The 57671-nt window shown below is 49.0% G+C and carries 54 protein-coding genes and 3 pseudogenes (2 of these 57 cut by a window edge); 10 read left to right on the forward strand and 47 right to left on the reverse strand.

Annotated elements, in window-relative coordinates:
- From EK22_RS08510 to EK22_RS08520, 3 genes are all read right to left on the reverse strand, one after another.
- Positions 1-445, reverse strand: the start of a protein-coding gene (locus tag EK22_RS08510; protein WP_369798200.1) for a copper-transporting P-type ATPase. It extends 1763 nt beyond the left edge of the window; the window shows 445 of its 2208 coding nt (coding positions 1-445); its start codon is at positions 443-445; the stop codon falls past the left edge of the window.
- A gap of 120 nt (positions 446-565) precedes the next feature.
- Positions 566-943, reverse strand: a complete 378-nt coding sequence (locus tag EK22_RS08515) for a DUF2934 domain-containing protein (protein ID WP_235209254.1) — start codon at positions 941-943, stop codon at positions 566-568.
- A gap of 35 nt (positions 944-978) precedes the next feature.
- Positions 979-3678 carry a cation-translocating P-type ATPase gene (locus tag EK22_RS08520; RefSeq protein WP_036249943.1) on the reverse strand — a complete coding sequence of 900 codons (2700 nt, stop codon included), beginning with the start codon at positions 3676-3678 and terminating at the stop codon, positions 979-981.
- A gap of 123 nt (positions 3679-3801) precedes the next feature.
- Between EK22_RS08520 and EK22_RS25215 the strand changes: the two are divergent.
- Positions 3802-3912: pseudogene (locus EK22_RS25215) on the forward strand (IS6 family transposase); the annotation flags it as partial.
- A 20-nt stretch (positions 3913-3932) separates the two neighbouring features.
- Here EK22_RS25215 and glgX read toward each other — a convergent pair.
- From glgX to EK22_RS08620, 18 genes are all read right to left on the reverse strand, one after another.
- On the reverse strand, positions 3933-6206 hold the full coding sequence (gene glgX, locus EK22_RS08530) for a glycogen debranching protein GlgX (RefSeq protein WP_235209256.1): 2274 nt from the start codon (positions 6204-6206) through the stop codon (positions 3933-3935).
- A gap of 254 nt (positions 6207-6460) precedes the next feature.
- Positions 6461-7240 carry a cytochrome c3 family protein gene (locus tag EK22_RS08540; protein ID WP_036249951.1) on the reverse strand — a complete coding sequence of 260 codons (780 nt, stop codon included), beginning with the start codon at positions 7238-7240 and terminating at the stop codon, positions 6461-6463.
- The gene (locus tag EK22_RS08545; protein WP_036249953.1) at positions 7237-7998 is read right to left on the reverse strand and encodes a hypothetical protein; all 762 of its coding nucleotides are present in this window, start codon (positions 7996-7998) and stop codon (positions 7237-7239) included. Before EK22_RS08545 ends, EK22_RS08540 begins: the two co-directional genes overlap by 4 nt.
- A gap of 1 nt (position 7999) precedes the next feature.
- Positions 8000-9916, reverse strand: a complete 1917-nt coding sequence (locus EK22_RS08550; RefSeq protein ID WP_051961793.1) for a 2Fe-2S iron-sulfur cluster-binding protein — start codon at positions 9914-9916, stop codon at positions 8000-8002.
- Positions 9917-9986: 70 nt separating this feature from the next.
- The gene (locus tag EK22_RS08555; protein ID WP_152565047.1) at positions 9987-10625 is read right to left on the reverse strand and encodes a periplasmic heavy metal sensor; all 639 of its coding nucleotides are present in this window, start codon (positions 10623-10625) and stop codon (positions 9987-9989) included.
- Positions 10626-10760: 135 nt separating this feature from the next.
- Positions 10761-11162: a hypothetical protein gene (locus tag EK22_RS08560; RefSeq protein WP_036249955.1), complete on the reverse strand. Its 402-nt coding sequence runs from the start codon at positions 11160-11162 to the stop codon at positions 10761-10763.
- A 332-nt stretch (positions 11163-11494) separates the two neighbouring features.
- Positions 11495-11935: a hypothetical protein gene (locus EK22_RS08565; RefSeq protein ID WP_152565048.1), complete on the reverse strand. Its 441-nt coding sequence runs from the start codon at positions 11933-11935 to the stop codon at positions 11495-11497.
- Positions 11936-12038: 103 nt separating this feature from the next.
- Positions 12039-13175: a copper resistance protein B gene (locus tag EK22_RS25220; RefSeq protein ID WP_235209257.1), complete on the reverse strand. Its 1137-nt coding sequence runs from the start codon at positions 13173-13175 to the stop codon at positions 12039-12041.
- A 31-nt stretch (positions 13176-13206) separates the two neighbouring features.
- Positions 13207-14952 carry a copper resistance system multicopper oxidase gene (locus tag EK22_RS08575; protein WP_036249961.1) on the reverse strand — a complete coding sequence of 582 codons (1746 nt, stop codon included), beginning with the start codon at positions 14950-14952 and terminating at the stop codon, positions 13207-13209.
- Between the two features lie 346 nt (positions 14953-15298).
- Positions 15299-15748, reverse strand: a complete 450-nt coding sequence (locus tag EK22_RS08580) for a DUF411 domain-containing protein (protein ID WP_036249963.1) — start codon at positions 15746-15748, stop codon at positions 15299-15301.
- 223 nt (positions 15749-15971) lie between these two features.
- Positions 15972-16772 (reverse strand): AlbA family DNA-binding domain-containing protein, encoded by an 801-nt coding sequence (locus tag EK22_RS08585; RefSeq protein WP_036249966.1) that lies wholly within the window; start codon positions 16770-16772, stop codon positions 15972-15974.
- A gap of 123 nt (positions 16773-16895) precedes the next feature.
- Positions 16896-17636 (reverse strand): SLOG cluster 4 domain-containing protein, encoded by a 741-nt coding sequence (locus EK22_RS08590; protein WP_051961796.1) that lies wholly within the window; start codon positions 17634-17636, stop codon positions 16896-16898.
- A gap of 100 nt (positions 17637-17736) precedes the next feature.
- Entirely contained in the window at positions 17737-19431 is a 1695-nt protein-coding gene (gene glgP / locus EK22_RS08595; protein ID WP_036249969.1) for an alpha-glucan family phosphorylase, read from the reverse strand.
- A 245-nt stretch (positions 19432-19676) separates the two neighbouring features.
- A complete protein-coding gene (locus tag EK22_RS08600) occupies positions 19677-19967 on the reverse strand; it encodes a YHS domain-containing protein (RefSeq protein WP_036249972.1) in 291 nt (96 codons plus the stop codon).
- A 111-nt stretch (positions 19968-20078) separates the two neighbouring features.
- The gene (locus tag EK22_RS08605) at positions 20079-20543 is read right to left on the reverse strand and encodes a MerR family transcriptional regulator (RefSeq protein ID WP_036249975.1); all 465 of its coding nucleotides are present in this window, start codon (positions 20541-20543) and stop codon (positions 20079-20081) included.
- A 519-nt stretch (positions 20544-21062) separates the two neighbouring features.
- Positions 21063-21257, reverse strand: a complete 195-nt coding sequence (locus EK22_RS08610; protein ID WP_036249978.1) for a DUF2934 domain-containing protein — start codon at positions 21255-21257, stop codon at positions 21063-21065.
- Positions 21258-21559: 302 nt separating this feature from the next.
- Positions 21560-22009, reverse strand: a complete 450-nt coding sequence (locus EK22_RS08615) for a DUF411 domain-containing protein (RefSeq protein WP_036249981.1) — start codon at positions 22007-22009, stop codon at positions 21560-21562.
- A 105-nt stretch (positions 22010-22114) separates the two neighbouring features.
- Complete coding sequence (locus EK22_RS08620) at positions 22115-22759, reverse strand: c-type cytochrome (protein WP_036249984.1); 645 nt, start codon at positions 22757-22759, stop codon at positions 22115-22117.
- A 159-nt stretch (positions 22760-22918) separates the two neighbouring features.
- On the opposite strand from EK22_RS08620, the gene EK22_RS08625 reads away from it, so the two are divergent.
- From EK22_RS08625 to EK22_RS08635, 3 genes are all read left to right on the forward strand, one after another.
- Positions 22919-23596 (forward strand): heavy metal response regulator transcription factor, encoded by a 678-nt coding sequence (locus EK22_RS08625; protein WP_036249986.1) that lies wholly within the window; start codon positions 22919-22921, stop codon positions 23594-23596.
- Positions 23593-24984 (forward strand): heavy metal sensor histidine kinase, encoded by a 1392-nt coding sequence (locus tag EK22_RS08630; RefSeq protein WP_036249989.1) that lies wholly within the window; start codon positions 23593-23595, stop codon positions 24982-24984. The genes EK22_RS08625 and EK22_RS08630 overlap by 4 nt, the downstream gene beginning before the upstream one ends.
- 438 nt (positions 24985-25422) lie before the next feature.
- Positions 25423-26805, forward strand: a complete 1383-nt coding sequence (locus EK22_RS08635; protein WP_036249992.1) for a hypothetical protein — start codon at positions 25423-25425, stop codon at positions 26803-26805.
- Between the two features lie 56 nt (positions 26806-26861).
- Here EK22_RS08635 and EK22_RS08640 read toward each other — a convergent pair whose 3' ends face one another.
- From EK22_RS08640 to tnpA, 12 genes and pseudogenes are all read right to left on the reverse strand, one after another.
- The gene (locus tag EK22_RS08640; RefSeq protein WP_036249995.1) at positions 26862-27614 is read right to left on the reverse strand and encodes a cytochrome c family protein; all 753 of its coding nucleotides are present in this window, start codon (positions 27612-27614) and stop codon (positions 26862-26864) included.
- A gap of 193 nt (positions 27615-27807) precedes the next feature.
- Positions 27808-28215, reverse strand: a complete 408-nt coding sequence (locus tag EK22_RS08645) for a DUF1622 domain-containing protein (protein WP_036249998.1) — start codon at positions 28213-28215, stop codon at positions 27808-27810.
- A 92-nt stretch (positions 28216-28307) separates the two neighbouring features.
- Positions 28308-28496, reverse strand: a complete 189-nt coding sequence (locus EK22_RS08650) for a DUF2934 domain-containing protein (RefSeq protein ID WP_036249999.1) — start codon at positions 28494-28496, stop codon at positions 28308-28310.
- A gap of 748 nt (positions 28497-29244) precedes the next feature.
- On the reverse strand, positions 29245-29850 hold the full coding sequence (locus EK22_RS08655) for a carboxymuconolactone decarboxylase family protein (protein WP_235209258.1): 606 nt from the start codon (positions 29848-29850) through the stop codon (positions 29245-29247).
- A gap of 83 nt (positions 29851-29933) precedes the next feature.
- Entirely contained in the window at positions 29934-31943 is a 2010-nt protein-coding gene (locus EK22_RS08660; RefSeq protein ID WP_081917804.1) for a copper-translocating P-type ATPase, read from the reverse strand.
- A gap of 69 nt (positions 31944-32012) precedes the next feature.
- A complete protein-coding gene (locus EK22_RS08665; protein WP_036250001.1) occupies positions 32013-32633 on the reverse strand; it encodes a cation efflux transmembrane domain-containing protein in 621 nt (206 codons plus the stop codon).
- A gap of 92 nt (positions 32634-32725) precedes the next feature.
- On the reverse strand, positions 32726-33076 hold the full coding sequence (locus EK22_RS08670) for a DUF3147 family protein (protein ID WP_036250003.1): 351 nt from the start codon (positions 33074-33076) through the stop codon (positions 32726-32728).
- A gap of 40 nt (positions 33077-33116) precedes the next feature.
- A complete protein-coding gene (locus tag EK22_RS08675) occupies positions 33117-33764 on the reverse strand; it encodes a class I SAM-dependent methyltransferase (RefSeq protein ID WP_036250005.1) in 648 nt (215 codons plus the stop codon).
- A 289-nt stretch (positions 33765-34053) separates the two neighbouring features.
- The gene (locus EK22_RS08680) at positions 34054-37209 is read right to left on the reverse strand and encodes an efflux RND transporter permease subunit (protein WP_036250008.1); all 3156 of its coding nucleotides are present in this window, start codon (positions 37207-37209) and stop codon (positions 34054-34056) included.
- Positions 37202-38524: an efflux RND transporter periplasmic adaptor subunit gene (locus tag EK22_RS08685; RefSeq protein ID WP_036250010.1), complete on the reverse strand. Its 1323-nt coding sequence runs from the start codon at positions 38522-38524 to the stop codon at positions 37202-37204. The genes EK22_RS08680 and EK22_RS08685 overlap by 8 nt, the downstream gene beginning before the upstream one ends.
- The gene (locus EK22_RS08690; protein WP_036250012.1) at positions 38517-39803 is read right to left on the reverse strand and encodes a TolC family protein; all 1287 of its coding nucleotides are present in this window, start codon (positions 39801-39803) and stop codon (positions 38517-38519) included. The genes EK22_RS08685 and EK22_RS08690 overlap by 8 nt, the downstream gene beginning before the upstream one ends.
- A 241-nt stretch (positions 39804-40044) precedes the next feature.
- Positions 40045-40461, reverse strand: a pseudogene (tnpA, locus tag EK22_RS08695) (IS200/IS605 family transposase).
- A gap of 260 nt (positions 40462-40721) precedes the next feature.
- Between tnpA and EK22_RS08700 the strand changes: the two are divergent.
- Positions 40722-41891: an IS4 family transposase gene (locus tag EK22_RS08700; protein ID WP_051961798.1), complete on the forward strand. Its 1170-nt coding sequence runs from the start codon at positions 40722-40724 to the stop codon at positions 41889-41891.
- Positions 41892-41910: 19 nt separating this feature from the next.
- Here the strand turns inward: EK22_RS08700 and EK22_RS08705 are convergent, their stop codons facing one another.
- From EK22_RS08705 to EK22_RS08735, 7 genes are all read right to left on the reverse strand, one after another.
- A complete protein-coding gene (locus tag EK22_RS08705) occupies positions 41911-42342 on the reverse strand; it encodes a TolC family protein (protein WP_036250015.1) in 432 nt (143 codons plus the stop codon).
- Between the two features lie 63 nt (positions 42343-42405).
- On the reverse strand, positions 42406-43341 hold the full coding sequence (locus tag EK22_RS08710) for an FAD:protein FMN transferase (RefSeq protein WP_036250017.1): 936 nt from the start codon (positions 43339-43341) through the stop codon (positions 42406-42408).
- Entirely contained in the window at positions 43334-43927 is a 594-nt protein-coding gene (locus EK22_RS08715) for a carboxymuconolactone decarboxylase family protein (RefSeq protein ID WP_235209259.1), read from the reverse strand. Before EK22_RS08715 ends, EK22_RS08710 begins: the two co-directional genes overlap by 8 nt.
- Before the next feature lie 182 nt (positions 43928-44109).
- Complete coding sequence (locus EK22_RS08720; protein WP_036250020.1) at positions 44110-44448, reverse strand: hypothetical protein; 339 nt, start codon at positions 44446-44448, stop codon at positions 44110-44112.
- Between the two features lie 99 nt (positions 44449-44547).
- Positions 44548-45183, reverse strand: a complete 636-nt coding sequence (locus EK22_RS08725; protein ID WP_036250023.1) for a methyltransferase family protein — start codon at positions 45181-45183, stop codon at positions 44548-44550.
- Complete coding sequence (locus tag EK22_RS25550; RefSeq protein WP_369798197.1) at positions 45180-45500, reverse strand: DUF2933 domain-containing protein; 321 nt, start codon at positions 45498-45500, stop codon at positions 45180-45182. The genes EK22_RS08725 and EK22_RS25550 overlap by 4 nt, the downstream gene beginning before the upstream one ends.
- 145 nt (positions 45501-45645) lie before the next feature.
- On the reverse strand, positions 45646-46101 hold the full coding sequence (locus EK22_RS08735) for a DUF411 domain-containing protein (protein ID WP_200882578.1): 456 nt from the start codon (positions 46099-46101) through the stop codon (positions 45646-45648).
- 338 nt (positions 46102-46439) lie between these two features.
- Between EK22_RS08735 and EK22_RS23555 the strand changes: the two are divergent.
- Positions 46440-47100: pseudogene (locus tag EK22_RS23555) on the forward strand (IS5 family transposase).
- A gap of 465 nt (positions 47101-47565) precedes the next feature.
- Here the strand turns inward: EK22_RS23555 and EK22_RS08745 are convergent.
- The gene (locus EK22_RS08745; protein WP_036250153.1) at positions 47566-47910 is read right to left on the reverse strand and encodes a hypothetical protein; all 345 of its coding nucleotides are present in this window, start codon (positions 47908-47910) and stop codon (positions 47566-47568) included.
- Positions 47911-49229: 1319 nt separating this feature from the next.
- Between EK22_RS08745 and EK22_RS23560 the strand changes: the two genes are divergently transcribed.
- Genes EK22_RS23560 through EK22_RS08755 form a run of 4 tightly spaced genes read left to right on the forward strand, consistent with a single transcriptional unit; the run spans position 49230 to position 51288 of the window.
- Positions 49230-49502 carry a WGR domain-containing protein gene (locus tag EK22_RS23560; protein WP_081917806.1) on the forward strand — a complete coding sequence of 91 codons (273 nt, stop codon included), beginning with the start codon at positions 49230-49232 and terminating at the stop codon, positions 49500-49502.
- An 18-nt stretch (positions 49503-49520) separates the two neighbouring features.
- Positions 49521-49820 (forward strand): hypothetical protein, encoded by a 300-nt coding sequence (locus tag EK22_RS24190; RefSeq protein ID WP_152565049.1) that lies wholly within the window; start codon positions 49521-49523, stop codon positions 49818-49820.
- Positions 49795-50706: a hypothetical protein gene (locus EK22_RS08750; protein ID WP_152565050.1), complete on the forward strand. Its 912-nt coding sequence runs from the start codon at positions 49795-49797 to the stop codon at positions 50704-50706. Before EK22_RS24190 ends, EK22_RS08750 begins: the two co-directional genes overlap by 26 nt.
- 9 nt (positions 50707-50715) lie before the next feature.
- Positions 50716-51288 (forward strand): hypothetical protein, encoded by a 573-nt coding sequence (locus EK22_RS08755; protein ID WP_036250030.1) that lies wholly within the window; start codon positions 50716-50718, stop codon positions 51286-51288.
- 12 nt (positions 51289-51300) lie between these two features.
- Here EK22_RS08755 and EK22_RS25225 read toward each other — a convergent pair whose 3' ends face one another.
- From EK22_RS25225 to EK22_RS08785, 6 genes are all read right to left on the reverse strand, one after another.
- On the reverse strand, positions 51301-51576 hold the full coding sequence (locus EK22_RS25225; RefSeq protein ID WP_036250032.1) for an RHS repeat-associated core domain-containing protein: 276 nt from the start codon (positions 51574-51576) through the stop codon (positions 51301-51303).
- 131 nt (positions 51577-51707) lie between these two features.
- Entirely contained in the window at positions 51708-52115 is a 408-nt protein-coding gene (locus EK22_RS08765) for a hypothetical protein (RefSeq protein ID WP_036250034.1), read from the reverse strand.
- Positions 52116-52123: 8 nt separating this feature from the next.
- Positions 52124-52459, reverse strand: a complete 336-nt coding sequence (locus tag EK22_RS08770; protein WP_036250036.1) for a YbaB/EbfC family nucleoid-associated protein — start codon at positions 52457-52459, stop codon at positions 52124-52126.
- An 8-nt stretch (positions 52460-52467) separates the two neighbouring features.
- Positions 52468-55638: a conjugal transfer protein TraG N-terminal domain-containing protein gene (locus tag EK22_RS08775; protein ID WP_036250038.1), complete on the reverse strand. Its 3171-nt coding sequence runs from the start codon at positions 55636-55638 to the stop codon at positions 52468-52470.
- A gap of 23 nt (positions 55639-55661) precedes the next feature.
- Positions 55662-57011 (reverse strand): conjugal transfer protein TraH, encoded by a 1350-nt coding sequence (locus tag EK22_RS08780; RefSeq protein ID WP_036250040.1) that lies wholly within the window; start codon positions 57009-57011, stop codon positions 55662-55664.
- Positions 57012-57014: 3 nt separating this feature from the next.
- Positions 57015-57671, reverse strand: the 3' portion of a protein-coding gene (locus EK22_RS08785; protein WP_036250043.1) for an EAL domain-containing protein. It continues 111 nt past the right edge of the window; the window shows 657 of its 768 coding nt (coding positions 112-768); the start codon falls outside the window, past its right edge; the stop codon is at positions 57015-57017.

Below are 57671 nucleotides of genomic sequence, written 5' to 3' on the forward strand. Positions count from 1 at the left end.
AGGTGAACATATTCAGGCGGCGATTAATCACAGAAATCCAGCCGCGTTGAAAAAAAGGCCAGCCTCCCCACAACACGGCCGGCGTGGCCAAAGCGAATTCCAGCCATTGGAGTTGGCGTAGGGATAAGTAGTCGGAGACGAATGCCGGCATCAGATCATGCAGCATCGCGACCAAAAACACCGGCAGGGACAACACAAAACTGACCCAGAACCTTAGGCGCATATCGCTAAGCTCCTGGTTTTCCTCTTCCTTTCCTGAAACGTCGCGGGATTCCAGAGCCATGCCGCACTTGGGGCAGAACCCCGGTTCCTTGCGGATAATGTCCGGATGCATCGGGCAAACATATTCGGTACGAATTTCGGGAGTCGAATCCACTGCTTTTTCTAACGCCATTCCGCATTTAGGACAGTTTCCCGGATGTTTCTGTCGAATTTCGGGGTGCATGGGGCAGGTATAAGTATTTTTGAGAACGTAATTTGTCATTGTCATACCCTATAGTCTAGTCGTAGACGGTAGGCAAAAGAGCCGCTTACTCTGTCTGGCTAAAACACCAGTATTTTCCGGTTAGCGGTACCACACCGCAATCAATTTGAGACATTTAGCTCTCCATATACAGTCTTCTTCTTGACAGGTTTTGCTTGGATCCGTTCGAAAGCAGGGTCGATGCTGACTCGCATTCTGAATGGAATGAATCAGTTCGATTTTCAAATTGTTACATTCAGGGTTTTCAACTCCCACCAAATTTGCCAGTTGTTGTAGACCCAGGAGGGTCATAGCTCCATCTTCTTCAACCATAGACAGATAAAGTGCAATTTGCATCTTTACATAGTCTTTTTCGGCTGCCAGCCAATCCTCAAGCTCCCTGCCGGGTGCAAAATTTCTGGCTTCTGCTTTGTAATAAGCCGCTTCTGAAATCCATTGGTGGCGAGTTACGTTTTCCACAATCTGATTTTGAATCGTTATGGCCCAATTTTATTTCAAACCTTCTTCGCTCGGGGGCGACGGATGACTTTTCTCAGTCCCAGAACAATCAGCGGTATGAATCCAACTCCGATCCAGGCCATGCACTGATTTAGTGACACCGGCTCGATCTGAAACAGTTTTTGCAGCATGGGGACATGGTGTATCGCCAACTGCAAGGCGAAGCTCACCGCCACAACCAGAAACAAGCGCATATTGGAAAACAGGCCTATCTGCCAAATGGTGAGCTGTTCGCTCCGTGCGCCGAATGCGCGTAGCAGCTCAGCGATTACTAGGGCGGTAAATGCGGCATCGCGGGCTTGCTCAAGGCTGTTGTCGATGTAGAGTTCATAGGCAAACACGCCAAGAGTGACGCTGGCGGTCAGCAAGCCGGTGAACAGGGTTAGTGTGAGGAAATCCCGGTTGAATAGCGTTTCTTGGGAACGTCGCGGCGGGCGATTCAACACGCCCGGGTCAATCGGATCGGTCGCCAGAGCGAGCGCCGGCAAGCCGTCTGTCACCAGGTTGATCCACAGAAGATGCAGCGGCAACAGCGGCAGCGGCCAGCCCAGCAGAACCGCGCTCAGCATCACGATCAATTCGCCGGTATTGCCGCTTAGCAGATAGGCCAAGGTTTTGGCAATGTTGTCATAAATGCCCCGTCCTTCTTCTACGGCAGCGACAATAGAGGCAAAATTGTCATCGGTGATGATAATGTCAGCGGCCTCCTTGGTCACCTCGGTGCCGGTGATACCCATGGCGATACCGATAGACGCCTCCTTGAGTGCAGGGGCATCGTTAACCCCGTCTCCGGTCATCGCAACGACTGCGCCCCGCGCCTTCCATGCGCGGACGATACGGAGCTTGTGCTCGGCGGTAACCCGCGCATAAACCGAAACTTGTGCTACACGTTCCTTCAGCGCTTCGTCGTCCAGGCGGTCAAGCTCGGCGCCTACGAGAACTTCTTCGCCTTTTCCCAGAATTCCCAATTCATGGCCTATTGCCCGTGCAGTGTCGGGATGATCGCCGGTGATCATTACGGTTTTGACCCCGGCCCGTTTGCACTTGATTACGGCCTCCTTCGCCTCGTTACGAGGTGGGTCCTGTAGGCCTACGAGCCCCAAAAGGGTGAGTCCCTGCTCGATCTCGGTGTCGTTCACAACCACGCCCTCTTCGAAACTGAAGTCATCCAGGGGTCGCTCAGCGACGGCAAGAACGCGCAGTGCATCATGTGCCAGTAAGGTATTAGCCTGGAGCAGCCGGGTGCGATCGTTTTCAGTCAATTCCCTTACGCCTTGGTCGGTACGGATCAGCTTGCAACGGTCGAGAATAACTTCAGGTGCGCCCTTAACGAAGGCCCAGGAACGGTTTTCCCGACTTCGGATGACGGTCATGCGTTTGCGGTCTGAATCGAAAGGCAATACAGACAGACGCGGCATTTCAGTTTCGAAAACATCACGGGTAATACCGCCTTTTGCGGCAGCCACCAACAGCGCTCCTTCAGTAGGATCGCCTACTATTCCAGGCCGATCATCCGTTAGAGTCAGTTCGGCATCGTTGCAGGCGGCTGATGCGCGCAACAAGGCCATGAGCGCGGGGCTTTTCGACGGCAGGGTTTCCTCATTGCCGGAAAAAAAAGCGCCTTCCGTGGCGTAACCTTCGCCGGTGACGCGATACAAACTCTCCGCCGTAATCAACTTGCGGGCAGTCATTTCTCCCATCGTCAGCGTGCCGGTCTTGTCCGTGCAAATGACCTCTGCGCAGCCTAGCGTTTCGACCGAGGCCATGTGCCGCACCAAGGCATTACGCCGCACCATGCGTTGCACACCCAAAGCGAGCGCGACAGTTACCACGGCGGGCAGCCCTTCCGGAATGGCGGCTACTGCAAGACTCACCGCGCTCAGGAAAAGCTCAAACGGTGCAATTCCGCGCAGTAATCCAAGACTGAAAATCAGCGCAACAATGCCGAAGCAGGCCCACAATAACCAACCCGCTACCCGGTCGAGTTTTCGTTGCAGCGGAGTTTCCCCGCTTTCGGCGGTTTCCAGAAGCTTGGCGATATGGCCGAGTTCCGTCTCCATGCCGGTTTTAACCACCAAGGCACGGCCGGTGCCTCCTGTCACGCTGGTGCCGAGGAAGACCATGTTTTTTCGCTCAGCCAGCGGCGTTTCTGGAGGCAAGCCGCCGGTGAACTTGCCTACCGCTTGTGATTCACCAGTAAGCGGCGCTTCGTTGATGCGAAGAACAGAGGTCTGGATCAGACGAGCATCCGCAGCGACCAGATCCCCGCCTTCGAGAAGCAGAATATCGCCCGGGACGATTTCAGTCGCGGCGACCACCACGCTATGACCATTACGCACCACGCGGCAATGGGGTGATGCCAGACGCGCCAACGCTGCCGCAGCCTTCTCGGCGCGATACTCCTGAATAAAACCGATCACTGCATTCAGTATCACGATAGCAATAATAGCGATGCCGTCGATGGTTTCGCCCAGTGCGGCGGAAACAGCAGCCGCGCCAATCAGCACCCAAATAACCAGACTTTTGAACTGGCTTATAAAAATGACCAGGGCCGAAAAACCCTTGCCCTTGCGCAGTTTATTTTGCCCATACCGGGCGAGGCGATTTTTCGCTTCATTGCCGGAAAGCCCTTGCTCTACATCAACCGCTAGAAGGCTTGCGGCTTCGGTAATTGATTGGTTATGCCACGTGTTCATAGTCGTGTTTCTCCCGTTATCATTAGCAGAGAATCTGCAATGTCATTTTTATATTAATTTACCGAACTTTTACTGGGGCGATGTTAAGCTGTATTCCTGATGCTTGCAGGTTTACTGAGCGTTATTCAAATATGTCAAGTCAACTATTTGAATAACCTGTTTGAACAGGATCACCGCTTTATTAAGAAAATCACCAAACTGATAATGGACTTCAACGCCTTTCATTTGGCCTCCGTCATCACTATGTATCGCCTTTAAACTTTCGTTCCTCGAACCAGAAGTATGGCGCTGGATCGGGGGCTCAGGTGGTAAGTCTGTGGATCTTCCCAAAGCGGTTCCTCGCCCGCAGCAAACAGATCTTGTGGCGCTTCACGAGCTGTGTCAACGGCCAGATACCACCGAGCCCCTGGCAGTACTGGAGGCAAACCGAAATCGACCGCATCGGCGCCGGCATTGAACATCAGGTAAAGTGCGTTCTGTTTGTCCTCATGGATCAGACAGGCAAACTGATTTTCTTTCGGGTCGGCCCAGTTGGGCAATCCCTGATGCGGGTTGAACCAGCTGATCTCGGCATCCGTGTAGAAGTGCTCCTGACTTAAAATCGGATGGGCTCGACGAAAGGCGATCATGCCACGGGTGAAGCGGTAAATTTCCTGGTGCTGCTCCAGACAGCTCCAGTCATGCCAGCTCGTTTCATTGTCCTGGCAGTAGGCATTGTTGTTGCCGCCTTGGGTGCGACGAAATTCGTCTCCGCCGAGCAGCATCGGCACGCCGCGCGCGATCAACAGGGTGAGCAGAAAGTTCTTGATCTGGCGTTTTCGCAAGCCCTCGATCCCGGCATCCGTCGTCTCGCCTTCAGCGCCGTAGTTCTCGCTGAAGTTGGCGTCGGTACCGTCATGGTTGTTTTCTCCGTTGGCTTCATTGTGCTTGGTGTGATAACTCACCAGATCATGCAGGGTGAAGCCATCGTGACAAGTGACGAAATTGATGCTGCACCCAGGACATTTGCCGGTCCCGGCATAAATATCGGCGCTACCGCAGATGCGGCTGGCAAATGAACCGAGCATCCCATCGTCACCACGCCAGAATCGACGCACATCGTCACGGTAGCGGCCGTTCCACTCCGCCCAGCCCCGGGAGAAATTGCCCACCTGATAGGCTCCGGCGGCATCCCATGCTTCGGCAATGAGCTTGGTTCCCCGCAGGATCGGATCCTCGGCGATCCGCTCGATCAGCGGGGGGTTCGATAGCAAGTTGCCTGCGCCATCCCGGCCGAGAATCGACGCCAGATCAAACCGGAATCCATCCACATGCATCTCCACCACCCAATAACGCAATGCGCTCAAGATGAAATCCCGCACCACGGGATGATTGGCGTTGATAGTGTTGCCTGTACCTGTGTAATTCTTATAGTAGCGTTTGTCGTCCGCCAATGTATAGAAGATCGCGTTGTCAATACCACGAAAACAGAGTGTCGGCCCCAATTCGTTTCCCTCCGCTGTGTGATTGAACACCACGTCCAGGATCACTTCAATTCCGGCTTCGTGAAAGGCCCGGACCATTTCCTTGAATTCAAGCTTCTGCTGGCCCAAGCCTCCGGTACTGCTGTAGGATGCTTTGGGCGCAAAGAAGGCCACGGGATCGTAACCCCAGTAATTTCTGAGCGGCTGGCCTGTTTGCTGATTGACGACCGGCACCTGGTTTTCGTTGAACTCATATACCGGCATCAATTCCACCGCCGTAACTCCCAGGTCTTTGAGGTAGGGGATCTTTTCCATTAGTCCCCGGTATGTGCCGGGATTCTCCACGCCGGAGCTCGGGTGAATGGTGAAACCACGCACATGCATTTCATAAAGCACTGTTTTTGACCATGGATGCCTAAGCGGCCGGTCGTCCTGCCAGCAGAAGTGCTCGTGAGTAAACACACATTTCGGCATGGCTCCGGTATCATTGACTTTCGAGCAAACCAAATCTCTGTCTGCCTCAGACGTGTCGTAACCTAGCGCCGTGCCAAAATCCCAATTGGGTACAAGCGAGATCGCTGTCGCAAATGGATCCAGGAGCAGCTTGTTGAAATTGAAACGATGCCCGTCCTTGGGTTGATACGGGCCGTCCACGCGATAGCCATAGAGCTGGCCAGATCGAATTCCCTCAATCCAGACGTGCCACACGTCACCTGTGCGGTTGCGCGCGAGATCGAGATCAATCCCCCGGGCGGCCGTGGCATCTTCGGGGTGGTCAAACAACTCCAGCCGAACGCGGCTGGCATGCCGGCTGAAGAAGGCGAAATTGACTCCTCTCCCAAATTCATGAGTGCCCATGGGCAACGGAACGCCCCTCCGAATTTCGGTCCGTTCGGAAACCTCTGTCGCGTAATCATGTAGCGGGCGTTCAGGCGTATTCATGCTTGCGGCGCACCCATCGGGCCTTACCACCGTCTGGCCTGAAGACATGGGCGGCATCGGACTTTTTGGGCGGCGCATTTTATCCGGTTTTGTTGCCTTTTGCATTGGGTCTTTATTATTCATTTTTTTACCTTTTGAAATCCAAATCACTGATATCATTAGCCCTTATTGTCGCGACTCAACATAACCTGCATATCAAAGTGTTGCAGCCACGTTTGCTGGTATCTTACGCGGTTAAAACAAGATGTCAGCACTTGGCGCCGCCAAGCGCAAATTACTATTTTTGTGCTTTGATGTACTTACAATCCACTGCCTTATTAAGCTAATCATGCCTTTTCGGGTTAACTTTAAAGACTGCATTTACCTCATCTGATCCTTTAGTGATGTTTATACCACCCCACGCTCCGTATATCGTTCCACGAGGTAGTTTGATGGCATTCAAAACATTCATTCATCTTTGCATGAGGCTTTCCGGCCACAGTCGCTGAGATCATTTTAAAATGCTTCATATAGTGACTTGGGGGAGCCTGGTGGCACTGGGCACAATTGGTTGAATTGGGAGACGGATGCCGGAAAGCAGAAACGGTCCAGTGCGAGGTTACGTGACAATCAGTGCATTCTTTACCAAAAAGACTTTGATGAGGATCTTCATTTGCATGACAAGACGAGCATTGAAGGAGTAGTTCAGAAGAGGATATTTCCCCCTGGGCTGTATGAGTCTTCATCCAGTACAAAATCTCATTTACGGTATTCTGATCGTCTGCATCTTCATTTTCATGCCTCTGTAACGTCTTTATACCAATCGCCGCAAGCGTTTTATGATCCATCACTGTGTCTCGATTTTGCCTTCCGGCGTGCTCCAAGTGACAACTGGCACAGCTCCCTATACTTGCATGAAAGACTGTCGGCTGGCGTTGCAGAAGAAATTCGTTATTGGCGTGGCAAGAAATACAGGTACTGTCTTCGATTCCCTGCACCGGGGTATGACACGCCGCACAGTCTCGATCGAGAAACGAATGGGCCCTGGAAAGTTCACCTGGCATGGCAAGCCGCTGCCAGGTTACAGCTTGTTTAAGCATGTCTTCCTGCGGCAAAATAAACCATCCCCCCACGCCGAGAGAAATAAATACAATGCTCCACAGCAAGAATTGCTTCATTCAAACCACCTAAGACCAAAGTGGATTCCTGACCAGATATGAAGCGCTAGCAATGCATACAGCACAATGGCGATAACAATATGGAATTTAAGCCACTTCCCGAACCAATCTTTAAACCGTTCGTTAGTTTTAATCGCGTACTCTAGATCCGACATGGATTCAGTTAGGTGAAGTATCCGTATTGAGGCAGGCATGGAACCTGTACTCCCCGACCCCGAGTTAAGAAAAAAGCCCGCCAAAAAGCGTGAAACACCGCCCAAAAAAGGTTGCAATACGGCGGCCTGCTCCGGATGAGCAGTAATTTCTGTGGCCGTTTCCCGATAGGCCAGTTGCAGTTGGGCTAGCGTTTCATTTTGCTCGCGGAGGTTATTCGAAAACATGCCCATGAGATACCGGCCAGTAAATCCGCTTAGGGTAACCAGGACAGTCATTGCCGTTAAAGCAATGCCTAGCGTACTGACAAATTTGTGCCCCGTGTGAAGGATAACCAAAATGGGTCCGAGGATTCCTGCGTAAATGTGCCAACTCAGCAAAGTCCGCATAGAAACCCAACGGGTCACCGTGTTTCTTAAAGGAGAAATACGCTTTACAATCATATAAGCAAGCGGCACCAGCATGAGTAGCGTTCCGGAGACAGCTAATATACCGCCCGGCAAGCTGCCCGCAAAACGGGGCGAGCGGTGCACCAAAAAGCCTAGCCAGAGAATTATAAAAAAAATGACCAGTCCGCTCACAACCAGTCGTTCGCGCTCCTTCATTCTAAGCCTCCACTTCGATGTTTCCGGTTGATTTGGCCTGACATGCCAGGACAAAGCCCTCGGCTTTGTCTTCGGGTGTCAGGGCATCTTCAACCTCCATCCTTATCTGGCCGGAACGCAATTTCACCTTACACAGTCCGCAGATGCCCGCACGGCACGAATTATCGATGTCGACACCTATATCATCTGCAACATCGAGAATTGTCTTGTCGGGTGGTAGTAGCGCCGACTTATCAGATAGAGCAAATCGCACCGTGGAAAGGGCAACGCCGGGTTCTTTCTTTCCCACTTCTGCCTCACCGGGCCTTTTTGCCGGTTCAGGTTTTCCGAGGGCCGGGCCAAACGCTTCTATTTTTATACGGTCCTTAGGCACGCCGAGTTCGGCCATGATCTTTTTCACTGCCTCCATCATCGGGACAGGACCGCAAATGTGCACATAACGTGAGGTGATGTCGGGTACAGATCTAGCGATGAATTCCTTGTCAATGTGCCCGGTAGGTCCTGCCCAGTCCGTTCCTTCCGGGTTCGATACCATGAAAACCACGTGCAGGTTGGCATGCCGGCGCATAAGGTATTCGAACTCTTCTTTGAAGATAATGTCTTTTGGAGTGCTATTCCCGTAAAGCAAATAAATATCCCCCGGCCAGCTCCGGTCAGTAAGATAACGGAGAACGCTCATCAAGGGTGTGATGCCTACTCCAGCACCGATAAGGAGAATGCATCTACACTCCCGCCCAGTAAAGGTAAAAGCGCCCGAAGGGCCAGAAAATTCGAGCAGATCCCCTTCCTGTACGTGATTGAAGAGGATATCTGAAACCCCCGTCCCTTCTTTGTGTTTCACGGTAATTTCCGCGTAGTCGCTTTGCGTTGGCGAAGAGGCGATCGTGTAACTACGCTTTTCAGTTTTCCCATTCGCCATCACTGTAACGCTAAGAAACTGTCCGGGCAGGTAGCTAAAGGGAAGCATCCCTCCAAGCGGGTTCATCAGTCGAAAGGTCCGAACATCGGGTGTTTCTTTAAAGATGCGGCTGACACGCAGTTTCCCCGACCATTTCTTGCTTCTTTGGCTGGGTAGCGTTGCCGAACTTTGTTCCGAAGCAGATGCTGGGACAGGCGCAGCTTTAACTGATGGCGCTGGCGGGGCGTTTCCAAGTACATCTTGAAGCAGGAACGAGGCCCGGCGCATCTTAAAAAAATACATGCCAATCATTACGGCGGCAAAGACTGTGAGAATAAGCATCAGACTGAAATGAAACCAAGAGAACTCGAATATGCCCTTCGAATAGCCGGCAGCGGAGTTATCGAGATTCATCTCCCGCTTAAACCACTGAAGAGCCACATTGCGCGGAGATTTTCCCTCAGCTAAAGCGCGATGAGTAGCCAGGGCGCTTTCAAACTGAGCAAGCCCTTCTTTCGCCACCTTCACACTCTCCTGCATGGCGGCGTAATTATCAGTGACGGCTTCGCGGGAAAGGCTGTCAATGCCTTCGGAAAACAGTTTTATCGAACTTTTCATTCGCTGATGGGCCGTTGCCTGCAATTCAACGCGTTTTTCTATCGGGAGCTCGGGAAACTCCATGAGAGAGGGATAAAGCTCTTTGGGTTTGGGAAGATTCATTTGCTTCATCATCTTCCCCATTTGCCCCATCATCCCCGCCGGCCCGGAGGGTTGGTTCTCTGTGGATTGTGATGTCTGATCATTTCCCTGCTGAAGTCCCGGATGGTGGCTACGATGCTCTTGCTCTGGATCTTGCTGAGTCATAGCGTCCGAACCCTTCCGATTTGCAGGGCCTCCCATTCTTTGCATTCCTTGCCATGGTCCATCCTGGGCCATGGCGTCCCAACCCGGTGCAGTGACAGATGCCACCACAATCATGATGCAAGAAATAATCGCTTTTTTTATGCCTATCTTCTTCATATGATTTCTTTTATTTTCCGGGGTGATCAAAGCTTCTTCAGGTTCGTTAGGGTGAGGGAGAGGTCGTACTCTATTTCATATTCCCAACGAGTGCTTCCCTCTGTTTTTGATCAAGGGTGTTAGCTGCTTTCCCTACGGCCTGTATAAAGCTTAAGCGCTTTTCGGCTTGCAGCGTTTCAATGGCTTTTACTTTATCAGTGATTTTTCGAATATCAGGTTCATTGCTTCCAGTTAGAGTCCATAACTCGCTCTCCAATGCCTCAACTTTGTTTTGCAATTCTTCTTGCTCCTTGCCCGATTCTTCTTTTATTTTATTTAGAAGAGAATTCTGTTCACTTGAAAGATTAAGATGCTCCGGATGATCTAAAAAGAAGCCGGTAGCGCCAATATGATAAATGTTGGAAGTCCCGGGAAATCCGGGTAAGGCTGACGGCGGAAGAGCACTCTGGTCCATATTCATCATACCCATTCCGCCTTGATTGCCGCCGTGCATCATTCCCATCATTTTCATCATGTCCATACCCTTCATCTGCATTCCTTTAGTCATGGGCTGTTCGCAGGGCGTTTTCATCGATTTGCCCATTCCCATTTCTCCGGGACCGGCCAAGGCTGGGCCACTTAGCGCAATGCTAAATAAACCGAGCAAAGCGAAGCTGATTCTCAAAGCGTCATATTTTCTCTTCATGTGTTTTCGGTCTAACTGTTTCATTACTTTTTCCTCGTTGACATAAATTAGTAGCTTAAAAGTTTTTCTGGTACGGTTTAAGGATATTGTCTTTTTGTCACCTCCCATTAAGTAAATTTCCGGTTATATATCTCGCCCTAAGTATCACCGTAAAATTTTTCATTTCCCCTGTGTTTCCATCCCGCCTTGATTTCCACCGTGTTTCATCTCCATTTCCTGGTCGGCCTCACCTGAACCACTGCCCGAATCCGGGCTATGCATACCCTTCATCTGCATTCCTTTAGTCATGGGCTGTTCGCAGGGAGTTTCCATCGATTTACTCATTCCCTGGCCGGCCTCACCTGAACCTTTGCCCGTATCCTGGCTATCCATACCTTTCATCTGCATTTCTTTAGTCATGGGCTGTTCGCAGGGCGTTTTCATCGATTTGCCCATTCCCATTTCTCCGGGACCGGCAATGGCTGGGCCGCTTAGCGCAATGCTAAATAAACCGAGCAAAGCAAAGCGGATTCTCAAAGCGTCATATTTTCTCTTCATGTATTTTCGGTTTGACTGTTTCATCACTTTTTCCTCGTTGACATAAATTAGTAGCTTAAAAATTTTTTCTGATACGGTTTAAGGATATTGTCTTTTTTCTCACCTCCCATTAAGTAAATTTCCGGTTATGTATCTCCATATAATACTCAAAGTGTGTTGGAGCCTCAGTAACCGGCATGATAAATCGCGTTTTCCAGCGCAGGATTGATTGCATGTTAAAACCTCGTCGAGAGAGTCTGTGATATAGAGCCGTTGCGCATCCTTTAACCTGATAGTTGTGTTATATAATTTTTCAATGAGAACTTCTTTAGCGGCTGCCAATAATCTCTCCCCCTATGTATCACCGTAAAAATTTTTCATTTACCCTGTGTTTCCATTACGCCTTGATTTCCACCGTGTTTCATCTCCATTCCCTGGCCAGCCTCACCTGAACCATTGCCCGAATCCGGGCTATGCATACCCTTCATCTGCATTCCTTTTTCATGCCCATTATGGGAAGCCATGCCATTCATTCCCATCTTGTCGCCGCCCATGTTCGTCTGTTGCTTGGTAACAGAGCTACCCTGGTGGTTTTTCTCAAGAGCGGCCTCAAGTCGAGCAGCTTTGCCTTTAAGTTCCACAAGTTCATCAGTAATGGGCTGATCGCCGGTAGTTCCCATCGATTTGCCCATTCCCATTTCTCCGGGATCAGCAAAGGCTGGGCCACTTAGCGCAATGTTAAATAAACCGAGCAAAGCAAAGCGGATTATCAAAGCGTCATATTTTCTCTTCATGTGTTTTCGGTTTGACTGTTTCATCACTTTTTCCTCGTTGACATAAAATTACAACTACCCCTGAAAAGCCTGTAATTAACACCGTGCGTATCTCTCCCAATAAAACCTACGGAGGAATACCTAAGGCTCAGAACCATAACCGCACCCCGGCAACGAGCCGCAGTTCCTCGGCAGCGTTACCGGAAGCCCGTATATTAGTTGCCGCCGAGCCAAACACACCGGCCCATTCAACGCCGACGTAGGGAGCAAACTCTCGTCGAATCTCGTAACGCAGGCGCAGACCTCCTTCAAAGTCGGATAAACCGCTACTGACGTCTCGCGAATCGTCTCGCCGGCTATAAAAGTTCATCTCGATGCGGGGCTGCAAAATGAGCTTTTGCGTCAGCAATAAGTCGTACTCTGTTTCGAACCGGAATGCGGTACGCCCCTGCTCGTTAACATAAGCTGTCGCTTCCACATAGGTAAAATAAGGCAGCAAGCCCTGGATGCCGAATGCGAGCCAGCCGCGATCCGTGCCCTTGCCGCTGTCGTAGCGTATACCCAGTTGCGAGTCCAGATAAGGGGTAATAGCGTGCGCCCAAAGCAGCTCGTTGCGCGCGTCTATAAACGTGCCATCTGCAATGCTGCCCTCGGCTCTGATGAGTGCGCGATCATAAGTCTGACCATACCAGGCCTGCCAGTCATAGGTCATAGAGGTGTTGTTGCGCGTCATCACACTTTCGAGCCGATCAACCAATAGGGAGGCAAAGTTATCTTCGTCCCCCAACCTTGGCCGTGGAATCGAACCGAATCCGTAACCCGCTGAGTAGGCATGCGGATCACGAGCCTCTGATGGAGCCGAGCCACCCGGTATGGACATGGAATCATGGTTCGAATCATAGCCGCCGTGATTCACGTTGCTCATGTCGCCGGACTTCCCGGAAGTTGCGCCACCGTGATTCATATCGTGCCCTGAACCTCCCACCATGCCGGACTTATCACTTTGAGCCATGCCCGGCATGGCATCGTGGTTCATTTTGCTGTGATCCATGCCCTGCATCGCCTCTATCTCCTTGGATGCATTTGCCGGAGCGGACTTTGATTTTGTCCCGGACTTTACTTCTCGCCGCTTCTGCTCCGTCTGTGCGGAATGATTGGCGTTAACTTGGTTCGTTTGCGCACTTTCCACGGTCGTTAGGTCTTGTGCCCAGACGGAAGATAGTTTGAGAGCCATCAAAGCGGCGATCAAATTGACTCGACGGTTCATCATCGTTTCCTGCCCCATTTTCCGATTACGCTTATTTGATTACACATACTCAGGCCACAACCACTTCACGCATCATGCCCGCATGCATGTGATAAGACAGATGGCAATGCCAGGCCCAACGGCCCAAGCCGTCGGGGGTGACGAGGAAAGTCACCCGCTGCGCCGGCTGCACACTGAGGGTGTGCTTGCGCACCTGAAAATCGCCATCAGGGCTTTCCAGTTCCATCCACATGCCATGCAAATGCATGGGATGAGTCATCATCGTGTCATTGACCAAGATCACGCGCAACCGCTCACCATAAGGGAAATGCACTGGCGTGGATTTGCCGAACTCGAGGCCATCAAGTGACCAACTATAACGCTCCATGTTGCCGGTGAGATGGAGCTCAATTTCTCGACCGGGTTTTCTGAGATCAAGCGACCCTCCGATGGTATGCAGATCGGCATAAGTCAGCACTCGGCGTCTATTGTTTCTCAGGCCGATACCGGGGTCATCCAGATTGGTGCGCGGCGTGTCCACACGCATATCCACGCTGGGGCCATATTCGGTACTGGCGTGGCGCACAGGCACCTGTCCGCCGCCCATAGCGTGGGCGCTGTGATCCATAGCCATATCACCGTGATTCATCCCCGCCTTTCCGGCACTGCCCATGTTGCCCATCATATCCTCCATGGTGAGCGGTTCGGGTTTGTCCGGCGTGGGCACGGCCGCTGTCATGCCGGCATGTGTTGCCAGCGTGCCGCGGGCATAGCCGGTGCGATCCATCGATTGGGCAAAAATTGTATAAGCGCCCGCTTCGGGGGTAACAATGACATCATAGGTTTCAGCAGAGCCAATGCGAAATTCATCCACGGAAATCGGCTCGACGTTCTGGCCGTCGGCCTGGACTACCGTCATCTTGAGTCCAGGTATGCGCACATCGAAAAATGTCATCGCCCCTGAGTTGATGAAGCGCAGCCGCACCCTCTCGCCTGGACGGAACAGTCCGGTCCAGTTGCCGCCCGGGGTTGTGCCATTCATCAGGTATGTATAGGTATAGGCAGAAATATCCGACAGATCGGTCATATTCATGTTCATCATGTTCCACATGTGCCGCTTTTGGATAGCTGATGCAACCCCGTCATCAGCTGCATCGCTTAAGAAATCGACCGCCGTAAGCTGATTGAAATTGTAGTAGTCGCTCTTTTTCTTGAGTTTGGAGAAAATTTTCATTGGGTCTTCGTCGGTCCAGTCGGACAGAAGCACCACGTAGTCGCGATCGGCGCGGATCGGGTCGGCGCCGGCCGGGTCAACGATGATAGCGCCGTACAATCCGGCCTGCTCCTGCATGCCGGAATGTGAGTGGTACCAGTAGGTGCCGGATTGTTGTACCTTGAAACGATAGGTAAAGGTTTCCCCCGGCGCGATACCTTTAAAGCTGATGCCCGGCACCCCATCCATTTGATAGGGCGGGAGGATGCCGTGCCAATGAATTGAGGTTTCTTCGGCAAGATGGTTGGTGACACGAAGCGTCAATGTATCCCCCTCTCGCCAGCGCAGTGTAGGCGCAGGAATCGAACCATTAACGGTGGTTGCCATACATTGAGTGCCGGTAAAGTTGACGGGTGTTTCCGCTATCGTGAGGTTAAACTCCGTGCCGGTCAGTACCTCGGCAAGCTGCATTTTTTCCTTGGCTTGAACCGTTTTGATCCATGGCGATAGCCCTAATAGAATACCGCCAGCGGCCAGCCCTTCAATGAAGCGCCGACGGGAAGGATTAGGCAATAGTAGCGAAGGTTTGGAAATAGGTTTCATTATGATGCTTACTCAGACAAGAAATTGTATTCGGCCTAGTTCGCCTGAAGTTGAAGTCATAGGGAACTCAGGATGCCATTACTTTAATGGCTATGTCCGCCGCTGCTGCCACTACGATGTGAATGACTGTCATCTTTAGATCTATTGGAATCTGTTGCGCACGCAGAAACAGCGATTAATAAAAGGGTGATTAATGCAAATTTCATATATTTCATAGGCTTCTCAGGAATATTATTTTGTGTGGATTTTATGTTTAGCGTCAGCATGTTCGTGCGCATGATCGTCCGATGAAGCTAGCCCGGGAGGACGAGGGCAATCAAACTTTTCATGGGTTTTCTTCTAGGGCTTAGTGTCTGGCAAAAACGCGGGTGCTGCCGTCCGCCTCGACGAGCAGGGTTTCATACGGGACAGGGTTGGCAGTTTCCATGCCCGGCGAACCGGGCGGCATAGAAGGAACGGCCAAGCCGAGCGCTTTGGGTTTTTCCTTGATCAGGCGCTGGATATCGGCCGCAGGAACATGGCCTTCAATGACGTAATCGCCGACCCGTGCGCTGTGGCAGGAGCCCAGCCGATCAGGTATGCCCAGTTTTTTCCGTGCTGCCGGGACGTCGTTTACTTCGTGGGTGTTTACCTGAAAACCATTTTGTTGCAGGTGTTTAATCCATTTTCCGCAGCAACCGCACTGGGGACTCTTGAACACTTCCACCGGCGTCTCTTCTTGCGCCCAGGCGCTACCGGTGCTGACGATAAAAACTAATATTAAGGAACGAAGCTGTGGTTTCAGAACTGATTTCATGACTGTTTCCGGGTTAATTTGAATGTGGTCAGTTTAAACAGTTTCCCTTACGGGAGGCTGACCGGGACATTACATTTCCGTAATCTTCAAGGGCTATTGACAGGCAAGCCAGAGGCATAAACCTGACTGCCAGGCTAATGACTTGCCGAAAAATTGCGATGTGGGTACCAAGAAAAATAGCAAGGGTTATCAAATCAGCTGGACAATCTACAAGTTACACTCTTTAACTAGCGCGTACTTTTGAAATATGTGCAAAAGCTTCTCGTGCATCAAGCTCCCGTGTGCTATTGCCGGCCCTTACATAATACTTGGCTAACTTATCAGTATTACAATAAACCGGCGTTACTGAGGGTTCTATAATAATACGGCAAATATCTTTTCCTTCTATCTCATCAAAAACACAATGCACAAGGGAACAGACATCACCGCCTAGCCAGGTTTTTATAATGTCCATGAGACAACGTTCGAAGCCATCTCGATTTTTATGTCTCAAGGTCTGGTAATCATTTTCCAGACCTACGACCTGACCGCTATCATTGACACCGATAAGCAAATTTCCGCCTTTATGATTCATGAACCCTGCGATACTTTTAGCGATAACGGCTTCAAGCGTTTTATTGGACCTTTGCTGTTGAAAATCCCAGCGGATTGATGACTTAAATTCAAGACGTTCACTTTCATTGCTTTTGATCAATGAGGGCAAATCCTCGGCAAGCTCTTTTTCCAACAGCTGGACCCTTTGATGTGACCTCAGAAGAGACAGGTGATAAATTGCAAATACGAGTCCGATACCGCCACCGATCAATGCAAAAAACAGACTCATAGGTATCATTGCCCGACTAAAAGAGGCATTAAAATGATCCATAAGAAAAGCCCAAATATTGTCATAGCCGCTAACATATGGCGTATCATTGAGCTCAAACCAATAAACTGCTTTGGCGATTGGATGCAACACGATAACGCTGATGATCGCACCGATTAAGATATGCAACACGATCACTCGAATTCTTGCAGATAAAGACATAATTCCTCCGCTTGATATAGTGAACTATTAAGCATGACTTGGTTAAACAATGCTTGGCATCTATTGTTTTAGTGTTACGGTAAAATACGGCGTAACTCACACTAGAAAAACTGACATCTCAGTTCAGCCTACGCCTGCAGGCATCGCGTCACAGAAACAGGAAGGGTGTTGATAATGATGTTCTATATATAACTTCGCCATTTCGTCGATTAACTTCACTGGATCGGCTGAATATACTAATCGTGCTCCGCTATCTTTCTGAAAACTAGCCACAAGATCCGGAATCTGCTCAGTAATTCCGCCACTGCCTTGCAATACCCCGATCAACTTACCTTCATCAAAAGCAATAGCAAACTCCCCTAAGGTACCGGAACGTCCTCCAAGGATTACAACCATATCACTTGAGCGTATATTGGTCACTTCACGCCCCATCAAGCCACTACCGGTATAGACAAGGACATCATAAACGTCAGCCGGCGACCGATACTTGTGTATATGTTCATCCAAGCTCAGAGCCGGTGAAATACCAATGGACAGTCCTCCTGCTTGTTTTGCTCCACGGGCACATTCATAGGGTAAACCGGGGCACGCACCCGTTATTAATATGAAGCTCCGTTGCGCAATACTCTGGCCCAGGATCATGGATTTTTCTTTGACATTGTTTGCTGCCTCGTTACCTGCTGAACCCATGACCCCTACAGTCAAATGCATCGATGTGACTTTATTTTGATATAAGCCCGGCTGGCTGAGAAAAGTATCCCGGCAGGAAGACGAGCAGAAATAATAAAGCTTTCCTTCGTATTCAGCGGTTGTTTTTGCCTCACGTGGCGAAAATGTCATTAGGCAAATCGGATCTTGAACCATCACTTAATCTCCTCTGGCTAAATCAATTGTACGAACGGACTTTTCAAGCGTCACAAAAAATCCAGCCCCCAAGTTCTTTATCCATTTTTACTTTTCCCAACTATCGAATGTAAGCTTCGGTGGCATAACGCCGCATCATGCGGTGGCTATTGAAAAAGGAAGCATTTTTGCTGATGGCGCCTTTCATGACCGCGATCCATCGGCTTCGATCATCGTAATACAAGGGCAGTATCGTCTGTTCAAGCTTGTCATACAGTGACTTGGCATCATCCCCGTTAGAGGATTCGGTATCATCTCCGACCGCCCAGCCGGTAATGCCTTCGATACAACCTTCAACCCACCAGCCATCCAGGACACTGAGATTGGGCACCCCATTAAAAGCGGCTTTCATACCGCTGGTTCCGGACGCTTCCATGGGCCTTAACGGTGTGTTCAACCAGAGGTCTACGCCGGCTACCATAGTCCGCGCAATCTCCATATCGTAGTCCGGAACAAAAGCCATCGGAATATCACCGGCCAATTCTTGTATGTGCTGGTGAATGGTTCTTATCAAGTGTTTCCCGTCCAGATCCCGGGGATGGGCTTTGCCGGCCAGCACGACTTGAAAAGGCCGCTGCCGGGCAATATTCTTGAGACGTTCTAAATCGGAAAACAACAAATCAGGTCGTTTGTATGCCGTCATACGACGAGCAAATCCAAAGATAGGTATTTGTGGATCCAGGCTGATATGACATAGGGCTTTGACTTTTTCTATCAGAATAGACTTTGCTTGGCAATGAGCCTCCCAGATGGCTTCATCGCTGATACAACACTCGGCACGTATCAATATTTCAGGTTGATGACACCAACCCGGTAAATGCTTATTATAAAGATCAATGAAACTCCTGGCAGTCCAGGTAAAAGGATGTACGCCATTGGTAACCGCATGAACCCGATAACCTGGAAACATTTTCCGTGAAACTTCCGCATGCCGTTTGGCAACACCATTCACATACTCGCTCAAATTGAGAGCCAACCGGGTCATGTTAAGCCTATCTTCACCCGCCAGGCGTTTAAGCGTTGCTCTGTCGAATTCCTCGCTGAGAATCCGCCCTACCAAATCATAGGCGAATCGATCATGACCGGCGTCGACCGGGGTATGCGTGGTGAAATTGCAAAGTTCCCGTATCTGGGGGATGTCATAGGCTGATTCGCCTGAGCGCAGGTCTTCTTTGGGATAGGCATAACGGCGTAACAATTCAATAGCAAGCAACGCCGAATGTCCTTCATTCATATGGTATTGGCGCACTTTAAAACCCAGCGCTTGCAGCATGCGCATGCCGCCCATGCCCAGCACGATTTCCTGTTTCAACCGGTAAGCTTCGTCACCGCCATAGAGATAATGGGTAATCTGACGATCGTCATCATGATTTTCATCTACATCAGTATCCAGCAGAATAACCGGTTGTCGGCCGTTCATATGGCCTTCCAGAATGTAGAGCCAGCCACTGACCCACACCAGTCGCCCCTCAATGTTAACCGCTATCTTGGCTTGCAGCGAACTAGCAACGGTATCAGGCTGCCAAGAATCCGGATGTTCAATCTGGCCACACTCGGCATCCAGTTCCTGTCGGAAATAACCGGCACGACTCACCAGGGTAACCGCAACCATTGGAAGTTCAAGATCGGCGGCAGAGCGTATAGTATCACCAGCTAACACACCCAATCCGCCGCTATAGGTGGGAATATTATTATGGAGAGCAATCTCCATCGAGAAATAGGCAATACGAGTTTCATGAATGAATTCTTCAAGCATAGGTTTTCTCCTTGGCTTAAAATTGGATCCGAAAAAAGACATTTCGTCTTGACCAAGCCAACAGGGTGTATACCCCGGTCATTCAAGTATCTCCTTTTTCGAAAAGGCTTTGAAAGGGTACCCCTGTTCAGATACTCTCTAAGTAAAATATTCAATAAAATCAAGAGTAGGCCGTGAACGATATCACTCATCAAACACAGCAATTGGCCACTTAAAATCGCCCCAAGGCTCCACGGTTGCTATATTTACTCAGGTTTTGATGGTTTTTCTGCTTGATTATCCTTTTTCACGGGTAAATACTGTTGCCGGTTTTTGTCGAACTGGTCCAGGCAAAGTTTTGAACAAAAACGATAAAGTCTGCCTTCATACATCATCCCATAACCTTTATTCGCCTTAACTTTCATACCACAGACGGGATCGATATGTTCAGTGCTGTACCAACCCCGATAGCCCAACAAGGATAGTGCTCCGGGCGCAAAACGAATTAATAAATACAGCAAGACCGAAACCAGTAAAAATGCAAATAAATAATTCATGATGTTCTCCAGTTAATTGCTACCATCAGGATTCAATAACAGCCTTGGCGGAGGCCGCCGTTAGAAATGCCTTCCACTGTGTAAGCTTAATGAATTGTTTAACTCCGCTGTTCATTCCTCACAGCCCTCTTCGGTCTCCATCACAGACGTTACGACGTTGCCTGGTGATGAATCAATGGATTCAATCAACTTGCAAATACTGTCACCATCCGGAACGCCATCCGGCATCGCCCGCCACTTTACCGATGCTGCTTCCATATGATGCTGTAGTTCTATCAGTTGTGTGAGTCGTTCTTTATTTGACTTAAGGCGTCGCTGGATGAGATCACGGACCCATGGGCAAGGAGACGAACCTTTCCGGCTTTCTTCAATAATCTGTCTGATTTCTTTAAGCGTGTAACCAAGAGACTTAGCCCGCCTGATAAAATCCAGACATTTTAAATCTCGTTCACTAAAATACTGATAGCCATTGCTTGGATTGCGCTGAGGTTGAAGCAAGCCGGTTTTGGCATAAAACCTGACCGTATCCCTACTGACATTGCATTTTAGGGCCAACTCACTGACTTGATAAGACATTGTGCACCTGCAAATATTAAGTCATTGAAATAGTCATACTCACCTCATCCATACTGCGACCAGTTTTTGACATTAAGTTCGCCATTTGCAGTCCTTGTCCTGGCAAAGCATGGAATCATCAGATCGAAAACAAGGACGCTGCTGACTGGCATTTTGAATAACTCGCACTAGTTCGGTTGGTTGGGTTATATTCTCCGGATTTTCAACACCCATCACTTTTGCTAACTGTTTCAGATTGGCTTTGGTTATACCCCCGTCTTCCTCGAACAATGAAAGATAGGCTGTTATCAGTATCTCTGAATAATACAGCTAGTCGTTTAATTCATGACCGGCTGCAAATGCCCTGGCTCCTGCTTTGTCATAGGCCGTTTCTGAAATCCACTGATGCCGGGTTATACTTTGTTTAGCTTATTCCTTTTCAAAGTTCGACTTAGTTCTTAAGTCGTGTTATCAGGGCGACCCCCCGACAACCTGGGCAGCAAAGTGTCTGGGCACGCTACTCTAACCTGATCTATATGACTAAACTTCCTGAGACCCGTCATGGCATTGATTACTTACCTCTTGTTCGGCTTCAAGCCAGTCTTCTAGTTCATGGCCAGCTACAAAACCCCTTTTTTCGGCTTTAAGATAAGCAAGCTCTGTCACCATTTCACGAAATTTGTCAGGATCAATATTGTTGTTATCGTTTTTTTGTTGTGATTTTTTGTCAGTCATTTTCTTCTCCTAAATAGAGTTTGTTTGAGTTAGGTTATTCATGGTTCGACTTAGTCGCTGTCAAAAAATAAGTTGTACAACTTCCTTTTTCCAGAGTGCAATCTCAAGGTGGAACCGAGGCATTAATGAGGTTTTAGCTTCCATTATCCGTCCTCTTTATAAAACAATGACTCGAATTTACACTCGTCTGATTCTAAAACCCTCGAGTTACACTTATGTCAAGTTTTTAATACTCTTAATCACAAATATTAAATTACCAACCGTCATGAAAAATCGTCATAAGTCCTTCATACGCCTAGGATTTAGTGTTTGGCAAAAACACGGGTGCTGCCGTCCGCCTGGACGAGCAGGGTATCGTAGGGAACGGGCTTGGCGCTTCCCATGCCCGGAGAACCGGGCGGCATAGAAGGAACAGCCAAGCCGAGAGCTTGGGATTTTTCCTTGAACAAACGCTGGATGTCGGCAGCAGGCACATGGCCCTCGATGACGTAGTCGCCGACACGGGCGGTGTGGCAGGAACCTAGTCGATCGGGCATGCCCAGTTTTTTCCGCGCTGCCGGAATGTCGTTCACCTCGCGGATACTGACTTGAAAACCGTTTTGTTGTAGGTGCTCGATCCATTTTCCGCAGCAACCGCAAGAGGGACTCTTAAACACCTCCACCTCCGTCGCGGCTTGCGCATAAGCGGTGCCGGTGCTGACGAGCAAGACTAATAACAAGGAACGAATCTGTGGTTTCAGAACTGATTTCATGACTGTTTCCAGGTTGATTTAAATGGGGCCAGTTTAAACGCTTTTCCTTACGGGAGGCTGACCGGGACATTACATTTCCGTAATCTTCCGGGATCTGGTCAGTGCTTATGCGCCATGCTTATGGGCGTGCTTGTGGGAATGTTGTTTCGTGCCGTGAGTGTGTGCGGCGCCGGACTTGCTTTCCATTTCGGCTCCGTGCTCCTCCAGACCGCCATGGGTATGCCCATTGCTGGACTCAACCTGCCGACGATATGCTTCCGGGGAAAGGCTCGGCATGATCTTGAGGAAAGCCGTCAGATCCCATATCGCCTCATCTTCCATGCCGCCTTTCGACCAGGCCGGCATGCCGGACGCCTTGACACCGTGTTTGATGATCCAGAACCGGCGGGCATCCGTCCGGTCGGAATCGTCGGCATTTGCAGGTTTGGAGAGATTCGGCGGCGTCGGATAGAGGCCTTTTCGTATTTCGGAATCTTCGATGCCGGGTGAGAGGTGGCAGTTCGCGCACATGGCGTCGTAGTTACCGGCGCCCCGGCGAATCCGTCCGGCATCGGGCAAGTCGCCCGGTGGAACGATGTCGGCGGCCCTGCGTATAATAGACTGTTCCCGCGCCCACTCAATGAGGCGGTAGACGGCGGGGCTGTGGGGTGTATCGGCCGCCATATCGATCGCTCCGGCCTGGAGCAGACCAATCACCGTTACGGCACCGAGGCCAAGAACGCCCAATGCGCCCAGCAGAATTTTTTTCATGGTAACGGTAACCTCTTGCGGATTGTCAGTAGAGGTATCTTACGATACCCCGGTTAACGGGAACCTGACACGCAGATTACTTTTAGGTAATCTTGGAGACTTACTCTCACTGCCAGTTTAGAATGGCGTTATTGAGAAAAGTTATGTGGGAGAGTACGCATGAGAATCCTTATCGTGGAAGACGAACCCAAAATCGGGAATTATCTGAGGCAGGGATTGACAGAGGCAGGCTTCGTCGCTGATTTAGCGAGTGAGGGGCTGGGCGGTTTGCATTTGGCGCTGACAGATGACTATGACCTGGCTATTTTGGATGTGATGCTGCCGGGCATCAACGGTTGGCAGGTGCTGCAAGGTATCCGCAGGGCAGGTAAAGACATGCCCGTACTCTTTCTCACAGCCCGCGACAGTGTGGATGATCGGGTCAAGGGACTGGAACTCGGAGCCGACGACTACCTGGTGAAGCCTTTCGCCTTTTCCGAACTGCTGGCCCGTGTCCGAACCCTGCTCCGGCGCGGAGGAATGGCCAAGGAGCCCGAGTTTCTGCGAGCTGCCGATCTCGAACTTGATCTGAAACGGCGGCGGGTGGCCCGGTCGGGCAAGAAGATAAATTTAGCCTCCAAGGAATTCGCTTTGTTGGAACTTCTTTTGCGTCGCCAGGGCGAGGTGCTTCCTCGCTCCTTGATCGCCTCCCAAATCTGGGACATGAACTTCGACAGCGACACCAACGTGATCGAGGTTGCCATCCGGCGTCTGAGAGCAAAAGTGGATGATGATTTCGAGCCAAAACTGATCCACACCGTCCGTGGTATGGGCTATGTCTTGGAGGCGACCGAGTGAGGCTGATCAGAAGCAAATCCATCACATGCACATTGACTTTGCTCTTCGCGTCCGCATCGACAACGGTGCTCCTGTTGTTGGGGGTACTGATCGGCTCGCTCGTCGAGCGGCATTTCGAAGACTTGGACATGGAATTGCTTGGCGGCAAACTGGAACTTCTCAGCCACGCCTTGGAGAAAGTTCGCTCCAGCCAGGAACTCGAGGCACTGCCGCCACAATTTCAAGATTCCTTGATAGGACATCAGGGGTTGGCGGTGGTTGTTTTGAAGCCGGGTGGTCAGGCGCTGTATCCAACAGAAGATGCGAAGTTACCCGAAGAGCTGCTTGCCGCTGTCAGAGAGAAAAACCTTCGTCCGATACTTTGGAGTGATCCTGAGAGCCATCGCTATCGCGGGATTGCCTCTGAACTGCCGACCAAGATCGAAGGTGCGGCTCCGGTGGTCGTGGCTGTGTCCACCGACCTGTCGCACCACGAGCATTTCATGCGTTCGTTTCGAACAGCGTTATGGACGGTCATGGGCCTGGCGGCACTACTGACCGGCTTTCTGGGATGGGTGGCAGCACGTCAGGGACTGGCACCCCTTCGGGACATCAGTCGTAGTGCTGCGGGCATCACCGCGAACCGCCTCAACCAACGGCTGCCTTTAGACTCCATTCCCGTCGAACTGGCCGAGGTAGCGGAAACCCTGAACGAGATGCTGGCACGGCTCGAAGAATCCTTCCGCCGACTGTCAGACTTTTCCTCGAATATCGCCCACGAGTTGCGCACGCCTGTCAGCAATCTGCTGACACAAACCCAGGTCACTCTGTCCAAGACCCGGACACTCGACAAATACCAGGACGTACTGGCTTCCAACGCGGAAGAGTTCGAGCGTCTGTCGCGGGTGATTGCCGACATGCTGTTCCTGGCTAAATCGGACAACAACCTCATCGTCCCTCATCGCGAGAAGGTCGATTTGGTAGTGGAGGTGAAAAGCCTATTCGAATTTTACGAGGCGTTGGTCGAGGAAAAGGGAGTCAGTCTGACCTATTCCGGAAGGGGCGCTGTTTTCGGCGACAGGTTGATGCTGCGCAGAGCGGTCAACAATCTGCTCTCGAATGCGGTGCGCCATACGCCAAAAGGGGGAAGGATAAAGATTCGCGTTGACAATTCAGACGCCTCGACCGTCGTTTTGTCGGTGCAAAACACCGGAGAAACCATCGCACCCGAGCATTTGCCGCGGCTATTCGACCGCTTCTACCGAGTTCATGCATCACGGCAGCGTTTTGGAGAAGGTGCTGGACTCGGTTTAGCGATCACGCGTTCTATCGCGCGCGCCCATGGCGGAGAGGCTTCGGTGCATTCGAAGGACGGCTTTACGACGTTTGAGATTCGGCTTCCGGTTTGAACGATGATGACGGATTTTCAGAGTAACCCTGGTGTCTACCAACTGCGGGGTCAGGATCGGTGAACTCAAGGATGAATAAACCAAGGTGCTATTCAGCGTCGAATATTGTCAGCGTCCATCCCCACCACCGACTGATTTTCCTGCTTTAGCTATGGGGTGGACTCCTCCTACCCCACGGCATCGAAGTGTCAGACGGGTAGAATGTTAGCTACCCAGACAAACAGCGGGGGTGTTGCGCAAAAAGCTCAAATGCGAACAACTGATAACGCCTTGATTTGCTTTTGTGTAGGATAATAGGTCGCATTTATGGACGAGAGTAACTCACACTTTATGAGCTGCTTCTAGGAATACTACCTACGCTACAACAGAATTACCATTAACAAAAGAACTTCAGCTTGTTAAATAGGCGGCAATTCAAATAAACAATTGGGGTGATTTATGCAAACTTTTTTTAAACAAAGTTACAATTTGAATTATTTTCTGGCATTGCTATTGGCACTAATCTCAGTCATGTTGTTAATAAGTCCAGAAGCAGAAGCTATGCCGAGTTTTTCCCGGCAAACAGGTGTAGCCTGTAACACGTGCCATACCCAATCCTTCGGACCTAACCTGACACCTTTCGGTCGTGATTTCAAACTGGGCGGCTATACAATGGGCGGGGGCAGTGGCATTGCTGCCAAATTGCCACCACTCAGTGGCATGGTACAGGGATCATTCACCAATACCCAAAAGGATCAGACCGTACAAAGCCGGAGCCAACCGGATGGAACGCTCCGTCCTGGCTATAATAAAAACAATAATTTCACTTTCGACCAAGCGTCTTTGGTTTATGCAGGCCGTATTTATGGCAAGGTTGGCGCGTACAGTCAGTTAACTTATGACGGCTATGAAGATCGGCTTGTAATGGAACACACCGATATCCATTTTGCCGATCAACTGGATTTGGGCGACACCCCTATTACTTACGGACTCTCTTTAAATAACAATCCAACCGTACAGGACTTATGGAATACCACGCCAGTCTGGGGATTTCCTTATACGGGAAGTGGGGTACAGCCTGAAGTCGGAGCCAGTCCATTGATTGACGATGCGCTGGGATCTCAAGTAGGCGGCGGTACCGCATTTGCAATGATTAACAATCTGCTTTATCTGGAAGCCGGCGCTTATGGCTCATTTTCCAGCAATTTCCAGAATGCATTCGGTATCGCCGGGCCTGACAGAGTCAGTCTTGACGGTCCCGCGCCTTATTGGCGTGTCGCGCTGCAACAAGACTGGCATGGACACTATTTCGCGCTGGGGCACTTCGGTATGAGTGCCGATGTTTTTCCCGGACGTGACAAAACTTTTGGCGCTAATCATTTTACCGATGTCGCAGTCGATGCGACTTATCAATACATGGCGAATCCGAAACATATCTTTGAAGTCAAAACGGCTTACATTTATGAAGATCAGAAGCTATCGGCTGATCGAGGGGCGGCATCCGATCCGACGACGGGTAGAACTTATCTCGCCACCTATAACCTCAATCTTGCTTACACATTCGACCAAACCTATGGCTTGACTTTCGGATATAAGAAAATAAATGGATCGCATGCTGCCCAATTTGACGAGGAGGGTAGTATCGTTGTTCAAACCAGACCAAACAGCCAATTCTATACAGCAGAACTGGTTTATGTCCCATTTGGCAAATCCCATTCATATTCATATCTGATGAATTTGCGTACCAGCTTGCAGTATATTGGTTATTCTCAAGCCAATGGCACAAATACTGATGCTCAATTTAACAACACCTTCATGGTGAATGGTTGGTTAGCTTTTTAACCTGAATCTACCCGACTCAACATCGGGTAGATTACATAATTCTTCATAAAGCTGGATCAAGTGTTCGGATTATGTTTTTTTGCCCGTTTCCAGGGAAGTATCCACATCTGGTATAAGCTGATGAATAACATTGCTGTTGACGCTAATGAATATCCATAGCCGCCAATAATCGTAATCCAGGCAAATTCAGGGTTCAACTTGGTGAGCCACCATGAAATAACATCGATAATCAGGAAGGCAAATGGAATCATTATCAACGTAGCCTTGATCCATTCCGGGATTCCTACCGCAAACACAAAAATTGCTCCCATCAGCATAAATATAAAGGCGATGCCAAAAAGATGGATATGTGACACTGTTGTCAGCGAGGTAAAGGAAATTCCCGTATCGAGGCTCGCACGTTGCTGAACATTTGCCAGTTTGGAAAAATCGGGCAAGGAAGAGCCTGTATAGTGGCAAGTAGTGCAATGGGTCTCAAATAGTTTTTTAAACCTGGAATCCCAATCTTTGGCCGGAGCGCCTGCACGCGCCCATTTGATAATTTCAATACGTAACTGCGGTGGCGCATTATTCTTCATAGAACCATTGAGCTTGGCTTCCAGGGTTGATCCATAACGATTACCGTAATAACTGTAAACAATGTCGTCTACCGATAATCCGGGCTTGCCATCGGCCATACTGTGGGTCAGCATAATTTGCGCACCAGCCATCAGCAAGCCGAAGCCAATGGTCAGAAGGTAGCCAGTGAACAGCATCTTTATTGATAAAGGTAGCCAAGGCAGTCCTTTTTGGAATCCTTCATAATTCATTAAGAGGGTATCCTGTCGACAGTTCAATGGAATAGACATGCATTGTAGCAACAGACATTTGCTTTTCGTTAAAATGTCTTAATACAATTTCTATGGTTTTAGAAATAGACATGTTGTTGTTTTTGCAACCAAATCTTGATGTCGTTCCACGATGTGGCCTGGCGACATGTCGCGCTGTTGAGCAGCGACTCCTTCAGGGCGGGCTAGGCGGAGGTTTGATGACTGAAACATCGTTGGATGATTGGTTCTTCTCCGCCGTCTTTTCCTGCTTCATTTCCATTGAGAGAAAGAAGTTCAGTCCCGTTCGGATCACGGCCACTGCGGCCAGCTTGCCGATTTGGTCCCAATTCGGCGAAACGGCCGTGCCGAGAATGTCCGCGCCCAACTCGAATTCCAGTGCCAGCGCGAGGTAGCGAGCCAAGGTCAAACGAATGCCAGTAAATTCCGTGTGCTGCCGTGCCGCTAGTATGCGGGTGAGCTGTGCCACTGCCACGCAGACGCCAATCGCGACGAGCACGACACCCACGGTCTCGATGCCGAGCTTCAGCCACTGCACGAGCACGATGATGGTGCCTTCAATCGAGTTTGCGGGAGGGTGCATGGTTAGTTATCTGTTCTAAGTGGTCCGCCAGCGATAGGCGTCGCGTTGAAACCATGAGGTCTTTCAAATTTAAAGACCTCCGTGATTTTCTTTTACCGGTTCCAATAGCGACGTTTGCTTTTTATCTCCTGCTCGGCTTCAAGCCAGTCATCCATTTCATGACCGGGTTCAAAACCTCTTTTTTCGGCTCTATAATAAGCATTTATTGCAACCATTTCTCGAAATTCGTCCAAATCAATGCCACCGTTATAATCGTATAATGATTTATGTTCAGTTTCCATATCTCCTCCTCCTTTAAAGAGAAAGTGCGAAGAGAAAGCCGGGCGTGATATGCGCCCAACCTAACCACCTTAAACGCAAGAGCATGCAAAGCCGGGAGAGGCACAACCAATACAACCTCCCTGGAAAGGTGTGGGGCAACCCTGAGTCGTGTAACTGGTTAACAAAAAAGCCGATGACTTCAACCAATCAGACTGCCTCTCCCGGTTTTGCATACTCTCCTTTTAGGTATAACTCATGCTATTTGGGTTTACAACCACAGATAGCCGCAATTATCAAAAAATTAATTAGTGTCTGAACGGGAAAGCTAGAGACCTTACTAAACAACGAATTAATAAATTTCTGAATGCGTTCAGTTTAAATAGTTGTTCCTTACGGGAGGCTGACCGAGACATTACATTTCCGTAATCTTCCGGGGCTTGGTCAGTGCTTATCGCCGTGCTTGTGGGAATGCGGTTTCTTGTCGTGAGAGTGTGCAGCGCCGGACTTGCTTTCCTTTTCGGCTCCGTGCCCCTCCAGCCCGCCATGGGTATGACCATTGCTGGCCTCGACCTGCCCGCGATACACTTCCAGGGAAAGGTTCGGCATAATCTTGAGTCAGGTCAAGCATGCTTTTTATGCCCGGCATTTCCATGACCAAAACGACAACTGCCTTTGGGCTTGCCCGCCACCACACCTTCATTGGACATCCAAACGTCGGGCAACGAAAAGCTGTTGCTCGACCAACAAGGCTACAGTGTCATTTTTGTATTAAACGTTCGATTTTTCATTATTGCGATCTACGCTTTCCGGCAGACGGCAAAATCCTTGCGCAGGCAAATCCAGGGCTCTGTTAAATTTGCTGGATAAATTCTGAAAGGCAATGAGTCCAGTCAGTTCGACTAATTCATCTTCATTAAAGTATTGATACAGGCGCTGGGCCAAATCATCATCAACCTGCCGGTCGGTATAAGTCATTGCCTCGACATATTCCAGGACAACCCTTTCCTTGTTATCAAACAACTCGCTTTCTTGCCATCGCTCAAGTGCCTCCACCTTGTTCATGGAGCCGGTTCTTTTTGCCAACACAGCGGAATTAATATCAATACAAAAATAGCACCCGTTTATTTGCGATACTCTCACTGTAATCAAGGAGCGTAGAACCGGATCGATAGGGCTGCTTTTTCTATCCAGCACCCCATAGAGTAGGGCTATCGCTGCAAACAACTTGGGGACTCTGGCCCAAATCAATGCAGGCTTAAGGGTTTGTCCGTATTTTCTTTTTTGATTCCAGAAGAATGGACGAAGGTACCAGGGGTAACTGGAAATGGGTTTTTCTATGACTCTCATATCATACTCGGCGCTGATATTAAACATCCGCACGCATCCGAAGACGGTACGGGGCTATGGCTTGGTTCGTGTTAATCGAAAATTTTGTTTCTGTTCTTTGAACTGCTTGGTCATTTCTTCAGTCGCAGCAACCTCGCATTAATGGCCACAATTACAGTGCTCGCAGACATCAGCACCGCACCCAGAGCAGGAGTGAGCAGCACGCCCCACGCATAAAGAAATCCGGCTGCCAGCGGAATGGCAACGACGTTGTAACCTGTGGCCCAGACCAAGTTCTGAATCATCTTGCTGTAGGTGGCGCGAGAAAGCTGCACGATGGCCACAACATCCAACGGATTGCTCCGTACCAGAATCACATCGGCGGTTTCCACCGCCACATCGGAACCGGCTCCAATGGCGATGCCCACATCAGCCTGAGCCAGCGCAGGGGCATCGTTTACGCCGTCGCCAGTCATGGCCACCAGCACGCCACGGGATTGCACTTCTTTTACTTTGGCGGCTTTGTCCTGGGGAAGGACTTCAGCGAAGTATTCATCCAGTCCGATCTGGTCCGAGACCCATTTAGCCGTCGCTTTGTTATCACCGGTCAGCATCATGCATCGGATATTCAAGGCCTTGAGGGCCTTAATAGCTTGTTTCGCCTCGGGTCGGACGATATCGGCCAAGGCAATCGCGCCTTTCAACTGTCCGTCAACGAGGACAAAAACGACCGTCTTTCCCTGGGCTTGCAGTGGTTCGACGCGCTCGTCAGTCACGTCGATGTTTTGTTCCTGCAGATAGCCGGGACTGACTACCTTGACCTCCTTGCCATCGACCCGGCCTTCTGCGCCTTTGCCCGGGATGCTCTTGAAGTTTTCGACAGGCAGCTTCTGTTCCGAAGCGGCGGCAATACCCCTGGCGATAGGATGTTCGGAATTAGCATCCACGGCGGCCGCATACTTGCGCAGCGTATCTTCGTCTATATCCTGTGAAAGCACCAGTGTGTCGGTCACGCCAAAACGGCCCTCGGTCAGTGTGCCGGTCTTATCAAAAATGATGGCCTGTAGTTTTCGGGCGCTTTCGAAAGCACCGCGATTACGAATGAGGAGACCATTGCTTGCAGCCAGAGCTGTGGAGACGGCCACCACCAGCGGCACCGCCAGGCCGAGTGCATGCGGACAGGTAATGACCATTACGGTGACGGCGCGTTCTATGGCGAATGCGAAGTCCTTGCCCATGAAAACCAGCCAGACCAGAAGAGTGAACGCTCCGCCCCCCAGAGCAATAAGGGTAAGCCACAGCGCGGCAGTGTCGGCAAGGTTTTGGGTCTTCGATTTGCTTTCCTGTGCCTGTTTGACCAAGTCGATGACCTGAGACAGAAACGAATCCTTACCAGTGCCTTTGACCTCAATGGTCAGCGAGCCTTCGCCGTTGATGGAGCCACCAATAACCTTGCCGCCGATCTCCTTGGTGACTGGAGTTGATTCCCCGGTAAGCATCGCTTCATTAACCGAACTTTCACCCTCAAAAATAATACCGTCTGCCGGAATCTTTTCACCTGGCTTGATCAGGACTTTGTCATCCACAACCAGTTCGCCGAGAGGTACGTCTTTCACGCTACCGTCGGGCATGAGTTTGTGGGCGTCGGAGGGCATCAGTTTAGCCAGTTCCTCCAGTGCCTTTGAGGCGCCCATTACGGACTTCATTTCAATCCAATGTCCGAGCAACATGATGTCAACGAGGGTTGCCAGCTCCCAGAAGAACATCTTGCCGGTCAGGCCGAACACCACGGCGCTGCTGTAAAGGTAGGCCGTAGCAATGGCGACGGCGACCAGCGTCATCATTCCAGGTTGTCTGGACTTAAGTTCCTTGAACAAACCTTTAAGAAACGGCCATCCGCCATACCAAAAGACCGCAGAAGAAAAGCTGAATAGCACATAGATGTCACCCTGAAAACGAAAGGCTTCGCGCAGCCCCACCAGCATTTGGAGCATTGGCGAAAGGGCTAGAACCGGCAGGGTCAAAACAAGCGAGATCCAGAAACGTTTCCGGAAATCCATCGCCATGTGGGCATGATGGCCGTGGCCGATGTGCGCCTGCTTCGATTCAGGAGCCTTGGGTTGGTCGGTATCGGGTTTCATAATGGGAATTCTCCTTTCTTTACTATGCCATGGGGTTCGTAAGCCGGACTGTCCGAGTTGATGAAAATGTTAGCCTTTGATTGCTCGAAGCTCCGAACTAGCCTCTCGCAATACTAATAGCGCTGATCGTAGAAAGAGTACGGCAAGTGCCAAGCCAACTAGAATGTCGGGCCAACCTGAACGGGTAAGCCATACTCCTACGGCAGCAAACAACACCGAGACATTGGCAATAATGTCGTTGCGAGAGCATAACCAAACTGAACTCATATTGATGTCGTCGGCTCGATGCCGCCAGAGCAAAATAAAACAAATGCTATTCGCGGCAAGCGCCAGCAGACCAATTGCACCGATAGCCTCGAAAACTGGAACCTGCGGGAAAACGATCTTGTAAACGGCCTGTCCAAGAACGAAAACACCAAAGGCCGCCATGATACCTCCTTTCAACAAGGCTGCATTAGCTTTCATTCTTACCCCGCGCGCAACGACGTAAATACTGAAACCGTACACCAAGGTATCACCAAGCATATCCAGCGAATCCGCCACCAGCGAGACAGAGCCACCGATTAGTCCGGCTGTGAGTTCTATTATGAACATGGCAGCATTAATACCTAACACTATCTTAAGCGTCGAGCTTTGGCGATTTCGAAGAGCTTCTATCTCGCAAGCCTTGTCGTTGCAACAATCAACCATTGACTTTCCTGAAAATGTTTGGCGTTGAAGGTAAGGGACAAAAACGCAGCTTTTGACCAGTTCCGTTTGAACGTCGTATTGGTTGTAGAAAACTAAATGTGGGCACCAAATACCCCCAAAATTTTAACCATGCAGAAATAGGCGGCGGCGGTAGCAAAACAAGCAGTACCCAGGCTTAACCAGAATCCAAGACCACCTCGAAGCAGCAAGGGCAAAACGATGAATAGCACCAGCGAGGGTAATACCAGCCAGAAAATACCATGGGAAAGGGTTGCTACTTTTTTAATATCGCCGGTGTCAAGGTAAAGCCAGACGAAAGCGAGCAGCGAGGTGAGCGGCAAAGAGGCCAATGCAGCCGCCCAAAAAGAGCTGCGTTTGGCCAACTCGGCAACAGCTACGAGAATGGCTGCTGAAAGGACAATTTTTAGGGCATATTGTATCATCGCCTTACCTGGAGCTTGCAGCGATTGTTAGAGCGAATTCTCATGAATTCTCGCCCACAGCGATGTATACAGAACCAGTGAACAATTCAGTGACGGTTACGCGTGAGAAGTACTGCATCATGACCTCCCACGGTTTCCTGTCCGTTAAATCCAGCGTAACGCCGAATGGCTTAGTGATGAGTACGCCCAACTTCACGAGCCACAAAGGCCACCGGTCCGGTTTCTTGAAATCGGTGACTACCAAACGTCCACCATTGGCGAGGGCACGTGCAGCATGGTTGATGACTTGCTCATATTCGGGCACGAGCGTAAGTGCGAACGTCGAGAAAACACCTTGAATTCCATCCGGGAATTCGTAGCGTGCAGCATCGGCTTCCACGAGTTCGACGTTTTGCCACCTATTTCGGTAAATTTTCTCCCGCGCCTTTTCTAACATCGCGTCTGTAAAATCGACACCAATGAGTCGGCCAGTCTCACCGATGGCTTCCAATAAATAAGGAAAGTTCAAACCGGTTCCGCATCCGATCTCTACTACTGTGTCACCGGGATTGAGGCCGAGCGCGGAAACTGCTTGCTTCCTGTATTTCACTTCTCTAAACCCAATGAGGTAATAGAGATTGGCGGTAAAGTCGTAATTGACCGCTCGCACCCTGTATAGGTCCCTTAGTTGAGTTTTGGTAAGTGCCATATCGAAGGTGCTCTAATAAGTAACTTTGTTTTCACAGGTCTTCTCCAGGAGAATTCAAACATAGTTAAAATAACATCGTTTTTTCAGATTGTTAGCTTTTTATCACTTTTTATCTCCTATAGCTCATGGCACAAGCACCTTAATATTAAGGATATTAAGGCACGAATATTGCCATTTATGATAAATCAATAAGTTAGGTATTTTTATCTTATATCCAAGTTTATTCGCACAATAAATGTGCGTTAAAAAATCATTAGTGCACCCTAATTAAGGCGATTCCAATCAATGTTTATTGTTTAACATCTCCTTGCTTGCGCCTTTCCTGAAATTGCAGCACCAGACTGTAGATGACCGGAAACACCAAAAGACTTAATATCAGCACGGTCAGCATGCCGCCCATCGCTGGGGCTGCCACGCGCTGGGCGACATCGGCGCCGGTGCCGGTGGCCCACATAATGGGAATTAAGCCGACGATGTTGGCAAGAGAGGTAATCGCTACCGGCCGCACCCGCAGTGCGGTGGCGGCTTCTGTAACGGACCTGATTTCGGCGGCGGTCAAGGGCGCCTGTTTTTGCTCCCGCAGTTTATCAATTTCAATATCAATAAAGCTCAGCACCATGACGCCGGTTTCGGCGGCTGTGCCGGCGAGGGCGATAAAACCGACATAGACTCCGATCGACAAATTGAATCCGAGCCAGTAAATAAACCAGATGCCGCCGATCAGACTAAAGGGGATGGTCAGCATGACGATAGTGGGCTCGGTGATATTGCGGAAAGCGGAATACAACAGGATAAAAATCAGCAATAGTGTGAGCGGCACGACCATGCGCAAGCGCTCTGCCGCGCGTTCCATGTATTCGAACTGGCCTGACCAGGCGACGGTGTAACCGGGGGGCAGTTTGACGCGCTCGGCCAGGATTTTTTGGGCCTGAGCGACGAATCCACCGATATCGGAGGTCTTGATATCCACATAGATCCAGGCATTGGGTTTGGCATCTTCGGTTTTTATCACATCCGCGCCGCGGGTAAATTTAATCTCGGCCACCTGGGTCAACGGTATCTGGCTGCCGGTGGGCGTGGGGATTAACACGCGCCGCAACGCTACCACATTATCGCGCAGATCACGCGGATAACGCAGATTGACCGGATACCGCTCCAGTCCTTCGACGGTTTCGGTGATATTCATGCCGCCAATGGCACTTCGAATAACGTCCTGCACATCGCCGACGGTTAGTCCATAACGCGCCGCCGCTTCCCGGTTGATATCAAAATCCAGAAAATAGCCGCCGACGGCCCGGTCACCGTAGGCCGACAGTGTTTCCGGCATGGTTTTCATCGCCCGTTCGATTTCGAGCGACAGAGTCTGCAAGACGTTCAGATCGGGACCTGAAACCTTGATGCCAACCGGTGTTTTGATGCCGGTAGAGAGCATGTCGACGCGGGTTTTGATCGGCATGGTCCAGGCGTTGGCCAAGCCGGGAAAATGAATGGCCTTGTCCATTTCATCCATCAGTTGCCGGGTGGTTTTATCGGGATCAGGCCACTGCTCCCGGGGTTTCAGTTTAACGGTCGTTTCCATCATTATTAACCCGGCAGCGTCTGTTGCCGTTTCCGCGCGTCCGACTTTGCCAAAAACATGATGCACTTCAGGAAAGGTTTTCAGAATCTTGTCGGTCTGCTGCAGCACTTCCCTGGCTTTGGTGATGGACATACCTGGAAACGCGGTCGGCATGTATAAAATATCGCCTTCATCCAGAGGCGGCATGAATTCGCTGCCGATTTTGGAAAACGGGTATAGCATTGACGCCATCAACAGGGCAGCCAGTATTAACGTCACCGCCCGCCAGCGCATCGCCAGCTTCAAAGCGGGCGCGTGAATAAAGTGCAAAAAACGGTTGATCGGGTTTTTTTGTTCGGGAATGATCTTGCCGCGGACAAAATAACCCACCAGCACTGGCACCAGCGTAATAGTCAATATCGCGGCCGCCGCCATCGCGTAGGTTTTGGTAAAGGCCAGCGGGCTGAATAAACGCCCTTCCTGCGCCTGCATGGTGATAATGGGCAGGAAGGAAACGGTAATGACCAGCAGCGAGAAAAACAGGCCGGTGCCCACTTCCCGGGATGATTCGCCGATGATTTGCCAGCGCTCTTTTTCGGTCAGTTCGGCCTGTTTTTTTTCGGCGGCCGCGGCGAGGTGCTTGTGGGCATTTTCAACCATCACCACAGCCCCGTCAACCATATCGCCAATGGCAAGGGCTATACCGCCCAGCGACATGATATTGGCATTCATGCCTTGCCCTTTCATGACGATGAATGCCATCAGAACACCCAGCGGCAGCGTGATGACAATCACCAGCGATGACCGCAGGTGCAGCAGAAATAAGCCGACCAATGCACAGACAATGATGAGTTCCTGAGTCAGCGCCTCATTGAGCGTGTCCACTGCGCGTTCTATCAAACTGCCGCGGTCATAAACGGTGACGATTTCAACCCCTTCCGGCAAGCCTTTTTTTAACTCCTCAAGCTTTTTACGCACCGCTTCAATGGTCGCCAGGGCGTTTTCCTCAAAGCGCATGATCACCACGCCACCGGCCACTTCACCTTCGCCGTTCAGTTCCACGACGCCGCGGCGCAGTTCCGGGCCAATCTGGATATGGGCGACATCCTGCAAACGTATCGGCGTGCCATTGGCATCGACACCCACCGGGATGGTTTTGAGATCGGCGATAGATTTGATATAGCCCAAGCCCCTGACCATATATTCGGTTTCGCCCATTTCAAACAATCGGCCGCCGACATCATTATTGGAGCGCTTGATGGCGGTGATTACGGTGGATAACGGGATTTTATAAGCCTGCAAAACATTAGGATCGACTTCCACCTGATATTGCTTGACGTAACCGCCCACCGAAGCCACTTCGGACACACCGGGAACGGTCTGTAGCGGATAGCGTAAATACCAGTCCTGAATCGAGCGCAGCTGCGACAGATCGTGCTTGCCGGTTTTGTCCACCAGCGCGTATTCGTAAATCCAGCCGACGCCGGTGGCATCGGGGCCTAATGCCGGCGTAACGCCCTGCGGCAATCGGCCGGCAACGTAATTGAGATATTCCAGCACCCGCGATCTCGCCCAATACATATCGGTACCGTCTTCAAAAATAATATAGACAAAAGACAGGCCGAAAAAGGAATAGCCGCGCACCACTTTGGCCTGCGGTACAGCCAGCATGGCCGTGGTTAACGGGTAGGTGACCTGGTCTTCAACCACCTGCGGCGATTGCCCCGCATATTCTGTAAATACTATCACCTGCACATCGGACAGATCCGGTATCGCATCCAGCGGCATGGTTTTAAACGACCAAAGCCCTGCCAGCGCCAGGATAATCGCACCGAGCAGCACCATAAAACGGTCTTTTAGCGAACTGTTGATGATAAAATCAGTCATGTTGATGCGCTCCCTGTTCCATGGGCAACCGGTTTGGTTCAGACTTTTGCGGCGCTGAAGGCTCCAACATTTTTGCTGTGGCTTCACGCAACCTTGATTCGGAGTCAATGAGAAATTGTGCGGAAGTGACGACTTCTTCGCCTGCTTTGACGCCGTCAAGAATGGCAACATCGCCATTAGACGATAAGCCGGTGGTGACCAGGCGCGGTTCAAACTTGCCTGGGCCGCGCACAATGAGAACCTGGGTTTTTGCACCTGAACGAATGACCGCCTCGGAAGGAATGACCACCGCATCGGCCTGTTTGCCGGCACGGATGGTCACTTCGGCGAACATATCGGGCTTTAACAATAATTCCGCATTATCAAATACCAGGCGCACCTTGATGGTTCGGGTTTCAGGTTCCGCGTAAGGATAAATGAAAGCCAGATGGCCCTTGAAAATTCGTCCCGGAACGCCGGCCAGTCGCATTTCAGCGGGATCGCCTGTTTTAACCCAGGGCAATTCATATTCGTAAATATCGGCATAGACCCAGACTGTGGATAAATCGGCGATCAGGTACAGCTCGGTTGCCGGCGTCACATACTGCCCCTCGCGAGCACCGATGTTGATTACGATGCCGGCCGCCGGGGTATGGATATGCAGGCTTTTTTTGATGTTATGGGTTTCAGTCAGGTCATGCAGTTGATGCGCCGGAACATCCAGCAATTTCAAACGCTCACGGGAACTGTTGACCAAATCTTCCGCGCCGCGGCGAATGTCTTCGATCGGACTTTTCTCCAGCACTTTAAGATTGTTTAACGCCAGCACATATTCCTGTTGGCTGGCAACCAGTTGCGGTGAATAAATGCTGAGCAAATCTTCATTCTTCTTGACCCATTGCCCGGTTTTATCGACACGCAGCGTTTCAATCCAGCCTTCGGTTTTGGGATGCAGGCGCACGAGACGCTCTTCATCATACGCTACGCGGCCAACGGCTCGCACCACATGCGAGAGCTGAGTCTGTTTGGCAATTACCGTCCGCACCCCCATATTTTGCACGGTAACCGGGTCAATTCTAACGGTACCGGCCGGTTCGTCAGTTGCCGTCTTATCCTCGGCATAGACAGGCACATAATCCATGCCCATCGCATCTTTTGCCGGAACGGGCGAGGTTACTGAGGGATTCATCGAGTTACGATAAAACAAAGGCTGTCCGCTTTTGGTTGATGAACTGACCGGCTGCTCATGACTTTGCTGCCGATTAGCCAGCCAGTATCCCCCGCCGGCCCCCAAAACCAGCATCAAAACGGCTGTTATTACTATCTGCTTATTCATGAATTTCTTCCTTGCCAACAGCGGCAGTGAGTTGTGCCAGAAATTGATTGGCTTCAGTAAAGGCTTTCCAATAGCGGGTCTCGTATTCCAGTAAGGTAATCTGGCTGCGTACCAAATTCAGAAAATCAACCTTGTTGACCTGATAACCCGCCAGCATGGAGGCAACGGTTTGTCTTGCCTGCGGCACAATGCCGGTGTCAAACAACACCACCTGATCCTTGGCGCGCTGGTAATCCGTGTAGCCCTGGGAAATCTGGGAGCGCACCTTGTTCCACTCATCTTGTAAAGCATATTTTTCCTTCATTAATTCGCTGGTACGCTGATCAACCTCTTTGGCCTGTTTTTGGGCGTAAAAAATCGGTACATTCATGCTCAGGTTCATACTGAAAAGATCTGATCGCTTATCACCGGAAGGTGTGTTTGCTCTGACTCCATAAGAAGCATCAACAGTGAAATCCGGCAGATAGCCTTTTTTTGCCAAATCCAGACGCGATTGGGCGGCATTAATCCCCAGCCTATTGCTCTCCAGCAAGGCTCTCGATGCTTCTGCCTGTTGGTAGAGCAGGGTTTCCTGCTTAAGAGTCGGCAATTGCAAATCAATTATTTCCGGTAAACGTAGCTCTTCGTTGGCAGGTTTATCCAGCAGCGCGTTCAGGCTGGCGGCTGCGCTGCGGCGCATTCCCTCCAGGATCAATTGCTGATCGAGCAGTTTGGATAATTCCAGTTGCGCCAGCAAGACATCCTGCTGTAAACCTTCGCCGACTTCATATTTGGTTCTGGCAATCTCCACAAACTGCTGTAACAAATCGTAGTTTTGATCAACAATCTGTAGCGCGCGATCCAGATAAAAAATCAACCACCAGGTCGTTTTAACTTCGCTTAACAGTCGCCAGCGCAGCTCGGTTACGTTTTGTGAGGCCGCTTCCGCTTCAAAAGCCGCCGCTTGTTCACGAAGCGCCAGTTTGCCGGGAAAAGGAATGGCTTGAGAAATACCCGCACCCACTTGTGTCATATCTACCTGTTGGATATTAAAGGTATCAACCGGCAGATTCATCGCATTAATACTGATTTGAGGGTCCGGCAATGCGCCTTCTTGCGAAGGAATAGCCGCCATCGCCTGGGCCCGCGCCTGTATTTGCGCCAGATCGGGATTATCCTGAACGGCCAGTTCGGCTGCGGCTTGAAGTGTTAAAATTGTTTGCTCTGCACCGGCAGCAATGCTGCAGGTAAGCAAAGCGCAAGTTAAAACAATACACTTGAAAATCATTTGTAGCGACATAATGGCCTCGTAAACACATTATAAAATCCGTACAACGGATATGTTATTTTGAGTCGGTGCAGGATCAATGCCCACAGTTAAGAGTTATTTGACAGTATGAAGGCGTGAGCTCATCCGCATTGTGCGAGTAAAAAAACCATCCGCTAAGCGGGTGGTTTTGGTATAACCCCTGGTAGGGGATAAAATACCTTGCCCCTGATGAAGCAAGGTATTGGTGTCCCATTCTCTTAGTAGTGATCGACTACTCCACTTCGCGTTCTTTTTTCTCCTGGCATTTAACATACTTTCGTATTTTTTCCTCGTCTAGGCCGATAGTGTCAGCGCAATATCCGCGCGCCAAAAAATGATTTCCCCAATAGGGCTTCTGCTTTAAATGTCGGAACTGATTGAAGACTCGGATCGCCGTCCGCCCTTTCACGGTTCCGACATAATCGGAAACCGATACTTTCGGCGGGATCATGACGATCAGATGGACATGATCGATTTAGATGTTGATCTCTATCACTTCGCACTTCAATTGCTCTGAAAATGCGCATATACACCGTCGAACCTCTTCTCCGACTTGACCTATCAAAATTCGCAGGCTATATTTCGGCACCCATACTATATGATACTGGCAATGCCATAACGCATGTGATAACTTTCGAAAACAACTCATTTGTTACTCCTATGTTGATGTTGTGGGGACAACACAACTTAGGCTTAACATTTGGGTTGTTCAACTGGCATAGCCGTTGAACTCTGACCACGCTCAGAGAGCGTGGTTTTCTATGTAATCACACTAGTGTCCGGTTAAAAACGGCTTTAATAGCCTCAAATTCTTATAATTCAACTTCTCCAGGCGTTGATAGGGTGTCCCCGACTTGAACGGCAATCCATATACGTGCAGTCTGCCCGCTTTTGCTGCGGGAGATTGCGATGTATGTTGGCAAAACGTTGTTTGCACAGATCATGGACTTTTTACCCTGGAAAACTTTTCATCGCATCGTTTCGCGATACGATGGCAATTATCGTGTCCGGACACTCAATTGTGCCGAACACTTTCGTATTCTGGCCTTCGCTCAACTCACTTATCGCGAAAGCTTCCGCGACATCGAAGCCTGTTTGTCGGCGCAAGCCAACAAGCTTTATCACATGGGCATCCGCGAAGCGGTCTCCCGTTCAACACTGGCCGATGCCAATGCCAACCGTGATTGGCGCATCTATGCTGAATTTGCCAATCGGTTGATCGGTCAAGCCCGGAAACTTTACGCCAACGAAGACTTGGGGCTGGACTTGACCAACACCGTCTATGCCTTGGATTCAACGACGATTGATCTCTGTTTATCCGTGTTCCCATGGGCAAATTTCCGTACCACCAAGGCCGCTGTTAAACTGCATACCTTGCTCGATTTACGCGGCAGTATTCCAAGTTTCATCCATATCTCAGACGGCAAAATGCACGACGTCAAGGCGCTTGATCTACTGATGCCTGAACCGGGGGCCATCTATGTGATGGACCGAGGTTATGTCGATTTTGCCAGGCTGTATGCCTTGCACGTGTCCGGCGCATTCTTTGTCACTCGCGCCAAATCCAATCTGGATGCTCATCGGCTTTATTCTGCTCCCACTGACCGCAGTACCGGCATCATCTGCGACCAGACTATGGCACTTGATGGTTTTTATTCTAAGAAAGACTATCCGCAACAGTTACGGCGTATTCGTTTTAAAGACCCAGAAACCGGCAAGACGCTGATCTTTCTGACCAACAACTTCACGTTGCCGTCACCAACGATTTGCGCCCTCTATAAAAGCCGCTGGCAGGTCGAATTGTTCTTCAAATGGATCAAGCAACATCTGCGGATCAAGCGATTATATGGCACGTCGGAAAATGCCGTTAAATCACAAATCTGGATCGCCGTTTCGGTTTATGTGCTCGTTGCCATCATCAAAAAGCAGCTCAACATGAATGCTTCACTCTACACTTTGTTACAGATTTTATCGGTGACTTTGTTCGAGAAAATCCCTATCCAACAAGCCTTACAGAGCAGTGAATACAAATACCAACAACCATACGCTTATAACCAATTGAATCTATTTGATTCTTAACCGGACACTAGTGATGTAATCAATAAACCTCTTTGAGGCCGGCCGCTATTCCGAGTCGGGTCGCCAGATAGTTTTGTTCCAGTATTTCGGCTTCACTGGAAGCGATGTCTCCTTTGATGCCAAGTTTGCCGGGAAACGGAATCGCCTGACTGACGCCATACATCGTTTCCCGTTTTTCTAATTCCCTGTGCCACAGGAGAAGTTTAGGATCGGGCAGGGTTTGGACCTGGGGAATCCTGGCCTGAGCAGATACCCAGCGTTGTTCGGCTGCCTTGATTTCAGGGTTTTCATCCAACGCCTCCTGGATCAGTTGCGCCAATGGCAACACCTCTTCAACTCTGTTATCAGCGGCGAGAACCCACGCAGGCCACAATAAGCTGGCCCCTACTAGCCATGCGGGTTTTATGAAGAACACAAAAAAAATAATGACTATCTGCTTTTTTTCATCCACTAAATCTCACCAACGCAACTCACAGAACGTTTGAATAAGTAAGTATATCCTGGTAGGTTAGACTCACTCCCGCCACACTATCGTATCGTTAGTCTTTGTAGCCATCGACCCTCCTGATGCGCCGTGCACGTCAACCCAAAGGTGAGGCAGCCCCAGATCATGCAACCAGTCAGCGCCCTGGGATTCCTTAAGCATGGCTATCATTGATGCGCTGCCAGCCACGACACAAAATTCACCAACCACGCTCACCGCCGCAAGATGACGCACCGGCCATCCTGTTTTGGGATTTAATACATGACCGTAGCGAACACCATTGATCAGTATGCAACGCTCATAATCTCCGCTGCTAGCCAGAGCGCCTTTATACAGCAACAAGGTACCCAGCAACGCCTCCTTGCTATGCGGATGCCGTATACCTATTCGCCAGGGACTGCCATCATCACGGGGGCCGATCACTTTAATGTCTCCGCCCAGATTGACAACACCGTGCTTAATCCCCTGCGCGTAACATAAGGCGGCCGCACGATCTACGGAATATTCCTTAACTACACCGCCAAAATCAAATTCCATACCCGGCACGGGAAATGTCAGCACAGGCCTTTTCCATATCACCTTATGCCAGCCAACCTTTTCTAACAATTCATCAATCAATGATTGTTCCGGTAACTTGCCTTGGTCAAATTTCCAGGCATGGCGCAAAATACCGGATGTGATGTCAAATAAACCATCACTCTGTTCATAACAAGTCACCGTATAATCCAGCAAGCAGGCAGTTTCGTCATCAACGCCGATACTGCCGCCAATAGCCGCCACACGGTTGATTTCAGACAAAAAACTGTCGGCTTTATAACGTGAATACAACGCTTGCAGTCTTTGCGCATCGGCAATGGCGGCATCCGCAGCATGTCTGGCTTTCGCTTCGTCATGGGCAAACAGTTGTATATCGCATGGGATTCCCATTGCTTTGAACTCACGGCGATAGTACTTTAAATTATTCATTATTGTGATCTGAACTTTCCGGCAAACGGCAAAATCCTTGCGCAGGCAAATCCAGGGCGCTGTTAAATTTGCTGGATAAATTCTGAAAGGCAATGAGTCCGGTGAATTCGACTATTTCATCTTCGTTAATGTATTCATAGAGGCACTGAGTCAAATTCTCGTCAACCTGCCGATCGGTATAAGTCACAGCCTCGGCATATTCCAGAACCCCCCTTTCCTTGTTATCAAACAACTCGCTTTCTTGCCATCGTTCAAGGGCCTCTACCTTGTTCATGGAGCCCGTTCTTTTTGCCAACATGGCAGAGTTAATATCAATACAAATGCAGCATCCATTTATTTGCGATACTCTTACCGTAATCAAGGATCGTAGAACTGGATCGATAGGGCTGCTTTTTCTATCCAGTACTCCATAGAGTATCGCAATTGCGGCAAACAACCTGGGAACTCTGGCCCAAATCAAAGCAGGCTTAAGGGTTTGTCCGTATTTTCTTTTTTGATTCCAGAAGAAGGGACAAAAGTACCATAGATAACTGTCAAGAGGTTTTACTGTGACTCTCATCGTATCACCGAAGCAGATAGTAAACATCCGGACTCATCTGAAGAAAGTACAGGCAATGGCTTAATCAGGGGACCGAAAATCATCGTCCATTTTGACTTTTAGCGAAGCCTACACCATGTTTTAGAATCCAGAATAAGGATAATTAATGGCTATATTCTTACTTCATTGCCAGGAGATGGCAATATTCCCATCCCCTGGCTATAAAAACGTTACATCTGGCGATGCAGATTTGCCAATTCCAAGTTTTCTTCGGCCGCTTTTTCATATGCATTGATCAACCCTCGGCAATGCGATTGAAGATCTAGCGCCCGTCTTCCGTAGATATAACTTTTAGACTCATATTGGCTAAGAAGTCTCTTATGCTCATCGGCTTTAAGCTGCATTTCTTTTGCCGCTTCTTCATAGTGTTCCGCCAGCGCCTCATGATCGGCTTTAGTTCCTGCGTTTCGCACGGCCACGCTCATGTCCATCGGATGCGGATTCCTCTCGGCGCAAGCGGCCAGCAATCCGAGAATAATGAACAGGGAAATTAATAATTTGGTTCTCATGGGTTTTCTCCAAAGTAGGTCAATAGTTAAAATGACATTGTTTTTCAGATTGTTAATATAGTAGTTCGGTTGCTAATGACATTACTCATCATCCGCCATTTAGATTTTAAATCGTGGGAAGAATGCCGGTACACGATCCGCATATTTTGAATATGCTTCCCCAAATTCAGCATAGGCTTCTCTTTCTTCGGTTCGGGCAAGTCGGACGTACATGTAGAGCAAAATCGGAAACATCGCCACTGTCACAATGGTTGGCCATTGCAGCAGAAATCCGAACATGATCATCACGAACCCGGCGTACTGCGGATGCCGGATTTTTGCGTAGGGACCGGTTGTGGCCAAGGTATGCTGGCGTTGCGCCCGGTACAGCACTCGCCATGCGCTGGATAACAGAAAGAACCCGGCAACGGTCAAAATGCTGCTGATCAAGTGAAAGGGGCCGAAGTGCGGGTTGCCTCGCCAGCCGAACAGGTCTTCCAGCAGATGGCCGGCATCATGCGAAAGCGGATCGATGCCGGGAATACGCTTGGTGAGCCAGCCGGAAAGCAGATAAATGGTAAGTGGAAAGCCGTACATCTCGGTGAACAGTGCCACGATGAAGGCGGAGAAGGCGCCGAAAGAGCGCCAGTCGCGCTTGCTTTGCGGCTTGGCGAAGCTGAAGGCGAAAATGATGAATACCAGCGAATTGATAATGACCAGCGACCAGAGTCCATAAGCCGGAGATGGGGCGTTCATTTCCTGTCTCCTTCGGTTGTGTCGTGGTTGTGGGCATGATGGCCATGGCCGCCGTGACCGTGATGCATGAACAGATGCATCAGTGGACAGGCCAGCAGGAACAGGTAAGGCAGGATGCCCAGCACATGGGCGCGATGCTCTGTGAACAGCAGGAATACGGCAATTAAAAGAAACCCGTAAAACACCCACCTGCCCTTGGCGATGTGGTGCGTCTCGCGCTCATCGGTCATGATGCTCTCCTTTTTTGTCTGATTAATCAAAGGTAAACACTCGGCTTTTCTGGGGGAATCCAAGAGTTTGACAATTCCGGGAATCATCGCGGGTCTCCCAATTTGAGAACCGCCTAAAGTTCAATAGATGAGGAAACTCACGATGAATTCACCAAAGGGTTTATATCATACAAAATGGGAATGAAAGGCCTGTAGTAAGGACGGGGCAATCAAACTTTTCATGGAGCTTCTCCTAGGGTTTAGTGTCTGGCAAAAAAGCGGGTGCTGCCGTCCCCTGGACAAGCAGGGTTTCATAGGGAACGGGCTTGGCGGTTTCCATGCCCGGAGAACCGGGCGGCATGGAGGGAACGGCCAAGCCGAGAGCTTGGGGTTTTTCCTTGAGCAGACGCTGGATGTCGGCGGCGGGAACATGGCCTTCGATGACGTAGTCGCCGACCCGGGCGGTGTGGCAGGAACCCAGGCGATCGGGCATACCCAGTTTTTTCCCCGCTGCCGGAACGTCGTTCACTTCGTGGGTGTTTACCTGAAAATCATTTTGTTGCAGGTGATTGATCCATTTTCCGCAGCAACCGCACTGGGGACTCTTGAACACTTCCACTTGCGTCTCAGCTTGCGCCCAAGCGCTGCCGGTGCTGACGAGGAAGACTAACAGCAAGGAGCGAAAGTGTGGTTTCAGAACTGATTTCATGACTGATTCGCAGTTAATTTGAACGCGTCCAGTTTAATCAGTTGTTCCTTACGGGAGGCTGACCGGAATATTACATTTGCGTTATCTTCCGGGACTTGGTTTGTGCTTAGAAAGGCTAAACTACTGATAATGTCAAATCGGCCAGAGCCTACAGTATTCTATACAGGGCCTTTTAAGCCTCACAAAAAAACAAGCCAAACTTCGCATCCATTTTTTCCCCCAACGATAGAATATATGCCCCGGGATGTTACGTCGCATTAAACTACAGGATGTTCTCAATTAGAATTTAAAAAACGGCTCAGTCTGGTGTATGGTACTGGTATTTGTGGGTAAAAAAGATGACACGGGGGCTACTCAGGGACGACCAATGGGAACGGATCAAGGAGCATTTACTTGGTAAATGCCAGTGATTGCGGTGTGACGGCTGCTGATAATCGATTATTTGTCGAAGCGGTACTCTGGATTGCCAGAACAGGTTCGCCGTGGCGAGATCTGCTGGCCTGCTTCGGACATTGGCATCGGGTTTATGTGGGCTATCACCGTTCGCGTGATAAAGGCACCTGAGCAAAACTCTTAGCCGCCGCCAGTGATGATCCAGACCTGGAGTATCTGATGGTAGACGGCCGCATCGTTCGCGTTCATTCATCCACACGGCGCGGGAAAAAAAACAGCAGCACGGAAGAAGCGATGGGCAAGTCCCGCGGCGGCTTGAGCACAAAAATTCATGCAACGGTGGATGCCTTGGGCAATCCGGTTCGCTTATTGCTCACCCCCGGTGAGACTTCCGAATTCACCCAGCAAGCACGGCCTGTTATTCCGCCGAAGGCATAGAAAAGCCCCGAGAGATGACAAAAAGGCATTGTATAAAGAGCGCAATCTGGTGGAACGTGCTTTCTGAAATTGAAACATTTTCGCCGCATCGCCACGAGCTATGAGCAGTTGGCTATCACTTATCAATCGATGCTTAACTTGGTCGCCAGCATGATTTGGCTTAATTGAGAACACCCTGTAGGTTAACTGTAACCGTGAAACGCGTTACGGCATCGTATTGCAAATGCCGCAAAGCCGGATCCGTAGCCAGTCCTATAGTCGGATCGCCAGCAAATTCCGTGATAATAACAGCAACGGAACGATCATGCACTGATTGTCGGTCTACATATTAAAGAATCAATGAAAAGGATTTTTTCGTTTACGGAAAAATCCCGAATAACAAGCAGTGCAGCAAAAGCGCCAGCTGTCGGATGCCATGAAAAAGTTCAACAAAGGGCAATTACGCACCAAAACAAAGATTATTGCACCAACAATGCGCATAAAACCTGTTAAAAGCTCGGATAATATCCAAGCCTCAGAAAAATCATGTGTTTTTGTTATCGAATGACACCCCAGCAAGTATTATCTCATAGTTACTTCGCTCTGAATTGGTGCGCCCTTACGCCAAAAAGCGCACCAAGACTCTTAACATTATTACTGCGCCATTGTCCGATGCAACTCGGCCATCGCGTGGTTCTCGGTTACGGCGTTCTGATAGACGCCTATCAAAGTTTGACAGTGTTGTTCAAAAATTGGTGCTTGTCTGCCATACAAATAACTTTTCGCCCGATATTGTTCGAGAAGCTTTTTGTGTTCCTCAACTTTGGCCTGCATTTCGTTCGCTGTTGCATCATAATGCTCAGCCAGCGCCTCATGATCGGCTTTGGTTCCCGCGTTTCGCACGGCCACGCTCATATCCATCGGATGCGATTTTATCTCGCTACAGGCTACTAACACTCCGAACAATAATACTAGAACAATGAATAGTTTATTTTTCATCACCATACTCCAAACCAGTTGACAGAAATTTGTATATAACGGGCAAACATAGAGCAATATCTATACCATCTTGCCAGTCGCTTAACAGGGAGCGACACTGAAAGTTGAAAAGAATACGGCATTATAGTGATGCTCATGCTAATAACAATGTAAAGTCTGTTGGCATTTGTCTATAAATTTTGGAATTAAGTATGCTGTCTGGGTGGTTCTAGACACATCAGTCCTCTGAGTTTGAAAATGATAAAATATCTATACGATGCCCTGCATATGCAGGTTAGCAAAGTCACCGATCCATGACAATTTGTCAGGGACAGCAGGATTACCAGAGTCGCGCGACTAGTAAATAAAATCTGCCAGCCCTCCACGATCTAATAACCTCAAAGTCCCTGCCTCGAACACAAGGAGACAGGCCAAGTTCACTCTAGCAAAAGCCACCATCGCATCTGGCGCTTTAATCTGCGGCGCCGCCAATGTAGATCCAGTTAGCATAATTATCAGCGTTGCCAACGTTTCAGCAAATCAAGCGTCAACCGCTTTCGTTTTTGCTCCAGATCACAAGGCTCCTGATTCATTCATTCGTGACGGTAGCGATATTGAAGCCATTGTCGAACAAACTGCCGAACACTTTGACAATTTTGCCATGCAAATGCCCGGTGTCCTGGGCAAAAAGCTTAAATCCGTCATGAAACACGGATCTAAAGCAATCCTCATGGAAGACTCAGAAAGCAAAGCCGCCGAAGAAAAAATGATCGGTTTATTGGCTCAAGGTCTGAGACATATCGGTGATGCAATGGCCGCAGACATGTTTCGGTCTGCATAAAACGCTCGCGTATAATGAACTTGCCGAAAGCATTTCGATCATCTCTAATGCTTGGGGGATGACGAAAGCCAAAAGCGATGCACTAGCCAAGTGAAGAACTAAGCCTTATATGCTTGGGGGCTGAATTCAAAACTCGGTGTTCGGAAGGCCTTGATTGGTTCTTATGCTTGGGAATTCTTCAAGGAAAAAACGGAAAATGATGCTTTAATGCTTGGAGGCTGATTTTTCCGTTGGAATTCGAAAGACTCAAAAGCCAACCTTAAATGCTTGAGGTTGGCTTTTTTGTTTCAGTGGTATAGATTCATAAAGAGACCGAAAAATCCAGTCTTTCACCGCGGCTATAATTTCTTCAATGAATTACCGTAAATTCAGGTTAGGTGGAAAAATCTTTATATAGCCCTCTTCGTCATGACAATTCATTCATTGCATCTGTTGACAGCCATTGATTCAGTTTGTAATCTGACAAAATTGTAAAGTCCCCATAAGAAAATAGGGTTTTATGTCTTTTGCCTACCTCGAACGCCACGATTCTTTAAAGAATATGCACCGTTTTTACCAGATTTCCGTTTCCCCAGGCATTCTTGGGGATTGGTCTTTGGTGCGCGAATGGGGAAGAAAGGGATCTCCTGGAACAGTTAAAAAAGACTGGTATTTATCAAAGGAAGAGGCCATAGAGGCAGGTCAACAAATCATGGAAGCAAAGCGAAGAAAGGGTTATCTGATTATTCCGTTATCCAGTTTTGATGGAAATACCCGGCAGTCTTGCTCATAAAATGGCAGGTTCTAATTTATGGAAGCAATCATTAATTTTTGGAATTATCTAAAAACATTTTTAATAGTAAAACTTGGCTTTGTCTCGACGGTAATCGATCGTCGAATAGCACGCAGATCTATTGCATATATCGATAAGTCACAATTTTACTTAAACGATCTGAAAGAAGATGGAGAAGGCGATCACTCTGTGGTCAATCACTTGACCGCTATCCCAAAACCGGGATTTTATTTGTCACGGACCGATGCTGCAACTAACGGCTGTTTGTTGGGACCAATGGATATGGATGCGGATGATGGTCCCGGTCTTTATTACTGACGAGCATATGGACTTGATGAAAAATTGTATTTACCCGATTATTTTTTCTGCTGTTTTTTTACTGACTGGTTGCGGATCCCCAGGCGTGAAAACTTACGCCCAAAATCCATTTAACCCTGATGCCAAAATTACCCGCGTTTCTGCACGATCTTCAAGTTCTCAGAATCCTGGAAAAGCTTCAGATCAGACTGTATTGAATGCTGCCTCTGTTGGATTGGCTGTTGCCAGCAGACCTGTCCACGGAGCAATTACTTCTCACGGCGCCGATATAGGTATCGCAGCTGCACTTTTTCTGGAGTCTGTTGGCTCTGCAAAACCCAAAAATATTGCTGACAATGCAAATTATCTTGCTGTGGCTATGCCATTGACCGAGGTTTCAAACGAGCTAGATGCCCAACTAAAAATGAGCGAACATGTGGAAAGAGCCATTACGCGAGCTCTTGGCACGGATTATCAGACCAGAATTGAGGAATACGACGATCATTATGCGTTCGACAGGACGCTACGGCCGAGATGGATTCGAGTCAACGGCCCGTTATGTGAAAACTGGTCCTGCCAGATCCATACTCCTGTCCCTTCTGCAACAGCACTGCAATGGGAAGGTCGAATGACAATAAAGAAAGTTGTCACTGGTCAGGAAGCTTATGTTTATGAAAAGCCATGTGAGCAACAATCAATTGGTCTTGTAAAAATCACAAATGAGTATGACAAGGAAGGTTTCTTTGCAGGAAAGCGACATTATGTCGAAGGTACGGAAATACCTGATTTCGATTATGCTCAATTTTTCCAACGGATTTCTGAGAATCTGCCGGAATGGGCATATCTCAGGGTAGCCCAAAAAGAAACTACGCCATACACGCTCAATCGAGGTGTAATTGTTCAGTAAGGGGCACACATGAAAAAGTTAGCCTGGTTTTACTTTTTAACTTTGATGATTAGCATCTTATCCGGATGCTCAGGGAGCACTGTCGCTCTGATCGATCCGATCATCCAACAACAGGCGCCAAAGCTCATTATCGTTTCCCACCCAGTGGGCGAAGGTTATTATGCCGTTCTGGATAAAACCCATGGCCATTGGCAAGTTTTGTCGATATCTACTACCCCTATAACTCGTCGCGCTAATGACAAGCAAGAAATCTTGTTCGTTAACCGCAGGCTCAGAAGCATTGCCCCAAGCTTCGATCCGAGGGTGTACACCGGTCAAGCTACCGAATGTACGCCCTATATTGACGATGATCAGTTTTATGGCTTGTGCAACAGCTATTTTTCCACTTCTGATGTTGGTACCAGCATTGTAAGAAACTTCACTTCATGCTTTTTCACGCTGTGCCTGGCTGCCGGCACTCGGGAAGTTTTGGATCACGGCAAAATTCAACAGGTCGTACTTGAAAGCAATTTGATCGATATCGTGAAACAGTTGAATTCGGCCGAAAGTCATCAAGTTTATTTGGCTGGACTTTCACGATAACACTCCTTTATTTCACTGATTGGCTAAAACAAACGGATCGTAGTAACGCTGGCCGTTGTAGTGGAAGCCGGTCTCGCTGTCGAAGTATTGGCCGGGGAAGCGGAGATTGAACGTTCTGGTGGCGGTCGACGGTTGGCTCATGCCGAATGCTTCGCCATTACCTAAAATTGATACCACCTGACTGTAGCTATCGCCAAGGTGCAAACCATTAACAGTCGGAACGGAATTTTGATCATAGGCCGCCGTCAGTGACATAACTGCCAATAGTCCTAACAGTAGTTTTTTCATCGCTTTTACGCGAGAAACCGGGATTTGGCAACCGGTTGGGATAGCGCCCGCCGCAGCGGCTGATCTCGCTTTTCCTTAAAATGAATGCTATCAAGTGAAAATTGGGGATATATTGAAAAAGGAGGGCAAAGTCACTTTTTATTTTGTTTGCCAGAGGAAGAACGCTTGGTTTTTGTTTCTTCCTTTTTGTTTTCCGCATGTTGTTTGGCGATATATTCGTCTCGCATTTTTTGCAGTTCTGGAGGGAGACTGCCTGGCTTAACATCTGTGGTTTCTCTCATGAACATCGGTACCTGTCCACTTGGAGCTGGGCCGATCGTATTCAATTTTCCCGGTACCGATGACAATTGTTCGGTCGATATTGGCGGGGCTTGAAGCTCAATCTCAGACGGCATCGGAATATCACCATTTTTCAGTTGAACGGCTCCTCCGGCATCGATCAATTTTGGCTCGTCGATTTGAAGGCCATGGTCCGCAAATACGTTTACCGTGGATACCGCTGATACAGCCAAAAAGGCCAGTGAAAATTTGTTCATCATTACCGTCCTTATTTAACTGTGATGCCGTTCTGTGCGTTGAATTGTTCAGCAACATCGGCGGTCAGTTGTTTGTTTGCTTCTCTTACCGCTGACAATGCTTTGTTTACTACCGAAGTCAAGGCTGCTTCGACTGTTTCGTGAGAATTTTTCAAGAACTCATCAGCGATGGATAACTGTTTGATTTCCCGCATGCCGTTTACGATAACACTCACGTTGCCATCTTCACTCTTACTAGCAAATTCTTTTTTCTCGAATTCCGCTTTTGCTTGATCCAGTTGCATTTTGTATTTCAAACCAAGTTCGGCTGATTTCTTTTTGTTTAATTTGTTTTTGGGTCTTAACATGATTTCCTCTATTTTTTAGGGATTGGTGGTAAGTCGTTATCTGAAACATCACTTGGTTGAATTGGCCGTTTGTCACTCGAATCCGATAATGCGCCTGATACTGCGTTATTAATGTAATCTTCAGCTGTTTCAATACCTTCTCGAAGACCGGTCATCGCCGATTTAGCGGTTTTGGCTACCGGGGTAACTGTGCTGTCATAAAGCAACGATCCTTCGTTTCGGAAAGCTCTACCAGCCATCTCAGACATGTCCTTGCTGTTATCGATTTTGCCGCCATTTTCGATTTTCTGACGAACATCATCTGCTTTGCCAAGGTTTCCGCCTTTAAGAGCAGAATCGATCTCCGCTTTGCGTGAATCATCTTCTGCCGATAGGGTCACTGGTTTGATCTGTTTTGCGGCTTGCTTGAGGTCTGAAGTGTACCCAGAACCATGCTTATTGCCGCCGACATGATCTATTGACGCCTGTTTCGGTTCAGCGGTGTGGCTAGTTTTTGTGCCATGAGCATGGTGTTCTGACGCGTGTGGTGTCTGGTGTTTCATTGAGGTTTTATGATAGCTACCATTGCTTTCAGATTCAGAATCATTATTTCCGCGTTTTGATTGATTACCCGCTAACTCAGGTTTTTCAATCGTAGTGCCTTTACCTGCTTTAGAGGATTTGCCTTCGTCATCACTGCCTTGGCTTTCGCTCCAATCCTCAGCCAAGGATTTAATGTCATCAGCGGATTGATTCCCCATGATGTCCTTAATGCTTTTTTGGTCGTTTTGGAATTGTGTAGGCGTAATATCGACTCCAGATCCACTGGATGTTGGCATTAGTGCTTTGTTTACAATTTCCGCCGCTTTTATCGGATCGGCTTGGTTGAGTTTCAAAAAGCCAGCCAACGCCTCTCTATCATCACCAAATATGCCGCTGGCACTAGATCGATTGATATCATACTGAGCATCGTCAGATAGCTTTTGGTAAGCCTCGCCCCCCATGCTTTCTGCAATGGCTTGATTTGCCAGATTGATGTCCACAATCGCACCCGAAGTGTTAAGGCGTCTCGCCAAATCTTGGTAAGACATAGATAGCGATTTTCCAGAAGAGTCTTGCATAGACGCGGTTTGGCTGAATGTCTCGCTGGCCTGGCTCACGGCTTGCAATTGGCTTAGGTACTGTTCTGCATGTCCCTTCATCTCTTCCGAACCGAAATAGGTTTGGTCTTGATGTTGCTGAGCACTTTGCTGCATTTTCTGAACTTGAGTACTGCCTGAGTATTCGCGGTTCCAAACGTTTTGGATAGCGTCGGACAATTCTTTCGATTTTCCCGCATCCATTCCGACCTGAGACTGTAGTTGAGCGTTACCGGAGGCACCGATAGAGGAAGACTGAATACCCATGCCCGTGCTAAGACCAGCAGAAATGGCCGAACTTACACCGGTGGTTATCGCTTCCTTCTCCGCATCTGTCCGTCCTACCTTGTCGGCAATCGTTCTTCCCGTAGATGCAGCCCAACGGTCCGATTCAGCCGTAGAATTGCTCAAAGCACTCATGATGGAATTTGCATCAGAGCTAGTGGTTCCCGATTTTTGAGAGGTTTGCAAGGAACTGCTAAGCGTCTGACTTGCGGACGAACTTGCACTTCGTAGCGAGGCCGTAGCGCTTTGCGCCGCCCTTCCGAATGTCGAGGATGTTGAGAACGTGGTGTCGGCCATCCCCGATTTCTTTGGCCCTGTGTTCGGTGAGTATTCGGATTTTGATCCCAGCGTCATAGGAGAATCAATTTTGATCGGATCAGGGGCAGTCGCTCCTGTTTTAACGCTGCTAGATGCGGCAGATGTCATTTTTCCAGACAAGTTTGTTGCTGCAACAGATCCGCCATAAACGATCATGAGTGCAAGTGCGGGGACGCTTGAAGCCAGCATCCCGCCAGCCGATAACCACGTTTCAATGGTTTCAAATACCTGGTCATGCATGACCATCGCATCAAGACCTGTACCATTGGAACCCGCATAGTTCGCTACGGCCTCAAGAGCTCTGGTTGTGACAACGGTGATATACATGTTGCATACCGCCATCAATGGACCCCATAGCGATATCCAAAGCATGAGCTGGATATACCTGACCATCATGGTCATCCCGATAGGCCCTAACGTGGTCAGAAAGGCCACAATCGGCGATATCGCCACAGTGAACATTTCAACAAATGCCATCAATGGTCTGGCGATTTCGTTGAACATGGTTTGTTCAGCCGCCCATTGTTGCTTTAATTGTTCTTTGGCTGGCCGATGAATGAAAGCTGCCCGCCCATCTTCAAGATAGGATTTTAATAAGGCGTTTTCCATGTAAGTTTGCGAATCTTGCCCAGCGATATTGAGAGCAGCTTTAGCCTGATCGATTTTTTCAGATGCTCTTACAGATGCATCAGTTATCCCTAAAACGCCTGAAACATACCGATCCATTTGGTCAACGAAGTCCTGTCCTCTCAAATATGAAATCAATGTAGCGTAAGCGTCCTTGCAGGATTTTTGTTCTCCCTGGGGAGGAGAGGAAGGCAGTTTGACCAAGATATCGACGTTGACGAATGATGTTTTGATGGCATCGAGTAACCCGGTCGATTTAAGGAGCGTTTCTTTGGTGACTTCATGATCACTTTCGTTAAGATCCAAATCCAGCATCACACAATTTTCAATGTATGTGTCAATCGTTTCCCCAACCGATCCTGATAGGTCACCATCTGAACCGGCAGTTCCTAGAGAAAGGTTCTGTAGTTTCATTAGGGTTTTCAGTGCATTCAAATACCCGTTTTCCAATAAGCTGGCCTCTGACGGTGTCGAGAATGCGGTCTCAAACATGGTTGTCATTTTTACGCCCATGGTCGAAATAATGGACATCGGTGCAGCAATGCCGAGGGGAACGTTGGCAACTGTTCTTACCTGCCCGGTGTATACGTCCTCGATAACAACGGTATCTTTTGGCACGAACAGGACTAAATACGCAATCAAACCAATCAATGAATAGCGGAGCGGGAATTCCTGATTGGTCAAGTAATTGATGGATACTAAAAGAACGCCTATCGTTGCACCGGCGCGAATGAGTTTGGTTAAACTTCCGTTACCGAAAATCATCGCTGCACCTTGGAAGGTGTTGTAAAGCATTTCTGCGTCACCAATACTTAATACTTCGTAAGCCATAAAAATACCTTTTGCTAATGGTCTTAATGAATCCTGTTGTTCATTGGTGTGCGCAAGCTGTCTTTGATACTTTTTTGCAATTGGATTAATGAATTGATGCCGGCAATGCTTTCGCCTGTGATCCGTCTTTCTTCTTTGATCTGATCCCTAACATCTCGCATAACAGCCAGCATGGATGAATCGAGCGGTCGGCCAGTACCTTTAACAGCGTTATCAACCACACCATACATTTCCTCGACAATGCGGTTTGTTAATTCTGATGCCACGACATCCACCAAACGATCTGCGATTAGGCCAGCCGACTGCGGTTCAGCCGCTGCACCTCTTAACAACCCATAAACACCAGGGGATGATGCTTCGATAAATTTCTGCTCATCAGCCGTAAATGCATCATTCGTGTCGCGGCTAGTCATTTTGCGAATAATGCCGCCTGTACCGGTTGATTGTAGGCCCGTGCCCCATACCATCGCTTTAGCTCGGGAACGCATACCTTGGATTGTGATGGTTTCTTTCTCTCCGCTAGGCAACAAGCATTCTCCGGATTCGCATTTGTAAATCTCAATGGAGCCGCCCTCGATCAAATCTCTGACTTTGACGATCGGTTGTCTGAAGTCATATTTCACATCGCTTCCGTCATCCTTTTTACTGATAATCAACGTCCCCGTTAAACTCATCAAAGTCATTTTGATTTGATCGTCACCATTCACAAACCAATTCGCCGCATTCGATTCAGTTAATGCCTCATACACCACATTGCCGGTAATTTCGTCAGAACGACCATTTTGAATAAGCACCTGTGTAGGTGAACTTGCGTTTTTTTCTTCTGAATTGAAATAGTCATCAACAAATCCAAGGCCTGTGTTGATAGTTGATGCTTCCCGTCTGCGTTCGTGAGCCCAATTTTGAAGACCGGTAGCATTTACGATTGCTTTACCTGCTTCGCAGGAATTTCTCATCAAAGCGTTGATTTTTGCGATTTCGCTTTGCAGTTTAGAAATGACTTGGGCGCAAGTTGGACACATACCCTCGATTGCAAGCTGGAATGCATATCCAATCGCTGCTTGGGCAATGCTTCTTGCCAACTGAGTGAATTGGGCTCCATTGATGAATGAGAATGAGCCTGCAAACATATCGATACCATTACATCCGCCTCTTGCGCTTGGTGGCACAAATGAGATCAGGTTTGGGTGAACAACCTTATTATGCATCGTGATTCCGCCACCAGTAATTACGCCTCTCCGTTGTGTCTCGTATGAACCGCCCGGAGTGACGTTGATCATGTCGGTAAACATCCCTTTAATTTCATTGTCCAGGTTAGCATTAGCCGGACTGACCCAAAAAAGCGGCAATAGGATTAGTAACAGTTTTGACATAAATCAAACCCATGCTAAGTCAGGGAAAAGATCGATTTTCCGATCGTAATAAGGATTGCCTTTGTTTTTTTTCAGCGTTCTAACTGGCTTAGGCAAGGGATGGTTTCTAGATAAATAATAGCCTTGGCCATATTTGATCCCCATCAAAATAGCGCAGGTCACATCTGATTTCGAATAAAGATCATCCGCAACAATTTTGATATTTTTGGAATTAATCTTTTCAATGACCGCATGACATACAGATGCTGAATAGGTGTCTTCTTGCATTTCTCTAATAACACCTTTTTTTATTTTTAAAACATCCACGGATTCGTACAAAGCGATCAAATTAAAATCTAATGGTCTAGCGTTTGATAGACCTCTTTTTATACCAAGTTTTTGAAACCATTCTAAAAGCCCCGTATGCTCGGCCATGACTCCCTCAGCATTAATCCCATGCATGTTTAACATTATTTCAACTAGGTTAAGCGGCACGTATTGAGCTAATTTCTCAAGAAAAATCCCCAGTCTCTTTTTGTCCATGTGGCTATTGACAGACCATGAGAGGTAAAGCTTTTCACCAGACATTTCTGACCAATGCTGTAAGTATTCGCTGATTTGAGGAAGTAAGTTTTTTTCATTACTCGACTCAAGAACATTAAAAATTTCTAAGTCACTTAG

Source organism: Methylobacter sp. BBA5.1, from assembly GCF_000746145.1.
Classification (GTDB): Bacteria; Pseudomonadota; Gammaproteobacteria; order Methylococcales; family Methylomonadaceae; genus Methylobacter; species Methylobacter marinus.

What these genes read in the sequence shown, in the direction of transcription:
- EK22_RS08660 (WP_081917804.1), bottom strand. Translation starts at nt 31,943, where the DNA reads ATGAAACCCGATACCGACCAACCCAAGGCTCCTGAATCGAAGCAGGCG.
- EK22_RS08675 (WP_036250005.1), bottom strand. Translation starts at nt 33,764, where the DNA reads ATGGCACTTACCAAAACTCAACTAAGGGACCTATACAGGGTGCGAGCG.
- EK22_RS08650 (WP_036249999.1), bottom strand. Translation starts at nt 28,496, where the DNA reads ATGGAAACTGAACATAAATCATTATACGATTATAACGGTGGCATTGAT.
- EK22_RS25225 (WP_036250032.1), bottom strand. Translation starts at nt 51,576, where the DNA reads ATGAAAAAACTACTGTTAGGACTATTGGCAGTTATGTCACTGACGGCG.
- EK22_RS08665 (WP_036250001.1), bottom strand. Translation starts at nt 32,633, where the DNA reads ATGGTTGATTGTTGCAACGACAAGGCTTGCGAGATAGAAGCTCTTCGA.
- EK22_RS08770 (WP_036250036.1), bottom strand. Translation starts at nt 52,459, where the DNA reads ATGTTAAGACCCAAAAACAAATTAAACAAAAAGAAATCAGCCGAACTT.
- EK22_RS08565 (WP_152565048.1), bottom strand. Translation starts at nt 11,935, where the DNA reads ATGAAACAGTCAAACCGAAAACACATGAAGAGAAAATATGACGCTTTG.
- EK22_RS08700 (WP_051961798.1), top strand. Translation starts at nt 40,722, where the DNA reads ATGTATGTTGGCAAAACGTTGTTTGCACAGATCATGGACTTTTTACCC.
- EK22_RS08745 (WP_036250153.1), bottom strand. Translation starts at nt 47,910, where the DNA reads ATGAAAAATAAACTATTCATTGTTCTAGTATTATTGTTCGGAGTGTTA.
- EK22_RS08655 (WP_235209258.1), bottom strand. Translation starts at nt 29,850, where the DNA reads ATGTTTAATATCAGCGCCGAGTATGATATGAGAGTCATAGAAAAACCC.
- EK22_RS08765 (WP_036250034.1), bottom strand. Translation starts at nt 52,115, where the DNA reads ATGATGAACAAATTTTCACTGGCCTTTTTGGCTGTATCAGCGGTATCC.
- EK22_RS08710 (WP_036250017.1), bottom strand. Translation starts at nt 43,341, where the DNA reads ATGAATAATTTAAAGTACTATCGCCGTGAGTTCAAAGCAATGGGAATC.
- EK22_RS08610 (WP_036249978.1), bottom strand. Translation starts at nt 21,257, where the DNA reads ATGACTGACAAAAAATCACAACAAAAAAACGATAACAACAATATTGAT.
- EK22_RS08645 (WP_036249998.1), bottom strand. Translation starts at nt 28,215, where the DNA reads ATGCACCCTCCCGCAAACTCGATTGAAGGCACCATCATCGTGCTCGTG.
- EK22_RS08670 (WP_036250003.1), bottom strand. Translation starts at nt 33,076, where the DNA reads ATGATACAATATGCCCTAAAAATTGTCCTTTCAGCAGCCATTCTCGTA.
- EK22_RS08735 (WP_200882578.1), bottom strand. Translation starts at nt 46,101, where the DNA reads ATGAAATCAGTTCTGAAACCACACTTTCGCTCCTTGCTGTTAGTCTTC.
- EK22_RS08590 (WP_051961796.1), bottom strand. Translation starts at nt 17,636, where the DNA reads ATGGTTCAAGATCCGATTTGCCTAATGACATTTTCGCCACGTGAGGCA.
- glgX (WP_235209256.1), bottom strand. Translation starts at nt 6,206, where the DNA reads ATGAATAATAAAGACCCAATGCAAAAGGCAACAAAACCGGATAAAATG.
- EK22_RS08640 (WP_036249995.1), bottom strand. Translation starts at nt 27,614, where the DNA reads ATGAATTATGAAGGATTCCAAAAAGGACTGCCTTGGCTACCTTTATCA.
- glgP (WP_036249969.1), bottom strand. Translation starts at nt 19,431, where the DNA reads ATGCTTGAAGAATTCATTCATGAAACTCGTATTGCCTATTTCTCGATG.
- EK22_RS08620 (WP_036249984.1), bottom strand. Translation starts at nt 22,759, where the DNA reads ATGAAAAAAATTCTGCTGGGCGCATTGGGCGTTCTTGGCCTCGGTGCC.
- EK22_RS08545 (WP_036249953.1), bottom strand. Translation starts at nt 7,998, where the DNA reads ATGAAGGAGCGCGAACGACTGGTTGTGAGCGGACTGGTCATTTTTTTT.
- EK22_RS25220 (WP_235209257.1), bottom strand. Translation starts at nt 13,175, where the DNA reads ATGGGGCAGGAAACGATGATGAACCGTCGAGTCAATTTGATCGCCGCT.
- EK22_RS08635 (WP_036249992.1), top strand. Translation starts at nt 25,423, where the DNA reads ATGCAAACTTTTTTTAAACAAAGTTACAATTTGAATTATTTTCTGGCA.
- EK22_RS25550 (WP_369798197.1), bottom strand. Translation starts at nt 45,500, where the DNA reads ATGATTCCCGGAATTGTCAAACTCTTGGATTCCCCCAGAAAAGCCGAG.
- EK22_RS08775 (WP_036250038.1), bottom strand. Translation starts at nt 55,638, where the DNA reads ATGGCTTACGAAGTATTAAGTATTGGTGACGCAGAAATGCTTTACAAC.
- EK22_RS08550 (WP_051961793.1), bottom strand. Translation starts at nt 9,916, where the DNA reads ATGAAGAAGATAGGCATAAAAAAAGCGATTATTTCTTGCATCATGATT.
- EK22_RS24190 (WP_152565049.1), top strand. Translation starts at nt 49,521, where the DNA reads ATGGAAGCAATCATTAATTTTTGGAATTATCTAAAAACATTTTTAATA.
- EK22_RS08680 (WP_036250008.1), bottom strand. Translation starts at nt 37,209, where the DNA reads ATGACTGATTTTATCATCAACAGTTCGCTAAAAGACCGTTTTATGGTG.
- EK22_RS23560 (WP_081917806.1), top strand. Translation starts at nt 49,230, where the DNA reads ATGTCTTTTGCCTACCTCGAACGCCACGATTCTTTAAAGAATATGCAC.
- EK22_RS08755 (WP_036250030.1), top strand. Translation starts at nt 50,716, where the DNA reads ATGAAAAAGTTAGCCTGGTTTTACTTTTTAACTTTGATGATTAGCATC.
- EK22_RS08575 (WP_036249961.1), bottom strand. Translation starts at nt 14,952, where the DNA reads ATGAAACCTATTTCCAAACCTTCGCTACTATTGCCTAATCCTTCCCGT.
- EK22_RS08600 (WP_036249972.1), bottom strand. Translation starts at nt 19,967, where the DNA reads ATGAATTATTTATTTGCATTTTTACTGGTTTCGGTCTTGCTGTATTTA.
- EK22_RS08690 (WP_036250012.1), bottom strand. Translation starts at nt 39,803, where the DNA reads ATGTCGCTACAAATGATTTTCAAGTGTATTGTTTTAACTTGCGCTTTG.
- EK22_RS08720 (WP_036250020.1), bottom strand. Translation starts at nt 44,448, where the DNA reads ATGAGAACCAAATTATTAATTTCCCTGTTCATTATTCTCGGATTGCTG.
- EK22_RS08580 (WP_036249963.1), bottom strand. Translation starts at nt 15,748, where the DNA reads ATGAAATCAGTTCTGAAACCACAGCTTCGTTCCTTAATATTAGTTTTT.
- EK22_RS08780 (WP_036250040.1), bottom strand. Translation starts at nt 57,011, where the DNA reads ATGTCAAAACTGTTACTAATCCTATTGCCGCTTTTTTGGGTCAGTCCG.
- EK22_RS08685 (WP_036250010.1), bottom strand. Translation starts at nt 38,524, where the DNA reads ATGAATAAGCAGATAGTAATAACAGCCGTTTTGATGCTGGTTTTGGGG.
- EK22_RS08750 (WP_152565050.1), top strand. Translation starts at nt 49,795, where the DNA reads ATGATGGTCCCGGTCTTTATTACTGACGAGCATATGGACTTGATGAAA.
- EK22_RS08540 (WP_036249951.1), bottom strand. Translation starts at nt 7,240, where the DNA reads ATGAAGCAATTCTTGCTGTGGAGCATTGTATTTATTTCTCTCGGCGTG.
- EK22_RS08625 (WP_036249986.1), top strand. Translation starts at nt 22,919, where the DNA reads ATGAGAATCCTTATCGTGGAAGACGAACCCAAAATCGGGAATTATCTG.
- EK22_RS08585 (WP_036249966.1), bottom strand. Translation starts at nt 16,772, where the DNA reads ATGTCTTTATCTGCAAGAATTCGAGTGATCGTGTTGCATATCTTAATC.
- EK22_RS08605 (WP_036249975.1), bottom strand. Translation starts at nt 20,543, where the DNA reads ATGTCTTATCAAGTCAGTGAGTTGGCCCTAAAATGCAATGTCAGTAGG.
- EK22_RS08555 (WP_152565047.1), bottom strand. Translation starts at nt 10,625, where the DNA reads ATGAAACAGTTAGACCGAAAACACATGAAGAGAAAATATGACGCTTTG.
- EK22_RS08715 (WP_235209259.1), bottom strand. Translation starts at nt 43,927, where the DNA reads ATGTTTACTATCTGCTTCGGTGATACGATGAGAGTCACAGTAAAACCT.
- EK22_RS08520 (WP_036249943.1), bottom strand. Translation starts at nt 3,678, where the DNA reads ATGAACACGTGGCATAACCAATCAATTACCGAAGCCGCAAGCCTTCTA.
- EK22_RS08725 (WP_036250023.1), bottom strand. Translation starts at nt 45,183, where the DNA reads ATGAACGCCCCATCTCCGGCTTATGGACTCTGGTCGCTGGTCATTATC.
- EK22_RS08560 (WP_036249955.1), bottom strand. Translation starts at nt 11,162, where the DNA reads ATGAAACAGTCAAACCGAAAATACATGAAGAGAAAATATGACGCTTTG.
- EK22_RS08615 (WP_036249981.1), bottom strand. Translation starts at nt 22,009, where the DNA reads ATGAAATCAGTTCTGAAACCACAGATTCGTTCCTTGTTATTAGTCTTG.